The organism is Oceanibacterium hippocampi, assembly GCF_900172325.1.
Lineage (GTDB): Bacteria > Pseudomonadota > Alphaproteobacteria > Sneathiellales > Sneathiellaceae > Oceanibacterium > Oceanibacterium hippocampi.
In genome coordinates this window covers 230121-285790 of sequence record NZ_FWFR01000004.1, presented here as the reverse complement: position 1 = coordinate 285790, position 55670 = coordinate 230121, and the positions used below count along the sequence as shown (strand labels likewise).

55 protein-coding genes (2 of these 55 cut by a window edge) are annotated in these 55670 nt (G+C 67.2%); 22 read left to right on the top strand and 33 right to left on the bottom strand.

Going from position 1 to position 55670, the window contains the following annotated elements; genetic code table 11:
• Positions 1–715 carry the 3' portion of a hypothetical protein gene (locus OCH7691_RS20160; RefSeq protein WP_085885392.1) on the top strand. 188 nt of this gene lie to the left of the window's left edge, so 715 of the gene's 903 nt are visible here — the last part of the coding sequence; its start codon lies beyond the left edge, outside the window; it ends in the stop codon at positions 713–715.
• 20 nt (positions 716–735) lie between these two features.
• On the opposite strand, the gene OCH7691_RS20155 is transcribed toward OCH7691_RS20160, so the two are convergent.
• Together OCH7691_RS20155 and OCH7691_RS20150 are read right to left on the bottom strand one after the other, a co-directional pair.
• The gene (locus tag OCH7691_RS20155; protein WP_085885391.1) at positions 736–1869 is read right to left on the bottom strand and encodes a mitochondrial fission ELM1 family protein; all 1134 of its coding nucleotides are present in this window, start codon (positions 1867–1869) and stop codon (positions 736–738) included.
• Between the two features lie 103 nt (positions 1870–1972).
• Entirely contained in the window at positions 1973–2896 is a 924-nt protein-coding gene (locus tag OCH7691_RS20150; RefSeq protein WP_085885390.1) for a lysophospholipid acyltransferase family protein, read from the bottom strand.
• 147 nt (positions 2897–3043) lie between these two features.
• Between OCH7691_RS20150 and OCH7691_RS20145 the strand changes: the two genes are divergently transcribed.
• The 10 genes from OCH7691_RS20145 to OCH7691_RS20100 all read left to right on the top strand — a co-directional run bounded on the left by OCH7691_RS20145 (position 3044) and on the right by OCH7691_RS20100 (position 13070).
• Positions 3044–3973 (top strand): sulfotransferase domain-containing protein, encoded by a 930-nt coding sequence (locus tag OCH7691_RS20145; protein WP_176245180.1) that lies wholly within the window; start codon positions 3044–3046, stop codon positions 3971–3973.
• 78 nt (positions 3974–4051) lie between these two features.
• On the top strand, positions 4052–4954 hold the full coding sequence (locus tag OCH7691_RS20140; protein WP_085885389.1) for a glycosyltransferase family protein: 903 nt from the start codon (positions 4052–4054) through the stop codon (positions 4952–4954).
• Positions 4955–4975: 21 nt separating this feature from the next.
• Complete coding sequence (locus tag OCH7691_RS20135; RefSeq protein WP_217808169.1) at positions 4976–5737, top strand: sterol desaturase family protein; 762 nt, start codon at positions 4976–4978, stop codon at positions 5735–5737.
• A complete protein-coding gene (locus tag OCH7691_RS20130; RefSeq protein ID WP_217808168.1) occupies positions 5734–6936 on the top strand; it encodes a hypothetical protein in 1203 nt (400 codons plus the stop codon). Before OCH7691_RS20135 ends, OCH7691_RS20130 begins: the two co-directional genes overlap by 4 nt.
• Positions 6933–7772: a nucleotidyltransferase family protein gene (locus tag OCH7691_RS20125; protein ID WP_217808167.1), complete on the top strand. Its 840-nt coding sequence runs from the start codon at positions 6933–6935 to the stop codon at positions 7770–7772. Before OCH7691_RS20130 ends, OCH7691_RS20125 begins: the two co-directional genes overlap by 4 nt.
• 36 nt (positions 7773–7808) lie before the next feature.
• Complete coding sequence (locus OCH7691_RS20120; protein ID WP_085885388.1) at positions 7809–8714, top strand: metallophosphoesterase family protein; 906 nt, start codon at positions 7809–7811, stop codon at positions 8712–8714.
• A gap of 130 nt (positions 8715–8844) precedes the next feature.
• A complete protein-coding gene (locus OCH7691_RS20115) occupies positions 8845–10065 on the top strand; it encodes an LptF/LptG family permease (RefSeq protein WP_085885387.1) in 1221 nt (406 codons plus the stop codon).
• Positions 10062–11174: an LptF/LptG family permease gene (locus OCH7691_RS20110; protein ID WP_085885386.1), complete on the top strand. Its 1113-nt coding sequence runs from the start codon at positions 10062–10064 to the stop codon at positions 11172–11174. Before OCH7691_RS20115 ends, OCH7691_RS20110 begins: the two co-directional genes overlap by 4 nt.
• Before the next feature lie 13 nt (positions 11175–11187).
• The gene (locus tag OCH7691_RS20105; protein WP_176245179.1) at positions 11188–12162 is read left to right on the top strand and encodes a diacylglycerol kinase family protein; all 975 of its coding nucleotides are present in this window, start codon (positions 11188–11190) and stop codon (positions 12160–12162) included.
• A 2-nt stretch (positions 12163–12164) separates the two neighbouring features.
• Entirely contained in the window at positions 12165–13070 is a 906-nt protein-coding gene (locus OCH7691_RS20100) for a hypothetical protein (RefSeq protein WP_085885384.1), read from the top strand.
• 16 nt (positions 13071–13086) lie between these two features.
• On the opposite strand, the gene spt is transcribed toward OCH7691_RS20100, so the two are convergent.
• The 9 genes from spt to OCH7691_RS20055 form a co-directional block, all read right to left on the bottom strand.
• Entirely contained in the window at positions 13087–14289 is a 1203-nt protein-coding gene (gene spt, locus OCH7691_RS20095) for a serine palmitoyltransferase (RefSeq protein ID WP_139839817.1), read from the bottom strand.
• Between the two features lie 7 nt (positions 14290–14296).
• Positions 14297–14557: an acyl carrier protein gene (locus OCH7691_RS20090; RefSeq protein ID WP_139839816.1), complete on the bottom strand. Its 261-nt coding sequence runs from the start codon at positions 14555–14557 to the stop codon at positions 14297–14299.
• Between the two features lie 90 nt (positions 14558–14647).
• Positions 14648–15589 (bottom strand): NAD-dependent epimerase/dehydratase family protein, encoded by a 942-nt coding sequence (locus OCH7691_RS20085; RefSeq protein WP_176245178.1) that lies wholly within the window; start codon positions 15587–15589, stop codon positions 14648–14650.
• Positions 15590–15631: 42 nt separating this feature from the next.
• The gene (locus tag OCH7691_RS20080) at positions 15632–17425 is read right to left on the bottom strand and encodes a fatty acyl-AMP ligase (protein ID WP_085885381.1); all 1794 of its coding nucleotides are present in this window, start codon (positions 17423–17425) and stop codon (positions 15632–15634) included.
• A gap of 586 nt (positions 17426–18011) precedes the next feature.
• Positions 18012–19022, bottom strand: coding sequence for an ABC transporter ATP-binding protein (locus tag OCH7691_RS20075; RefSeq protein ID WP_085885380.1), 1011 nt, complete (start codon positions 19020–19022; stop codon positions 18012–18014).
• A complete protein-coding gene (locus OCH7691_RS20070; protein ID WP_085885379.1) occupies positions 19019–20011 on the bottom strand; it encodes an ABC transporter ATP-binding protein in 993 nt (330 codons plus the stop codon). The genes OCH7691_RS20075 and OCH7691_RS20070 overlap by 4 nt, the downstream gene beginning before the upstream one ends.
• Positions 20012–20013: 2 nt before the next feature.
• A complete protein-coding gene (gene nikC, locus OCH7691_RS20065; protein WP_085885378.1) occupies positions 20014–20928 on the bottom strand; it encodes a nickel transporter permease in 915 nt (304 codons plus the stop codon).
• Positions 20921–21940 (bottom strand): ABC transporter permease, encoded by a 1020-nt coding sequence (locus tag OCH7691_RS20060; RefSeq protein WP_085885377.1) that lies wholly within the window; start codon positions 21938–21940, stop codon positions 20921–20923. Before OCH7691_RS20060 ends, nikC begins: the two co-directional genes overlap by 8 nt.
• A 66-nt stretch (positions 21941–22006) precedes the next feature.
• Positions 22007–23596, bottom strand: coding sequence for an ABC transporter substrate-binding protein (locus tag OCH7691_RS20055; RefSeq protein ID WP_176245177.1), 1590 nt, complete (start codon positions 23594–23596; stop codon positions 22007–22009).
• Positions 23597–23755: 159 nt separating this feature from the next.
• Here OCH7691_RS20055 and OCH7691_RS20050 point away from each other — a divergent pair, with 159 nt between their 5' ends.
• Complete coding sequence (locus OCH7691_RS20050) at positions 23756–24055, top strand: hypothetical protein (RefSeq protein ID WP_085885375.1); 300 nt, start codon at positions 23756–23758, stop codon at positions 24053–24055.
• A gap of 34 nt (positions 24056–24089) precedes the next feature.
• Here OCH7691_RS20050 and OCH7691_RS20045 read toward each other — a convergent pair whose 3' ends face one another.
• Positions 24090–24530, bottom strand: coding sequence for a GNAT family N-acetyltransferase (locus OCH7691_RS20045; protein WP_085885374.1), 441 nt, complete (start codon positions 24528–24530; stop codon positions 24090–24092).
• A gap of 84 nt (positions 24531–24614) precedes the next feature.
• Positions 24615–25022 (bottom strand): VOC family protein, encoded by a 408-nt coding sequence (locus OCH7691_RS20040; RefSeq protein ID WP_085885373.1) that lies wholly within the window; start codon positions 25020–25022, stop codon positions 24615–24617.
• Positions 25023–25153: 131 nt separating this feature from the next.
• On the opposite strand from OCH7691_RS20040, the gene OCH7691_RS20035 reads away from it, so the two are divergent.
• Together OCH7691_RS20035 and OCH7691_RS20030 are read left to right on the top strand one after the other, a co-directional pair.
• Complete coding sequence (locus OCH7691_RS20035; RefSeq protein ID WP_085885372.1) at positions 25154–25837, top strand: helix-turn-helix transcriptional regulator; 684 nt, start codon at positions 25154–25156, stop codon at positions 25835–25837.
• 121 nt (positions 25838–25958) lie between these two features.
• Positions 25959–26810 carry a mechanosensitive ion channel family protein gene (locus OCH7691_RS20030; RefSeq protein WP_085885459.1) on the top strand — a complete coding sequence of 284 codons (852 nt, stop codon included), beginning with the start codon at positions 25959–25961 and terminating at the stop codon, positions 26808–26810.
• On the opposite strand, the gene OCH7691_RS20025 is transcribed toward OCH7691_RS20030, so the two are convergent.
• The 11 genes from OCH7691_RS20025 to phnG form a co-directional block, all read right to left on the bottom strand.
• Positions 26771–27610, bottom strand: a complete 840-nt coding sequence (locus tag OCH7691_RS20025; protein ID WP_085885371.1) for a DUF1194 domain-containing protein — start codon at positions 27608–27610, stop codon at positions 26771–26773. The two genes, OCH7691_RS20030 and OCH7691_RS20025, sit on opposite strands and share 40 nt — an antisense overlap.
• Entirely contained in the window at positions 27561–28889 is a 1329-nt protein-coding gene (locus OCH7691_RS20020; RefSeq protein WP_085885370.1) for an NAD(P)/FAD-dependent oxidoreductase, read from the bottom strand. The genes OCH7691_RS20025 and OCH7691_RS20020 overlap by 50 nt, the downstream gene beginning before the upstream one ends.
• A gap of 165 nt (positions 28890–29054) precedes the next feature.
• Positions 29055–30140: a hypothetical protein gene (locus OCH7691_RS20015; RefSeq protein ID WP_139839814.1), complete on the bottom strand. Its 1086-nt coding sequence runs from the start codon at positions 30138–30140 to the stop codon at positions 29055–29057.
• 78 nt (positions 30141–30218) lie between these two features.
• Positions 30219–30908, bottom strand: coding sequence for a DUF1045 domain-containing protein (locus OCH7691_RS20010; protein WP_085885368.1), 690 nt, complete (start codon positions 30906–30908; stop codon positions 30219–30221).
• 5 nt (positions 30909–30913) lie between these two features.
• Complete coding sequence (locus OCH7691_RS20005; RefSeq protein ID WP_085885367.1) at positions 30914–32053, bottom strand: alpha-D-ribose 1-methylphosphonate 5-triphosphate diphosphatase; 1140 nt, start codon at positions 32051–32053, stop codon at positions 30914–30916.
• 36 nt (positions 32054–32089) lie between these two features.
• On the bottom strand, positions 32090–32818 hold the full coding sequence (gene phnL, locus OCH7691_RS20000; protein WP_085885366.1) for a phosphonate C-P lyase system protein PhnL: 729 nt from the start codon (positions 32816–32818) through the stop codon (positions 32090–32092).
• A complete protein-coding gene (gene phnK, locus OCH7691_RS19995) occupies positions 32815–33588 on the bottom strand; it encodes a phosphonate C-P lyase system protein PhnK (protein WP_085885458.1) in 774 nt (257 codons plus the stop codon). Before phnK ends, phnL begins: the two co-directional genes overlap by 4 nt.
• Before the next feature lie 11 nt (positions 33589–33599).
• Entirely contained in the window at positions 33600–34520 is a 921-nt protein-coding gene (locus tag OCH7691_RS19990) for an alpha-D-ribose 1-methylphosphonate 5-phosphate C-P-lyase PhnJ (protein ID WP_245826611.1), read from the bottom strand.
• Complete coding sequence (locus OCH7691_RS19985) at positions 34517–35623, bottom strand: carbon-phosphorus lyase complex subunit (RefSeq protein ID WP_085885364.1); 1107 nt, start codon at positions 35621–35623, stop codon at positions 34517–34519. The genes OCH7691_RS19990 and OCH7691_RS19985 overlap by 4 nt, the downstream gene beginning before the upstream one ends.
• A gap of 3 nt (positions 35624–35626) precedes the next feature.
• Positions 35627–36232: a phosphonate C-P lyase system protein PhnH gene (phnH, locus tag OCH7691_RS19980; protein ID WP_085885363.1), complete on the bottom strand. Its 606-nt coding sequence runs from the start codon at positions 36230–36232 to the stop codon at positions 35627–35629.
• Positions 36229–36705, bottom strand: a complete 477-nt coding sequence (gene phnG, locus OCH7691_RS19975; RefSeq protein WP_085885362.1) for a phosphonate C-P lyase system protein PhnG — start codon at positions 36703–36705, stop codon at positions 36229–36231. The genes phnH and phnG overlap by 4 nt, the downstream gene beginning before the upstream one ends.
• A gap of 162 nt (positions 36706–36867) precedes the next feature.
• Here phnG and phnF point away from each other — a divergent pair, with 162 nt between their 5' ends.
• The 4 genes from phnF (at position 36868) to OCH7691_RS19955 (ending at position 40458) form a co-directional block, all read left to right on the top strand.
• Entirely contained in the window at positions 36868–37638 is a 771-nt protein-coding gene (gene phnF / locus OCH7691_RS19970; RefSeq protein WP_085885361.1) for a phosphonate metabolism transcriptional regulator PhnF, read from the top strand.
• Complete coding sequence (gene phnN / locus OCH7691_RS19965; RefSeq protein WP_217808166.1) at positions 37635–38234, top strand: phosphonate metabolism protein/1,5-bisphosphokinase (PRPP-forming) PhnN; 600 nt, start codon at positions 37635–37637, stop codon at positions 38232–38234. The genes phnF and phnN overlap by 4 nt, the downstream gene beginning before the upstream one ends.
• 125 nt (positions 38235–38359) lie before the next feature.
• Positions 38360–40036 (top strand): peroxidase family protein, encoded by a 1677-nt coding sequence (locus OCH7691_RS19960; RefSeq protein WP_085885360.1) that lies wholly within the window; start codon positions 38360–38362, stop codon positions 40034–40036.
• A 35-nt stretch (positions 40037–40071) separates the two neighbouring features.
• Positions 40072–40458, top strand: a complete 387-nt coding sequence (locus OCH7691_RS19955) for a hypothetical protein (RefSeq protein WP_085885359.1) — start codon at positions 40072–40074, stop codon at positions 40456–40458.
• 32 nt (positions 40459–40490) lie between these two features.
• Here OCH7691_RS19955 and OCH7691_RS19950 read toward each other — a convergent pair whose 3' ends face one another.
• Both OCH7691_RS19950 and OCH7691_RS19945 read right to left on the bottom strand, forming a co-directional pair.
• Positions 40491–42470 (bottom strand): AfsR/SARP family transcriptional regulator, encoded by a 1980-nt coding sequence (locus tag OCH7691_RS19950; protein WP_245826623.1) that lies wholly within the window; start codon positions 42468–42470, stop codon positions 40491–40493.
• 152 nt (positions 42471–42622) lie between these two features.
• Positions 42623–44050, bottom strand: coding sequence for a YcaO-like family protein (locus OCH7691_RS19945; RefSeq protein ID WP_176245175.1), 1428 nt, complete (start codon positions 44048–44050; stop codon positions 42623–42625).
• Positions 44051–44248: 198 nt separating this feature from the next.
• On the opposite strand from OCH7691_RS19945, the gene OCH7691_RS19940 reads away from it, so the two are divergent.
• The gene (locus OCH7691_RS19940) at positions 44249–45166 is read left to right on the top strand and encodes a Tat pathway signal protein (protein WP_139839813.1); all 918 of its coding nucleotides are present in this window, start codon (positions 44249–44251) and stop codon (positions 45164–45166) included.
• Positions 45167–45185: 19 nt separating this feature from the next.
• Here OCH7691_RS19940 and OCH7691_RS19935 read toward each other — a convergent pair whose 3' ends face one another.
• The 4 genes from OCH7691_RS19935 to puuE are packed head-to-tail and all read right to left on the bottom strand — an operon-like array spanning position 45186 to position 48164.
• Positions 45186–45707 (bottom strand): ureidoglycolate lyase, encoded by a 522-nt coding sequence (locus tag OCH7691_RS19935; RefSeq protein ID WP_085885355.1) that lies wholly within the window; start codon positions 45705–45707, stop codon positions 45186–45188.
• Positions 45704–46672 (bottom strand): allantoicase, encoded by a 969-nt coding sequence (gene alc / locus OCH7691_RS19930; RefSeq protein ID WP_085885456.1) that lies wholly within the window; start codon positions 46670–46672, stop codon positions 45704–45706. The genes OCH7691_RS19935 and alc overlap by 4 nt, the downstream gene beginning before the upstream one ends.
• 47 nt (positions 46673–46719) lie before the next feature.
• Positions 46720–47253: a 2-oxo-4-hydroxy-4-carboxy-5-ureidoimidazoline decarboxylase gene (gene uraD / locus OCH7691_RS19925; protein WP_217808164.1), complete on the bottom strand. Its 534-nt coding sequence runs from the start codon at positions 47251–47253 to the stop codon at positions 46720–46722.
• Complete coding sequence (gene puuE / locus OCH7691_RS19920) at positions 47250–48164, bottom strand: allantoinase PuuE (RefSeq protein WP_085885353.1); 915 nt, start codon at positions 48162–48164, stop codon at positions 47250–47252. Before puuE ends, uraD begins: the two co-directional genes overlap by 4 nt.
• 170 nt (positions 48165–48334) lie before the next feature.
• Between puuE and OCH7691_RS19915 the strand changes: the two genes are divergently transcribed.
• The 3 genes from OCH7691_RS19915 to OCH7691_RS19905 all read left to right on the top strand — a co-directional run bounded on the left by OCH7691_RS19915 (position 48335) and on the right by OCH7691_RS19905 (position 51934).
• On the top strand, positions 48335–49531 hold the full coding sequence (locus tag OCH7691_RS19915) for a urate hydroxylase PuuD (RefSeq protein ID WP_085885455.1): 1197 nt from the start codon (positions 48335–48337) through the stop codon (positions 49529–49531).
• A gap of 17 nt (positions 49532–49548) precedes the next feature.
• Positions 49549–50901 (top strand): 8-oxoguanine deaminase, encoded by a 1353-nt coding sequence (locus OCH7691_RS19910; protein WP_085885352.1) that lies wholly within the window; start codon positions 49549–49551, stop codon positions 50899–50901.
• Between the two features lie 97 nt (positions 50902–50998).
• Entirely contained in the window at positions 50999–51934 is a 936-nt protein-coding gene (locus OCH7691_RS19905) for a LysR family transcriptional regulator (RefSeq protein ID WP_085885351.1), read from the top strand.
• 18 nt (positions 51935–51952) lie between these two features.
• Here OCH7691_RS19905 and OCH7691_RS19900 read toward each other — a convergent pair whose 3' ends face one another.
• From OCH7691_RS19900 to guaD, 3 genes are all read right to left on the bottom strand, one after another.
• Positions 51953–53212 carry an adenylate/guanylate cyclase domain-containing protein gene (locus OCH7691_RS19900; RefSeq protein WP_176245174.1) on the bottom strand — a complete coding sequence of 420 codons (1260 nt, stop codon included), beginning with the start codon at positions 53210–53212 and terminating at the stop codon, positions 51953–51955.
• 198 nt (positions 53213–53410) lie between these two features.
• Positions 53411–54433 (bottom strand): adenosine deaminase, encoded by a 1023-nt coding sequence (locus OCH7691_RS19895; RefSeq protein WP_085885454.1) that lies wholly within the window; start codon positions 54431–54433, stop codon positions 53411–53413.
• A gap of 30 nt (positions 54434–54463) precedes the next feature.
• Positions 54464–55670: the 3' portion of a guanine deaminase gene (gene guaD, locus OCH7691_RS19890; protein WP_085885349.1), read on the bottom strand. It continues 104 nt past the right edge of the window; the window shows 1207 of its 1311 coding nt (coding positions 105–1311); the start codon falls outside the window, past its right edge — the gene reads right to left on this strand; the stop codon is at positions 54464–54466.

Below are 55670 nucleotides of genomic sequence, written 5' to 3'. Positions count from 1 at the left end.
CTGGCGGAACGACGACCTGCAGTCGTTCACCCCGCTCCGCTTCATGCCGCCCGAACTGATGGGCTACGAGGGCCGGGCGCTGGTCATCGACCCGGATATCTTCTCGGTCCGCGATGTCGGCGAACTGCTCGCACGCGACATGCAGGGCAAGGCCCTGATGTGCCGGCCGCGGTCCGGTTCGAAGGAGAAACGCGGACATTTCGCGTCGAGCGTCATGCTCCTCGATTGCGCGAAGCTGACGCACTGGAATTGCCAGCGCGATTTCGAGGCCCTGTTCACCGACGAGCGCGATTACATGACCTGGATCTCGCTGCAGTACGAGGACCGGGAGAGCATCGGTCTGTTCGAGAATCACTGGAACGATTTCGATAGGCTGACGCCGGAAACCCGCCTCCTGCACAATACCAAGCGCAAGACCCAGCCCTGGAAGACCGGCCTGCCGGTCGATTTCATGCCGCCGGAGAAGCCGTCGGGCGTGCTCTCGCTCGGCCTGTTCAACCGGGTCCGCCGGCGGTTGCTCGGCGACTACGCCCTGCTCGGCCATTATAAGGCGCATCCGGACCCCAACCAGGAACGGTTCTTCTTCGGGCTGCTCCGGGAATGCATCGACCAGGGGATCGTCACCGAAGCGATGCTGCGCGAGGAAATGCGCCAGAATCACGTCCGCCACGACGCCTTCGAGGTACTCGACCGGACGCCGCGGCTCGCCGCCTGAATCGAGCGCGGGGCACCAAACTAGCAGCGCGGCGCCGGCTGCTCGAACAGCGCCTTGATGCGCGCGACCGCGAGCGGAACGCTGTCGATAGGCGGCGGCGGCCGGTCGTCGGGGAAAGGGTCGCCGAGCCAGACCGCGTGCCCGTTCTCGACCAGCAGCTTGTGGACCAGGCGGATGTCGCGCGACAGCCTTTGCGGTCCGTGGTTCATCATGAGCCGGTAGAAGAAGGCCTGGATATGGGCCCATTCGGGGCGATCCGGGCCTTCGCTGGCGCGCGCCGCAGCCGCCGTTTCCGGGCGCATCGCCTTCTTGCCGACGCCGATATCGAAGATATGGACCGGTTTGCCGGTGGCGCAGGCTTCGGTCAGCATGGACATGCTGTCACCCGTGACGATGATCTCGTCGGCCAGGCCGAGCATTCCGAAATACGGATTCTCAGGCGCGTCGGCACGCCAGCGAAAGAGATGGTTCGGCACCTCGAGAGCGCGCTGGAAGGTATCGTGCGTCGCCGCCGGGGTCCGGGCACTGGTCGTCGCCAGTACCGAGCCGCCGAGCGCCCGCGCCCTTTCGCCGGCCATCCGGCCGAGCCTGGCGGCCGCTTCCTGGTCGTAACCATAGGGCCCGCTCGAGCCGCCGATCACCACCGCGACATAGGGCCGGGCCAGTTCGGCAAAGCGCGGCGCCCATTCCGCCGCCGCCTCGGCCAGCCGTTCGTCGGTGATCCGGTGCAGCGGCGTCTTGTTGTGCAGCACGTTCGGTTTGTCCGGCAGCCGGTATTGCGGCGTCGTCACGATCAGGTCGAAGCGCTCGATCCTCGCCCAGGGCCGGCCGATATGGACCATCCGGACATGCTTTTCCGGTTTCGCGCGATTCTGGATCCAGCGGCAGATCGGCTCGTTCCGGCGCCCGGCGGAGAGGATCAGGTCCGGCCAGGGCGGCTCGAGCCGGCTCGATTTCTCGGGAACGATGCCCTTCAGGGTCGGGCCGAAGGTGAAATTGGGGATGATCTCGTATTTCTGGTAGACGAAGCGCTTGATCTCGAACGGCCACTCGAGCGCCTCGGCCATCGCCAGCACCTGCGAATTGTCGCCGGCCTTGTGGCCCATCATCAGCCAGACGATCGGGGTCTCGCGGGGGTCGGTCGGCGATGTCATCCTGTCCGGGTCCTGGAACTGCGGAAAACCATGGCCTCGAGGCCATGGGCGGGAGAGAAAGTGGCGAAACCCATTGACAATGGCAAGCCCGGAACCGGAGCGGCTAGCGCCTTCGCGGCCAGCGCCGCTTGGCACAGAGCCAGTGTCCCGGCGCGGCGGCGATCCATTCCTCGAACAGCAGGTTGACCCGGCGCGTCATGTCGAGGGCGATCGCGGCGTCGCTTCCGAGCGAGCGATCGGGTTCGATCGGCGACGACAGCACGACGCGATAGCGCCAGTCCGGCTGACGCTCGATCCGGAGCGGGACCAGGGGCGCGTCGAAGCGGAGCGCGAGGCGGGCCGGCACGGTGGTTGTCATCGCCTCCCGGCCGAAGAACGGCACCGGCTCGCCATCGTCGATGCGGAGATCGGTCAGCATGCCGACGATCTCGCCCTTCGAAAGCGCCCGCGCGATCGCCCGGGCTCCGCCCCGGGTGCCGATCCAGTTGCCGCCCGCCGCGTTGCGCCAGCGTTGCGCGAGCCGGTCGAGATAGGGATTGGCCTGCGGCGTGTAGGCGATATTGACGGGCGCGCCGGTCATGGCCGCGGCCAGCGCCGCCACTTCCCAGTTGCCCAGATGCGGCAGGACAAAGACAGCCGGCTTTCCCGCCTCGGCCAGTGCCTGCGCCAGTTCGCCATTGACGATCTCGATCTGCCCCGGGCCGAGCTCGGTCAGATGCGGCATTTCCGCAAGCACCGCGCCGAGATTGGCCCAGACCGCGCGGGTCGTCGCGGCGATGTCTCGGGGCGAGCGGCCGGGCAGCGCGATCGAAAGATTCCGCCGGACATGCCCGGATTTCCGGGTCAACGGTCCGAACAGACCGAACAGGGCCGCGCCGAAGCGGCAGGCGGCCTTGCGGGGCAGGGCCCGGGCAATCAGCCAGAACAGGGACAGAGCCGCCGAATCCACGCGCCAGAGCAGCGCCTGGAGGCGCGGCCGCGTCGCCGCGAGACGCTGCAACCGCGCGCCGACTAGGTGACGCGCCATCCGTTCCGCCCGTCCCGGTTGAAGATCCGCGCGCCGGACGCGGCGATCGGTCGCATGCCGATCCGCATCCTTCGTTGCGTCACCGGCCGTCCCTTGCTATCTGAGGGCGCTAACAGCGCGCCCGCGCGCGCAACGGGCCCTACGACCATGCATGTACTTCTGAAAAAACTGACCCGGGAGCTCACGCTCCTGCTCCTCTTCTTTTTGCCGAAGGCGCGCAAGATACGCATCGAGCGTTGGCTGCGCGGCCGCGAGGAGGCGCGCAAGCTGAGGCTCGCGGACGGCGTCGTCGTGTCGTTCGGCAAGAGCGGGCGCACCTGGCTGCGGGTCATGATCTCCCGCTTCTATCAGGTCAAGCACGGACTTGCCGAGCGCCATCTGATCGGCTTCGACAATCTGCACCGGAAGAACGCCGCGATCCCGAAGCTGTTCTTCACGCACGACAATTACCTGAAGGATTATACCGGCAACGCCGCCAGCAAGGCCGACTATTACGACAGCAAGGTCGTGCTGCTCGTCCGCAACCCGGCGGATGTCGCGGTTTCCCAGTATTTCCAGTGGAAGTTCCGCATGCGCCCGGCGAAGAAGGCGCTCAACGACTATCCGGCCCACAACGCCGAGATCGAGCCCTTCGACTTCGTCATGGACGAGAATGCCGGCCTGCCGAAGATCATCGACTGGATGAATCTCTGGGCCCGCGAGGCGCCGCGCATCAATGGCCTCTACATCATGCGCTACGAGGACATGCGCACTGACGCCGAGCGCGAGCTGGCCAGGCTCGTCGAATTCCTCGGCACGCCGGGCAGCGCCGAGGAAGTGAAGGAGGCGGTCGCCTTCTCCTCGGTCGACAACATGCGCAAGATGGAAGAGAAGCGGACTTTCTGGCTGAGCGGCAGCCGGATGGTTGCAAAGGACAAAAGCAACCCCAATTCCTACAAGGTGCGTCGCGCCAAGGTCGGCGGCTTCCGCGACTATTTCAGCGACGAACAGATCGCCGCGATCGAGGCGATGGTGCACGACCGGCTGGACCCGGCCTTCGGCTACCAGGATGCGAAGCTGAAACAAGCTGTTACCTGATCTGAACGCGACGATTCCACCAGTTTGTTGTAGGATGACGCCCTGCGAACGGATGTGGAAGAGTGAGGAGTCGGCCGCATGAGGCCATGCGTTTTCATTCATACCAATCATCGGCAGATGCTCGGCGCCCTTGTCGCCCAGTATTCGCTGAAACGGAACTCGGCCAGCGCCGACAGCTTCGACGTGCGCATCATCGACACCGCCGACCATCCCTTCATGGCGGCACGTGAAGGCCAGGAATATCTCCGTGACGGCGTGACCCGGCCCTGGCGGAACGACGACCTGCAGTCCTTCACGCCGCTTCGCTTCATGCCGCCGGAACTGATGGGCTACGAGGGCCGGGCCGTGGTCATGGACCCGGACATCTTCGCCGTCGGCGACATCCGCGAGCTGCTCGACCGCGACATGGAAGGCAAGGCCATCCTGTGCCGGGCACGAAGCGGGCCGAAAGGCTGGCGCGGCTTCTACGCCTCCTCGGTGATGCTGCTCGACTGCGCCAGGCTCACACACTGGAAGACCGAGCAGCAGTTCAACGAGATGTTCACCGGCCAGCGGGACTACATGCCGTGGATCTCGCTCAAGCTCGAGCCGGCCGGATCGATCGGCCTGATCGAACCGGAATGGAACGATTTCGACCGCCTGACGCCGGCGACGAAGCTGTTGCACAATACCCGCCGGCTGACCCAGCCGTGGAAGACAGGCCTGCCCATCGACTGGACCCCGTCCGACACCTATCCGCATTTCCCGCCGCTCGGATGGGTCATGCGCTGGCGCCGCCGGATGTTTGGCGAACACGCCTTCCTCGGCAAATACCGTCGTCATCCGGACGGCAACCAGGAGCGCTTTTTCTTCGGCCTGCTGCGCGAATGCATCGAGCGCGGGATCGTGACCGAGCAGATGATCCGCGACGAGATGGAACGCAACCATGTCCGCCACGACGCCTTCGAGCTGCTCGACAGGGCGCCGAAGCTCGCGGCCTGAGCGAATGACGGGAGCAACGGCGTGAAACCGAGTATCGGACCCTGGTCCGGCAAGAAGTATTTCCTCGACAAGATGTCGTTCCGCGATCTCGTCGGCGCCTATTTCACGCATTACGCGGTGATGACCTATATCGCGCTCGGCGCGGTGCTGACCGTGCTCGCCGTACGCTGGACCGAGAATGTGCCGGCCAGCCTCGTCGCCGCGGCGATCGTGCTGCCGATCTATCCGCTGGTCTGGTACCTCCTGCACCGCTACGTGCTGCACGGGCGCTGGCTCTACCGCTCGCCGCTGACCGCGAGCCTCTGGAAGCGGATCCATTTCGACCATCACCAGGATCCGAACGACCTCAGCGTGCTGTTCGGCGCGCTCTACACGACCCTGCCGACGATCGCGATGGTGACAATCCCGATCGGTTGGCTGATCGGCGGCCCGGGCGCCGCCGCCGCGGCCTTCGCCTCGGGTGTCTTCACGACCTGCTTCTACGAGTTCTGCCATTGCGTGCAGCATCTGCGCTTCGTGCCGAAATGGCAGTGGCTGATGCGCATCAAGAAGCTCCATCTCGCGCACCATTTCCACAGCGAGAAGGGCAATTACGGGATCACCAACTATTTCTGGGACCGTGTTCTCGGCACCCTCTACAACGAGCCGAAGCGCTTCCCGAGAAGCGCGACCGTGTTCAATCTCGGCTATGATGAGGAGGAGGCCCGGCGCTTCCCCTGGGTCGCCGCGCTGACCCCGGCGCGGGCCGAAGGAGCGGAAGAGCGGAGGGCCGGCGCACGATGAACGCGCGGGCGGTCGATCCCGCCGCGGCGGGCGGTCCGGCGCTGTCGGCTGCCCTCGCCACGGGACCGATCACCGTCGAGCGGGTCGAGGGCAAGGCGGCGATGAAGGAATTCCTGACCTTCGTCGGGCGGATCTTCGCGAACGATCCGAACTGGGTCGCCCCGCTGCTGTTCGAGCGTTTCGACCATCTGAACCCGATACGCAATCCGTTCTTCGCCAATGCCGAGGTCGCATACTGGATCGCGCGGCGGGACGGCAGGCCGGTTGGCCGGATCAGCGCCCAGGTCAACCGGGCCCACCTGGAACGCCATCGCGATGCGACCGGCCAGTTCGGCTTCCTTGACGCGATCGACGATGCGGCGGTCTTCGGGGCCCTGATCGAAACCGCCGAGACCTGGCTCCGGGCCCGCGACATCAAGCGCGTCACCGGGCCGTTCACGCTCTCGATCAACGACGAGAGCGGCCTACTGGTCGATGGCTTCGACAGCCCGCCCTACATGATGATGGGCCATGCCTTTCCCTACTACGCGGAACGGCTGGAGGAATGCGGCTATCACAAGGCGGTCGACCTGCTCGCCTATCTGTACGATTTCCAGGCCGAGATTCCGCCCCGGGTCCAGAAGCTTCTCGACAATCCCGCGAAACGCTCGTCGCTGTCCTTCCGGCCGATGAACATGAAGCGCTTCGACGAGGAAATCGCCACGATCGTCGAGATCTTCAACGATGCCTGGCAGGACAACTGGGGCTTCGTGCCGTTCAACGACGCGGAACTCGCCTATCTCGGGAAGTCGCTGAGACCCATCGTGTCGGCCGATTTCGTCGCCATAGGCGAGGTGAACGGCAAGCCGGCCTCGATGGCGGTGACCCTGCCCAATCTCAACGAGGCGATCCGCGATCTCGGCGGCCGCCTGTTGCCGTTCGGCTGGGCCAGGCTGCTCTGGCGCCTCAAGGTCCGGGGGACCGACACCGTCCGGCTGCCGCTGATGGGCGTGAAGCGGGAGTACCACAATACCGCGACCGGCGGCGCCCTCGCCTATGGCGTGATCGAGCGAATTCGCAAGCACCACACGGCGATAGGCACCCGGCACGCGGAGCTGTCCTGGATCCTCGAAAGCAACGGGCCGATGCGGGCCATGATCGAGCTGCTGGGCACCCACGTCCACAAGCGTTACCGGGTCTACGAAAAGGCCCTGGCGTGACCGCACCGGCGGCTGCGGGGGAGACGACCGGGAACAAGATCGACATTCTGGTCCTTGCCGGCAGCCGGGCCGCGAACGATCCGGTCGCGGCGGCGGCGGGCGTCGCCTACAAGTGCCTCGCCCCGGTCGCCGGCCGCACCATGCTGCTCCGCGTCGTCGACGCCCTGCTCGCCTGGCCCGGCACCGGACGCATCGGACTGGTACTCGACGATCCAAGCACCATCGACAGTCTCGACGAACTGGCCCCGCTGATCGCCGCCGGCAGACTGGTAACGATTCCCGCCCGGGCGACGCCCGCGGAAAGCGTCCGCGCCGCCGCGAGCGAATATCTCTCGCCGCCACTCCTGATCACCACCGGAGATCATCCCCTGCTGAAACCGGAATGGCTCACCCGGGTCGTGGCCGAGGCCGAGCAGGGCAATTACGACGTTGCCGCCGCCCTGGCCCGCGAGACGACGATCCGGAGCCGTTTCCCGGAGTCGCGGCGCACCTACCTCAAGTTCTCCGACGGGCCGGCAAGCGGCTGCAACCTGTTCGTGGTCCGCACCGAGCGGGGCCTCGAGGCGATTGCCTTCTGGCGCCGCGTCGAGCAGGAGCGGAAGAAGCCCTGGCGGATGGCGCGCAAGGTCGGCCTAGGCCTGCTGTTCCGCTATCTGCTCGGGCGGCTGTCGAGCGGCGCCGCGATGGCCTATCTTTCGGCGAGGCTCGAACTTCGCGCCGGCCTGGTTTTCCTCGATGACGCGGAGGCCGCGGTCGACGTCGACAAGCCGGACGACCTCGCCCTGGTCGAGCGGATCATCGCGGCGCGGGATCTGGCTCGCGCCGGCGTGGCCTGACCGGTGCCGGATAGCGACGACGGCGGAAGGCAAGACATGTTTGTCCTGGCACATCTCACCGACCCGCATATCGGTCCGTTGCCCCCGGCCGGCCCGGTGGCACTCGCCGGCAAGCGTTTGCTCGGCTTCCTGTCATGGCATCGTCGGCGCAAGCATCTGCATCGCCCCGAAATCCTCGCCCGCCTGCTCGACGACCTCGGGCGACAGCCGCACGATCATGTCGCGCTCACCGGCGATCTTACCAATATCGCGCTGCCGGCGGAGTTCCGGGCTGCCAGCGCATGGCTCGAAACGCTTGGGAGCGCATCCGAAGTCTCCGTCATTCCCGGCAATCACGACGCCTATGTCGCGCTCCCCGAAGCCGTTTCGCTGGCCGGGTGGCGCGCCTACATGCGGGGCGACGACAGCGATCCCGGCGTTGCACCGGAAGGCCCGCGGGACGGCTTCCCCTGGCTGCGCCGGCGCGGTCCGCTCGACTTGATCGGCCTGTCGAGCGCGCTGCCGACAGCGCCGACCCGGGCAACCGGTACGCTCGGCCGGGCCCAGCTCGAACGGCTTGACGGGCTGCTTTCGCGCCTCGCCGATAACGGCCGTTGCCGCTGCATCCTGATCCACCATCCCCCCGCGGAGGGGGTGACATCGTCCCGCAAGCGGCTGACCGACGCGCCGGCCTTTCGTGCCCTGCTTGCCCGCCACGGCGCCGATCTCGTGCTGCACGGCCATGTCCATCACTTCGTGCAGGCGGCGATCGACGGGCCGGCCGGACCAATCCCGGTGATCGGCGCCGCCTCCGCCTCGGGCATCGACCGGGACGGCTATGCCGCGAGTTATCACCTCTACCGGTTCGTCGAGCAGGGCGACCGCTGGCGGATCGAGATGACGGTTCGCCGTCTCGACGGCAGGACAGGCAACTTCACGACTGCGCGCGAGTCTGTGCTATGAGCTTGCAGAGCCTGTTTGCCGCTGGCATATCTTGCCGCTTCCGCGTTCCGGTCCGATCCGACCGGCGCGTGCCTGAAAACGCCGGCGACACGCGGCCGTCGCCTGCCGAAGCCGGAATGCGCCCGACCCGATGACCGTTCTCGATCGCTATTTGCTGCACGTCGTGCTGCGCCCGCTTGCAGCGACGATCGGGATTGCATTGCTGGCGCTGCTCACCGAACGGACCCTGCGCATTCTCGAGACCGTGCTCGGCGCCAACGGTCCGATCAACATCGTCTTCGAGCTGCTCGCCTTCCTGCTGCCCCACTATCTGGGGATCGCGCTTCCGCTCGGCCTCTTCCTCGGCGTCCTGCTCGGCTTCCGGCGCCTGCAGCGCGACAGCGAGCTCGATGTGCTGCATTCCGCCGGGATCAGCCTGCCTCGTCTCGCCCTGCCGATCGCCGGGGTCACGCTTGCGGCCGGCCTGGTCGCTGCGATCATGCTGAGCTACATGCAACCCTACGGCCGCTTCGCCTATCGGGTCATGGTCTTCGACATCACCAACGCGGCGATCCACGCACTGCTGAACGAGGGCGAGTTCCTGACCGTCGACGGCACGACCTTCCTGATCGAGAAGGTTTCCGCCAACAAGCAGAAGTTCGAGCGGATCTTTCTCTATCGGACCGAGGACGACGGGACCAGCACGGTCATCACCGCCGAACAGGCGGAGATCGCGCTCACCGTCGGGACCGGCGCGCCGGTCCTCCGCATGTTCAACGGCGTCAGCGCCAATGGCTATCCGAGTCTCGAGCCGGACACCGCGACGCAGCGGGCAGATCCCGACGGTCTGCCCGAGAGCGCAGTCGCCTTCCGCGAGCTCCGCACACCGATCGCCGGCCGCGACGGCGAGACCCTGACGCCACGCGGCAAGGATGAACGGGAATTCACCCTCCCCGAGCTCTGGGACAAGCATGAATCGCCGCCGAACGGTATCGATGTCGACGACATGACGGCCGAAATGCACAACCGCCTGGTCCGTATCCTGTCGATCCTGCCCCTGCCGTTCCTCGCCATCCCGCTGGCCCGTTCGCCGCGCCGCAGCAAGTACGCCCCGGGTCTGCCGGTCGGCGTCCTCATCCTCGTGCTCTACAACGAGGCCCTCGATTTCGGGAAGAACCTGGTCGAGTCCGGCGATGCCGGCGTGCTGCTCGGCCTCTGGCTGCCCTTCCTGCTCTTCACCGTCGGCAGCCTGCTGCTGTTCCGCTATGCCGCGACGAAGGTAACCCGCGGCAACGGGATCCTCGCCTGGGCATCGATATTCGCGTCCTCCCACAGCAAGCGGACAGCGACCGACGGCCCGGTCAGCCCATGACGACCTTCGCCCGCTATCTCAGCATCGTCATGCTGGTCCGCTTTGCCTTCCTGATGGCGGGCGGGGTCATGCTCGCGCTCAGTTTCGACCTGATGGAGCGCGCCGACAACGTTCTCGCGCGCGAAGGCGGCGGGATCCCGGCGCTTGCCGGCTACGCCCTTCTCCGCCTGCCGGACATCGCCGCCGACCTGATGCCGATCGCGAGCCTGCTGGCCACGGCACTGGCCTTCGGCGAACTGATGCGGCACCGGGAACTGGTCGCGCTCTGGAATACCGGCCTGTCCAATTTCGGCGTCGTCCGGAGCCTCTGGCCCGCGGCCGCGCTGCTCGTCCTGTTCAGCGTGACGCTCGACAATGTCGCGGTGCCCTATGCCGCCGACGGGCTGCGCGACCGTGGTCTCGGACCCTATCGCGACATCTCCAGCAACAACCCCAACGATGTCGTCTGGGTGCATCACGGTGACCTGATCTTCCGCTTCCCGGCGACCGCGAGCGCCGAGGGCATCGCCAATCCCTTCAGCATCTTCCGGCGGGCCGCGGACGGAATCCTGGTCGAGCGGATCGACGTGCAGCGGGCCCATCCGACCCGGACCGGATGGCAGTTCGAGGACGTGACCCGCTACCCCGTCGAATCCTCGCGCGCGATACGACATGACAGGGAGGAATGGAACGCCGAGCTTCCGCTCGAGAATATCGGCCTGCTCGCCCGCGAACCGCGCGAACTGTCGCTGCCGCTGCTCTACAAGCTGAAGAACGACGACACCCAGGGCACCCTGGCCCGACAGCGGCTGGCGTCGTGGTTCCACCATCGCCTCGCCGGGATCGTCAAGCCGATCCTGATCATCCTGCTGGTCGTCGCGCTGGCTCATGACGGCCGTCTCGCCGCGTCGTTCACGCGCCTTCTGATTGCGACGATCGCCTTCGGTTTCGGTTACATGATGCTGGAACGCTGGGCGCTCGCGACCGGCGCCGTCGGCTTCCTGCCGCCATGGCTCAGCGCGTGGGGACCGCCGATCGCGCTGTTCAGTCTCGCCGCGACGCTGCTTTTCCGGCGCGAGCCGGCGGCTACCGGGGTCGGCGCCGAACGCCAGCGCCGCCATCCCCTCTGAGCACGCGATGACCATGACCGACAGAAGCCGGCGCGGCCATTTCGCGCTCATCAGCAACCCGCTCAGCCAGCGCAACCGGCGTGGCATGGAGGCGATCGAGGCGGTGCTCGACGACCTGCCGGGCATCGACCACTACAAGCTCGGCGACGTCGCTGAAATGCCCGATATCCTGCGCCACCTGGCCGCCGACGGGACCCGCGTGGTCGCCCTGAACGGCGGCGACGGGACGGTCCAGGCCGGGCTCACCCACATTCTCGAGGACCGCCCCTTCGAGTCGCCGCCGGCCATCGCCATCCTGCCGCGCGGCATGACGAACATGACGGCCGCCGATGTCGGCCTGACCGGTCGACCCGGATCGGCGCTCCGCAAGCTCCATCGCGGGCTTGCCGGCGACGGGCCGGAACCGGCGATCCGCAACCGTCACGTCCTGCGTCTGGAGAACGCGGCCGGCTTTCCGCCCCAGCGGGGCATGTTCTTCGGCGCCGCGGCAATCGTGCAGGCGATCGAGCTCTGCCGGGACCGGGTCCATTCACTGGGCCTGGAAGCAGCGCTCGCGAACGGCGTCACCCTTCTTGGACTGCTCGCGAACTGGCTATTCCGGGGCGCCGAGGGCTCGGTGCTGCGTGGCGAGAATGTATCGATCCGGATCGACGGGGAGGTCAGGCCCGAAGCCGAGCGCCTGCTCGTGCTGGCGACGACACTCGACCGGCTTGTGCTGGGCTCCCGCCCGTTCTGGAACGATGACCGCGAGCCGCTCCGCTTCACGGCCATCGACTATCCGCCCGACCACCTGTTCCGCCGCGCGGGCAAGCTGCTCTACGGCGGGCCCGAGCGCGCCCTGCCGGCCGGCTACCGGAGCTGTGGCGCAGGCCGCGTCGAACTCGACATGACCTGCCGCTTCACCCTCGACGGACAGCTTTACGATCCCGAGCCCGGCAAGCCGGTCATCCTGTCGGCGGCCGATCGGCTCGACTTCCTGAGGATCTGACCGTGGGCGGCGGCACCCTGCATCAATTGCTGGCCGCCGGGGCCAATGCGCCGCCACTGCCAGGGGTCGACGGTCTCGCCGATGCCGCCGTGGCCCGCCACGGCAGCGCGATCGTCGCCGTGCTGCTCTACGGAAGCTGCCTGCGCGACCGCATCGTCGAAGGCCGGATGCTCGACTTCTACCTGATCTGCGACGGTTACCGGTCCGTGCACCGCAATCCGCTGATGCGCCTGGCCAACTGGCTGGTACCGCCGAACGTCTACTATATCGAAGGCGATTTCGACGGCATCAGGGTGCGCGCGAAATATGCCCTTGTCAGCCTCGACCAGTTCGAGCGGCGCAACGGACCGGGGGCGCTACTGCCCTATTTCTGGGGCCGCTTCGCGCAGCCGACGGCGATCCTCCGGGCGCGCGACGAGGCGACCCGGGAACGCCTGCTGGCCAGCCTGGCGCGAGCCGCCCGCACGCTGCTGGACGAAACCCGCCCGCTGGTCCCTGCCGGCGATCCGGACGCGCTCTGGACCCGGGCGCTGGGCGAGAGCTATGCGACGGAACTGCGCGCGGAAAGCCCGGATCGGGCGCGCGAACTGTTCGAGGCCGACGCCGGGCGCTACCGGGCGGTCGCCGCCGCGCTCGACGCCGAGAACGAGGGGACGGGTGGTGCCTTGCGCTCGCCCCGGGCGGCGGCCCGGCGCTGGCGCCTGCGCCGCCTCCTCGGCAAGCTCATGAGCGTGGTCCGGCTGCTCAAGGCATCGACCACCTTCGAGGGCGGCGCCGATTATCTCGCCTGGAAGATCGAACGCCATTCCGGCGTGCCGATCGAACTGACCCCCTGGCAGCGCCGGCACCCGGTGCTCGCCTCGGTGACGCTGTTCGCGAGGCTCCGGCGACGCCGGGCCTTCCGCTGAGGCCCGACGGCCGGTTTCAGCCGGCGTCCGCGACGGTCAGGATCTCGCTCGCGACCTCGCCGAACCGCCTGAGGATCTCGTCGATCTGGGCATTGCTGTGCGCCGCCGAAACACTGCAGCGCAACAGGCAGACGCCGTTCGGCGTGCCCGGCGGGACCGCCAGGTTGACATAGATTCCGTGATCGAGAAGCCGACGCCAGGCGGTCAGCGCCGCGACCTCGTCGGACATCCTGAGCGCGATGATCGGACTCGCCGGCGAACAGGTCTCGAAGCCGAGCGCCTCGAGGCCCTGATGGATGCGGCGGGCATTCTCCCACAGCCGGGTGCGCAGTTCCGGCCGGTCGCGCATGCATTCCAGCGCCGCGCGGACCGAGGCCGCGGTCGCCGGCGACGGCGAGGCGGTGAACATGTAGGGCCTGCTGACGAAGCGGAGCGTATCGAAATCCGGATGGTCGGACGCCGCATAGCCGCCAATTGCGCCGAGGCTCTTGCTGAATGTCCCGACGACGAAATCGACGTCCGCCTCGACCCCTTCCGCCTCCGCGACGCCTCGGCCATGATCGCCGGAAACGCCGAAGGAATGGGCCTCGTCGACCATCAGAAAGGCGCCGTGGCGCTTCTTCACGTCGACGAACTCGGCGATCGGGGCCATGTCGCCGAACATCGAGTAAATGCCCTCGACGACGACCAGCTTGACCTGTTCCTTGTTCTCGATGCGGGCAAGCCGCTTGTCGAGATCGGCCGGATTGTTGTGGCGGAAGCGGATCACCGTCGCGCCAGTCAGCTTGCAGCCGTCATAGATGCTGGCGTGGGAATCGGCATCGATCAGGATGATGTCGTCCGGCCCGGCGAGCCCGACCAGTGTTCCCAGGTTCGCCTGGTAGCCGGTCGAGAAGACCAGCGCCGTCCGCTTGCCCAGGTAGCCGGCGATCTCGGTCTCGAGATCGCGGTGCGACTTGTAGGTGCCGTTGGCGATCCGCGAGCCGGTGGTGCCGGTCCCCTGCTCCCGCACCGCGGCCGCCGACTGCTCGATGCAATGCGGATCGAAGGTCAGCCCGAGATAGTTGTTGGTGCCGAACAGGATCGTCCGCTTGCCGTCGATGATCGCCTCGGTCGGCGAGATCAGGCGCTCCATGCAGACATTGAACGGGTCGCCGGCGGCTTCGAGCATCCGGTCATGGCGCGCGATCAGGCCGCGATACTTCTCGAAAATGTCCATGTTCGTCCTAACCGCCGAGCTGCTGTTCGACCACCGCCACCAGGTCGCCGACCTTGCGGATGTCGGCGGCCATGTTGACGGGAATATCGATGTCGAAGTGATCCTCGATCTCCATGATCAGATCCATGGCCGAGACCGAGTCGATGTCGAGATCGGCACTGAGGTCGGTGTCGGCGGTCACCGCGATGCCGGTCTTGTTGTAGCGCTCGAGCAATTCGGCGACCTTGCCCGTCAGCGCATCGCGATGGTTTTCCGGGGAGCTTGTCATGGCGTCCTGCACGTCTGAATGTTGCCGGGCCTGAACGGCATGGCCGGCGGTATCGGCCGCGCGCTTCGCGTTCCGTCGACCACGGTCATGTCATACCCATCCCGCTGTTCTATACCAGGCGAGGGTCTGAGCGAAGCCCTCTTCAAACCGCAGGCGCGGCGCCCAGTCGTCGAGGATCGCCGACTGGGGCGGTTCGGAGACCCAGTCGGGAAATCGCATCTCGCGGAGCTTGTCGAGGGAGAGCATCGGCGCCTGCCCGACCAGGCGGGCAATCGTCTGGTTGCCGGCGGCGATCGCCAGAAGCAGGGCATGCGGCAGCCGGACGGGGCGAACCGGGCGACCGAGGCGGGCTGCCGCGATCGCCGCCAGGGCCGGCCAGTCGTAGCCGCCGTCGCGGCCATCGTCCGGCTCGACAGTCACGCCGCCAAGGCGCGGTTGCTCGAGGAGATGGGCGACCGCGCCGGCAAGGTCGTCGACATGCAGCAGCGAGAAGCGCGCCGTCGCCGGCGACGGCATCAGCAGCCAGCCTCGGGCAAGCAACTGGAACAGCGGAAGCGTCGCCCGGTCGCGCGGTCCGTAGATGGCCGGCGGCCTGACGACCGCGGCGTCGATATCGACGGCCGCGGCGCGCACCGCTTCCTCGGCCGCCCGTTTGCTTGCCGCATAGTGGGAAATCTCGGCATGGCGGGCCGCGAGCGATGAGATGTAGAGAAATCGGGCCGGATTGCCCTGCTCACGAACCGCCGAGAGCAGCCGCGCGGTGCCGCCGGCATTCACGGCGGCGAAGTCGTCCGCCCGGCGCGCCCGGACCAGCCCGGCGCAATGCACGACCGCATCCGCATCGGTGACGAACTCCCGGAGTCGCTCGACGCTGCCGAGATCGCCCGCCCAGGTCGCGGCGCCAAGCCCGGCAAGCGCCTCCGACGGACGCCGTGTCATGGCACGAACCCGCCAGCCGTCGCCGATCAGCCGTTGGGCGATCGCATGGCCGACGAAGCCGGTCGCACCGGTCAGTGCCACGGTTCCGCGCACCGGCCCTCCTGCTGGATTTCGTAAGTCGGGAATTCGCCGCGATCAGTCGCTGCCGACGCTGACTTCCGCCCCGGTTTCGACCGGCGTCAGGCGACGCGGCGGCGTGCTCGGGCCGGCATCGAAGGCGCCGGCCAGATAGTCGGCCTTGACCGCCGCGCGGCTGAGCTTGCCGGAAGAGGTAAAGGTCAGCGTCGAGCGCGGCACCAGAATGACCTCGCATTCGATGCCGGCGGCGCTCTGAACCAGGCCCGCGACCTCGCGGCGCAGGCAATCCCGCGCCGCAGTGTCCATCAGGCCGCATTCGACGACGACGATCACCGATTCCTGCTCGCCATCATCGACAGAGAAGGCCGCGACATCGCCGGCCCGCACGACGTCGAGGGATTCGACCGCCCACTCCAGGTCCTGCGGCCAGATATTGCGGCCGTTGTGAACGATCAGGTCCTTGCGGCGGCCGGTCACGACAAGTTCGCCGTCGATCAGGTAGCCGAGATCGCCGGTATCGAGCCAGCCATCAGCCTGCAGCGTCGCGCCGGAGGCCTCGGTATTGCGCAGGTAGCCCGCCATCAGGCTCGGCCCGGCAATGCAGATGCGGCCGATCACCCGGTCGCCGACGCGGCGGTCCTGGTCGTCGCGCACCTCAAGCTGGTGACCCGGCAGCACGCGGCCGCAGATCGCGAAGGACCGGACATCCTCCGGCCGCGAATGGCCGTTCATTTTCGGCGGCAGGGCAACGCCGTGGCGGGCCTGATGCTGGCGGTCGACCCTGTCGACGCGGACGCCTTCGCCGAGCGGCGCGAAACTAACCGCGAGCGTCGATTCCGCAAGCCCGTAGGACGGCAGGAACGCGCGGCCGTCGAAGCCGAACCCGCCGAAATGGGTCGCGAACTGGCGCAACACCTCGGGCCGGATCATTTCCGCGCCGATCCCGGCAACCCGCCAGGATGACAGGTCAAAGCCATTCATGCCCCGGTTGTTCGCGCGGCGCAGGCAAAGCTCGTAGCCGAAGGTCGGGCTGAACGAGATCGTCCCGCGATTGTCCGAAAGGATCTGCAGCCACAGGAAGGGCCGGCGCGCGAACACGGTGGTCGGGATGAAATCGACCGTGGTCTGGCACAGCATCGGCGACAGGCAGCAGCCGACCAGGCCCATGTCGTGATAGAGCGGCAGCCACGAGACGCAGCGGTCGTCGGCCGTCAGTTCGACGCCGTCGCGAACGATGCCGGTGGCATTGGCGATCAGTGCCCGCTGCGTCACGACGACGCCCTTCGGGTCGCGCGTCGAGCCTGAAGAGAACTGGATGTAGCATTCCTCGTCGGCACCGAGGGGCTGCAGTGGTGCGCCCGCCTCCGGCAGCGCCATGATCTCGTCCGGCGTGCCGACGATGCAATGCTCGACACCGAATGCCGCTTCGCGCAACGAGGCGATCAGGTCTTCCGAGCCGATCGCGAGCCGGGCCTCGGAGACCCGGAGCATGCCGCGCAGCCGGCCGACATAGGAGTCACGCCCGCCGAAATTGATGCTGATCGGCATTGGCACCGGCACCAGGCCGGCATACTGGCAGGCGTAGAAGAAGACCAGGAAATAGGGGTCGGTCTCGGCCACGATGGCGATCCGGCTGCCGCGCGGCAACCCGAGGCCGGCAAGGTGCGCGGCGACGGCCAGCGCCCGGCGGCGGATCTCCGCATAGGGCACCACATGGGCAAGCACGCCGCGATTGCCGTAGAAATTGCAGCCGGTCTCGCCTTGCGCAGCATAGTCGAGCCCCTCGGCAACCGAGGCACATCCCACGGTCCGATAGGCAAGGCTGCTGTTCTTCGTCGGCGTCGGCTTCATTTTCACCGCTTCAGGATACGTGTTGTTCACAATCACTACCGGTTGCCCTCGGGCAATACTGCGAAGTCCGTCGGCACGTATGCTTCCGTGCCCGAGCGATCAACCGCGACCACCTGCATGAAGTTCCCCTCGCCCCCGGCCCCGCTGCCAACCGGAACGCCGGACTCCCGTCCGCCGCAAATCGTTCCGCTTCGCCCCGCAACGTAAGAACAAGTATTCCGCAAACCACTCAGCCGTTGCGACAATACGTTCTTTTGCCGACTTCGCCAAGTACATTAACAAACTGATCTAACTAACTGACAATTCGGAATTCAATCGGTACCGATACTGCACCGCGCACCACTCGAACCCGAACTGGTCCCGCACCTCCGACGGAAACACTTTCCGCCGGCAGCAACCCGGCCCATCCGCATCTTCCAGGCCGGTCGCCGACAAGCGCGGCAAAATGACCTTCCGGCGGTTGCGGATGAAATTCACCCGAACTGAGACGGCTGGATAATAGGGAATCGGTTCGTCAATTGACAGGCTTCGGAAATCAATTCGCGTTACGAAAGGTTACGCCTCGTAACCAAGCCGAAACAGGGACTTAGCCCTCGCCCGGGAGGTCCGGGAAATAACAGGCGACACGATGGTCGCGACCGCCCCCGGCCGGATCCCCGACGGCCGGCGCGAGCGCGGGATTCTGCTCGCGGCAGATCGGCTGGGTCTTCGGGCAGCGTCCGGCGAAGGGACAGCCCGGCGGCGGATCGATCGGCGTCGGCGGATCGCCCTGCAAGGCCGCCTTGTGGCGCTGCTTGCGATGCCGGATCGACGGCAGCGAGGCCAGCAACGAGCGCGTGTAGGGATGCTGCGGGCGTTCGAAGATCGTCTCGGTTTCGCCCTCCTCGACGATATGGCCCAGGTACATCACGGCCATGCGCTGGCTCATGTAACGCACCACGCCGAGATCGTGGCTGATGAAGAGATAGGTCAGGCCAAGCTCGCGGCGGAGTTCCTTCAGCAGGTTAAGCGTCTGCGCCTGGACCGAGACGTCGAGCGCCGAGGTCGGCTCGTCGAGCACGATGAGCTGCGGGTGCAGCACGAGCGCCCGGGCAAGGGCGATCCGCTGGCGCTGGCCGCCGGAGAATTCATGCGCGTAGCGATAGAGATGCTCGGCATTGAGGCCGACGCGCTCCAGCATGGCGAGGCTCCGCCCGTCGACCTCGTCGGCGCTGGCGAGGCCGTTGATCAGCAGGCCCTCCCCGACCAGTTCGCGAACCGGCTTGCGTGGATGCAGCGAGGCATAGGGATCCTGGAAGATGAGCTGGATCTTGCGGGCGAAGCGGTCGCGGCGGCCGTCCGCCGGCAATCGCACGCCGTCGAAGGTGATCTCGCCGCCGGCCTGCGGTGCAAGGCCGACCAGCGCCCGGCCGAGCGTCGTCTTGCCGCAACCGGACTCTCCGACCAGGCCGTAGATCTCGCCCCGCCTGAGCGACAGGCTGACGCCGTTCAGCGCCTTGATCGTCCCGCGCCGGCGCTGCAGCAGGCCGCCGCGCAGCGGGTAGTCGACATGCAGGTCCCGCACCTCGAGCAGCAGGTCGTCGGCCGGCCGGGTCATGCGACGCCGCCGTCGGCATGCAGGAAGCAGGCGGCGACGTGGCCGGCGCCGACATCGTAGGCCGCCGGCGTCTCGCGCCGGCAGCGCGGCCCGGCCTCCGGACAGCGGGGCGCGAAGCGGCAGCCGACCGGCGGCGCCAGCAGGCTCGGCACATTGCCGGGGATGGATTGCAATGGTCGATCCGGGTCGACCTGGTCCGGCAGGGTGTTGAGCAGCCCCCGGGTATAGGGATGCGACGGTTCGTCCAGCACCGCGTCCACGGTGCCGCTTTCAACGACCGTGCCGGCGTACATCACGATCACCCGGTCGCAGGTCTCCGCGACGACCGCGAGATCGTGGGAAATCATCAGCACCGACGAACCGATCTCGGCGATCAGGTCGGTCATCAGGTCGAGGATCTGCGCCTGGATGGTCACGTCCAGCGCCGAGGTCGGCTCGTCCGCGATCAGCAGGCGCGGCCGGGTCACCAGCATCATCGCGATCATCACCCGCTGCGCCATGCCGCCGGACAGCTCGTGCGGGTAACGCTGCGCCATGCGCGCCGGGTCCGGAATGCTGACCGAGCCCAGCATGTCGCGCGCCTTGGCCTCGGCCTGGCGATGGCTGAGCGAACGGTCATGGATCAACAGCGTCTCGGCGACCTGGCGACCGATCCGCATGACCGGATTGAGCGAGACCTTGGGCTCCTGCATGATCATCGAGATTTTCTGGCCGCGGATCGTCCGCATCGCGCGGCGGTCGAGCGTCAGCAGTTCGGTGCCCTCGAAGCGTATGCTGCCGGCGGTGATCCGCCCCGGCGGATCGACGAGGCGAAGGATCGCCCGCGCGGTGATCGACTTGCCGCAACCGGTCTCGCCGACCAGGCCGATGGATTCACCCCGGGCGATCTCGAACGACACGCCGTCCAGCGCATGGACCACGCCGCGCAGGGTATGGAATCGGATCTGCAGATCCTCGACGGCGAGCAGCGGCGGGCTGGCGGTGGCCACGATCAGCCCTGCCTCTGCCGCGGATCTAGGATGTCGCGGATCCCATCGCCGAGCAGGTTGAAGCCGAGCACGACGATCAGGATCGCCATGCCGGGCAAGGTCGAGACCCACCACTGGTCGACGAGGTAATTCCGGCCGTCGCTGACCATCAGCCCCCATTCCGGTGCCGGCGGCTGGGCGCCGAGCCCGAGGAAGCCGAGCCCGGCGGCGATCAGGATGATCGCGCCCATGTCGAGGCTGACGCGGACGATCAGGGTCGAGAAGCACATCGGCGTGACGTGGCGGAGCATGATCCGCGCATGGCTGGCGCCGAGCACGCGGATCGCCTGGATATAGTCGCTGTTGCGGATCGCCAGCGTCTCGGCCCGGACGAGACGCGCATAGCCGGGCCAGTTGGCCACCGAGATGGCGATGATCATGTTCTCGAGCCCGGTGCCGAGCGCCGCCGCGAAGGCGATCGCGAGGATCAGCTTCGGAAAGGCCAGGAAGATGTCGGAGAGCCGCATCAGGACCTCGTCCGTTGCGCCCCCGACATAGCCGGCCAGCACCCCGACAAGCAGCCCGATCGGGCCGCTGATCAGCGCGACGAGGACGGCGATCAGGATGGTCAGGCGCGATCCGTAGACGATCCGCGAATAGATGTCGCGGCCGAGATTGTCGGTTCCGAACCAGTATTCCGCCGACGGCGGCAGCAGTCGGTCGGACAGGATCTGGTTGTAGGGATCGTGGGTCGCGAGCAGCGGCGCGGCGGCCGCGACGAGCACCAGGAAGACGATGATCAAGGTGCCCGCGACGGTGATCGGATTGCGCCGCCAGAGCGTGTAGCTGTCACCCCAGGAACGGTATCGCGCGGCGCGCCGGAGCCGGCGGATCTCCGCCCGGTCAAGGACGGCCGGTGTGCCGGGCAGGTCAGTCATTGCCGCTCGCCAGCGTGATCCGGGGGTTGAGGTAGGCATAGAGCAGATCGACCAGCAGGTTGACGATCAGGTAGAGCAGCGCCACCAGCATCGTTCCGCCGACGATCGCATTGAGATCGAGGGTCAGGAACGCGGTCGTCAGGTAGCGGCCGAGCCCGGGCCAGGAGAAGATCGTCTCGGTCAGCACCGCGCCTTCGAGAAGGCTGCCGTAGGTGAGGCCGATCATCGTCACGGTGGGCACCATGGCGTTGCGCAGCCCGTGACGCAGGATCACCAGCCATTCGGCCAGCCCCTTGACCCGCGCGGTCTTGATATATTCCTGCGTCAGCACGTCGAGCATCGAGGAACGCGCGATCCGGGCGATCCCGGCGAGGCCGTAGAGCCCGAGCACCACCGCCGGCAGGAAGGCATGCTTCAGGGCGTCCCAGAAGACTTCCCAGTCGCCGGCGATCACGCTGTCAACCAGCAGCATGCCCGTGACCCGCGGCGGTTCGAACAGCATAATGTCGAGGCGGCCGGGCTCGGGCAGCCAGCCGAGCTTGAAATAGAAGACCAGGAGCAGCAGAAGGCCGAGCCAGAAGACCGGCATCGAGACGCCGACCAGGCTGATGACGCGGGACAGGTGGTCGATCCAGCTGTTCTTGTAGACCGCCGACAGAACCCCGAGAAGCAGGCCGAAGACGACCGAAATGACCATCGCGATGGTCGCCAGTTCCAACGTCGCCGGGAAGAAATTGAGAATGTCTTCGAGGACCGGCCGGTTGGTCTGGAACGACATGCCGAGATCGCCGTGCATCAGGCGTTCGACATAGCGGTAGAACTGGACATGGATCGGCTGGTCAAAGCCGTAGACCACGCGGAGCCGTTCGACCGTTTCTTCCGGCGCCTGGGGCCCGGCGATCGCAGCCAGCGGATCGAGCGGGATCACCATCGACAGGAAGAAAGTCACCACCGCGATACCGGCAATGGTGAAGAACAGACTGCCCAGACGCTTGATCAGATATGCTGCCATATGTCGATCCGGCGGGCGCCGGCCCGGCGCCGGGAGCGGCGTCGGGCCGGATTTCGCCCATGCGGATCAGCCCTTGCTGATCGTGTAGAGTTTCCAGAGATCGAATGACGGCGGCGGCACGAAGCCCTCGATGTTGTCGCGCACGCCATACTGGTAGAGCGGCTGGAACAGGAAGATGTAGGGGCCATCCTCCTGGATGATCTCGTTGGCCTGCTTGTAGAAATCGATCCGTTTGGCCTGGTCCATCTCCGCGCCGGCCATCTTGATCAGCTCGGCAGTCTGGTCGTTCTCGTAGACGTTCCGCCAGGAAAGCTGCTTGGCGGTATAGTCGGCGAAGGGTTGGGCATTGGTATGCGGATCGACGTAATCCGGCCCCCAGCGCGCCATGATCAGTTCATGTTCCTGCGCCCGGTAGCGCGGCCAGAGCTGGGCGGAGACAAGCTGGTTGATCTTCACCGTGATACCGATCTTGGCAAACGACGCCTGCAGGACCTGCGAGAGTTCAGGGTTCGGCGTCTGGTCGCCGGTATCGATCGAAATCTCGAAGCCATCCTTGAAGCCGGCCTCGGCCATCAGCGCCTTGGCCTTCTCGATGTCCTGCCGGTAGACGATCTTGTCGCTGTAGCCGGCGAAGCCTTCGGGAATGAAGGTATTAATCTGCTTAGCCGCGCCGCCCATGATGTTGTTGATGATGCCGTCATAGTCGACCGCATAGCGCAACGCCTGGCGGACCTTGGCATTGGCGAGCGGGCCTTCCCGCGTGTTGATGCCGACATAGTAGATCGTCGTGCTCGGGAACTTGTCGATATGCAGGCCGGCGGCGCCTTCGAGTGCCTTGACCTGATCCGGGAACAGCTCCCAGGCGATGTCGATATCGCCCTTCTCGAGCTGCAGGCGACGGCTGGTCGCCTCGTTGATCTCCTTCAGGATGACCCGCTTGACCTTCGGCACGTTGCCCCAGTGCTTCTCGTTGGCGTCCAGCGCCACCCGCTCGTTCTTCGCCCACTGGCGCAGGATGAACGAGCCGGAGCCGGCGGAATTGGTCGCCAGCCAGGTCAGGCCCATGTCGCCGTCCGGATACTTGTCGGTCTTCTGGGCGTGCTCCATCACGACCTTGGAATCGACGATGCTCGACACCCCGGCCGCGAGACAGGCCAGGAAGATGCCGCCCGCATAGGGCTTGTCGAGGGTGATCTGGACCGTGTGGTCGTCGATCGCCTTCAGCGAATCCGGCGTGATGCCGAACTGGGTCAGGATGAAGGAGGGCTGGTCCTGAAGCACGACGACGCGCTTGAAGGAATAGACGACGTCAGCGGCGGTCACGGGATTGCCGCTGTGGAACACGGCATCGTCGCGCAGCTTGAACGTCCAGGTCCGGCCGTCGTCGGCGACCGACCAGGACGTTGCCAGCGAGGCTTCGGGCGCTTCGTAGCTGCCCGGCGGAAAATCGAGAAGGCGATCGTAGATCTGCGTGACGAGGCCGACGCCGGCGAACTCGAACGCCTTTGCCGGGTCGAGCGAGATCAGGTCGCTGGTCGCCATACCGATGACCAGCACGTCGTTGCGTCCCTGCGCGTTGGCATCGTTCGGCACGGCCTGAAGGAGGCCGAGCGCCATCGCCACCGATAGGGCGAGGACGGTGAATATACGTCTCATCATGAAGCTCCCCAGTTTTTGGTGTCCCATGGACTTGTCGAACTGAAAGCACTCGAACCATCGGAACTGCATTAAGGGGATTCTGGTCACAAATCGGCCCAGCGGGCAAGGAGGCCTCGGCCTTGGCCGGAGCCGGTGCGATCACTAGACTGCGATCTCATGGACAGGAACGACTCCCCGCAGGGACCAGAAGCGAATCCGCCCACCGGGCTGCCGGCGGTCGGCCGGGCCCTCTGGCATCTCCGCGCCGGCAACTGGCGGAAGGCCCACGAGATCGTGCAGGACGACCCCGGCCCGGCAGCGGCGTGGATTCACGCGCATCTGCACCGTCAGGAAGGGGACGAGGCGAACGCCGCCTACTGGTATCGCCGCGCCGGCCAGCCGGTCTGCCGGGAGCCGCTCGAAGCGGAATGGCGGGCCCTCGCGGGAGAACTCGCGCCGAGCCTGCTCAAGCCCTGATTCGCACGCGCCTCGGCGCTTCCCGTTCCCGCGCTCAGTCGGTATAGCGGACGAACGGCGACAGCCGGCCGATCCGGTCATAGAGCCGGCGGGCGGTCACGTTGTCCTCGGCCGTGTGCCAGTAGACCTGGTCGCAGCCGCGCCGGGCGGATGCGGCAAAGACTGCCTCGATCAGGGCCCGGCCGGCGCCGCTGCCGCGGATCCCGGGCGCGACGAAAAGATCCTCAAGATAGCAGCGTTCGGCCGGCGCCCAGGTGCTCAGGTGGAAGACAAAGTGGACGAAGCCGATCATGCGGCCGTCCGTGTCGAGCGCGGCGAGCCCGTCCAGCGGCACCACCGGATCGAGCAGCCGCGCCCAGGTCCGTTCGCTGATCCCGGGCGCGAGCTCGGTCTCGTAGAACGACAGGTAACCGGACCAGAGCGGCAGCCACGCCGCGTGATCTTCCGCCTGCAACGGTCTCGTCGTGATCGCCATCCGCTTCGTTCCTTTTCGCCGTCCGCAGCCGGCCGCCATTTAGCACAGGCGGCCGGAGCACGGAAAGCGCCGGAAGCGGCGTGATCAGCCAGCCTGCGTCTCGTCCCAGAAGACCGCCTCGATCTTGTGGCCGTCGGGGTCGCGGGCGAAACAGCCATAGTAGGGTGCGCCGTAGTGCGGGCGCGGCCCGGGCTTGCCGTCATCCTTCGCGCCGGCCTTCAGTGCCGCGTCGTAAAAGGCGTGTACCAGGTCCCTGCTGCCAACCATGAAGGCGAAATGAGTGCCGTTGCCGATACTTGCCTTCTTGCCGTCGATCGGCGCCTGGACCCAGAATTCCGGAAAGACCTTCCCGTAAGCCACGGCATCCTCGAACTCGAGAACGCGTTTCACGCCGATCGCGGACAGCACCGCGTCATAGAACGCCGCGGCTTTCGTGAAATCATTCGTGCCGACCGAAACGTGGGAGATGATCGAGGGGTTTTCTTCGCTCATGGCGCAATCCTTTCGTTGAAGACAGATTGATGATACCCCACCGCTACTGCCAACATGCTGTCAGCAGTGTTCGGAGATACTGCATCGCTGTGCCCGGTGGCGGGCCACGATAACGGTGGAGGCAAGATCCGATGCGCCGGGCGGAACGGCTTTTTCGTGTGATCCAGTATCTCAAGCGGGCCGGGCAACCGGTCACCGCCGCCGCGATCGGCCGCCATCTGGAAGTCTCCGTGCGGACCGTCTACCGCGATATCGCGCATCTCGTCGGTTCCGGCGTGCCGATCGAGGGCGAAGCCGGAGTGGGCTATGTGCTGCGGGATGCCTATGAACTGGCGCCCGTCACGTTCACCTTCGAACAGCTCGAGGCCCTCGCGTTCGGCGTCCGGGCGACGGCGGCGCTTGCTGATCGTGACCTCGCCGATTCCGCCCGTGCCGCTCTGGCCAAGATCGAGGCGGCCTTGCCCGAGGCCCATGCCTCCCGCCTGCGCGACGCCCCTCTCTACGCCTTCCGGTCCGACGACACGCCCGCCGCGCCGGATCATTTGTCGCGGCTTCGCCTCGCCGTCCGGGAAAAGCGCAAGGCCCGCCTCGATTACGCGAGCATTGCTGGCCAGCAGACCGAGCGGACCGTCTGGCCGCTTGCCCTGATCCGATGGAGCCATGTCTGGATGCTCGCGGGCTGGTGCGAACTGCGCGGCGACTTCCGCAGCTTCCGGGTCGAACGGATCGACCGCCTCGCCCTTCTGAAGGATCGCTATCCCGATCAGCCCGGTCGGACCCTTGCCGACTTCGTCGCCCGCCAGACCGGCCGGTGAGAACCGGCCGCGATGTCACCAGTTCTATACTTTTTCCCTAAACGGCTTTGCAGTCGTCCCTGATCGCCGGTAGATCTGGCCGCGTAGCAACAAGAGCAGAGGCAATTCAGGCATGAACAACATGGACGACTTGAACGACAAGGCCCAGGCGATCTGGGAGATGGTCCTGGCGACCATCACCACCTACGGACTGAGCGTCCTGGGCGCGATCGTGATCCTGATCCTCGGCCTCTGGATCGCCGGGGTTCTGCAACGCACGGTTCTCAGCGCCTGCCGCCGGAGCAAACGGGTCGACGAAACCCTGAGCGTCTTCCTGTCGAGCCTGACGAAATATCTCGTCATCGCCTTTACCGTCATCGCCGTTCTCTCGGAATTCGGCGTGCAGACGGCGAGCCTGATCGCCCTTCTCGGCGCCGCCGGCCTCGCCATCGGCCTCGCCCTCCAGGGAACGCTCAGCCACATCGCCGCCGGTGTCATGCTGCTGCTGTTCCGCCCCTTCAAGGTCGGCGACTATATCGAGGGCGGCGGCCAGGCCGGCACGGTCAAGTCGATCTCGCTGTTCACCACCGAGCTTGCCACTCCGGACAATGTCCAGATCATCGTGCCGAATGGCGAGATGTGGGGCACGGCGGTCAAGAATTACTCGCACCATGCGACCCGCCGCATCGACATCCCTGTCGGGATCGGCTACGGCGACGATATCGACGCCGCGATGAAGACCCTGAAGGAACTCGCCGAGGCCGATTCACGCGTCCTCAAGGACCCGGCGCCGATGCTGGCGGTCAATGCGCTTGGCGCCAGCTCGGTCGATCTGATCGTCCGCGTCTGGTGCAATGCCGGCGACTACTGGCCGCTCCGCTTCGACCTCAACAAGACGGTCAAGCAGCGCCTCGACCGCGAGGGCATCGAGATCCCGTTCCCGCAGCGGACGGTTCACCTGATCTCGGAAAGCGAGAGCGCCAGCGAGTCCTGATCCGATTCCGTCCGGTCGCCATCGCCCGGTCGGGTGGCGACGGCCGGACGGAACTCGATTTCCCTGAGCAGCTTCCGCCGCATCGCGCCGGCAAAGTCCTCGAACCCCTCGACAGTCATCACGAAGGCATTCGGGCCGGTGATCATTTCCCGCTCGTAGTATTTCCCGAGCCCAGGATCGTCGGAAAGGATGGCGAGCCCGTTGATCGTCACGTCATGGGCGTTCGCCATCTCGCGGGCCTGGGAAATCTGCACGACATATTCCCTCGGCGGCGTTTCGCGTCCATCGCCCGAGACATCGACGACCCGGCGCCGTCCCTCGATCCCGTTCTCTTTCATCGAGCGGATCGCCCGGGCAATGCCGGCGCCGATTCCGGTGCCGCCCGAAAGCCGGCGTTGAAAGCCTTCGACGGCATCGGCGAAGCCGCCGGCATCGAAGCGTGAACCGATGACATACCAGCCGGTCATTTCCTTGCGCATTTCCGGCTGTGCCCAGAGCAGGAGCGAAACCGCGATTCGCCCCAACGGCCCATCGGTGATCGCCTTCAGCACCTCCGGATCCCGGAAGCCGGCGGCGATCCCGCCGAGTTGCAGGCGCAACTCGTTCTGATCGACGCTGCCCGAGGCATCGACGGCGAGAACGAGTTCGAGGTCGACCGCTTCCTCGGCCCTGGCATCCGGCATGAAGCTCGTCGCCAGCAGGACGAGCGACAGCAGGCAGGCAACCAGCCGGCCCTGCCGGACAGCGACGCTAGAGTTCCACGCCCGGCCGGAGCGAACTGCCGTCGGCCAGGCGGGCAAAACGGAACGGCGTCGGATCGACCGACGGCCTGTCTCCGCTGACGAGCTCGGCCGCGAGCCGCCCGGCCCCGGGGCCGATCCCGAAACCGTGGCCGCTGAAACCAGTCGCGAGGAACAGTCCCGGCAATGCATCGACCGACGATATCACGGGTACCGCGTCCGGCGTTACATCGATCATTCCGGCCCATTGCTCGGCAACCCGCAGGTCCGCGAGGATCGGCCAGGCATCGGCAAGCTTCTGACGGGCGCGCTCCAGGACTGCGGGATCGGGCGCCGGATCCCAGACGCGGCATTGCTCGAACGGGGAGACCTCGTCGAGCGACCAGTCGGTCGACCGGAACAGCTCGTGGAAAAAGCGTGCGCCGAAGCGGATCTTCATGTTCTCCGACTCGGCGCGATAGGAATGCCAGAACCGGAACAGCCAGCGGAAGGCGTCCGGTGTGATGTCGAAGCGGCCGGAACCGCCGTGGGCGATCGTGTAGCCGCCGTCCTGGCGCCGCCGGATCGAGAAGTCCGGCGTCGAGACACCGCCCTCGGTGATCGCCGGTCCCGGCCCGGTGCGCATGACCGAGGCGCGGATCATCAACTGCGGCAGGCTGATCCCGTGCCGCCGGCAGAACAGGCTCGACCAGGCCCCGCCGGCGCAGAGCACGGCATCGGTCGCGATGCGGCCGCGTTCGGTGACAACCCCCGAGACCCGCCCGGCGGAGGTTTCGATTCCGCGCACCGCGCATTCGACATGCAGGCTGGCGCCCGCGCGCATCGCCGCCCGGGCGATCGCCGGCGCCGCCATGGCGGGTTCGGCGCGGCCGTCGCTCGGCGTCCAGAGCCCGCCCGGCCAGGACCGGCTGCCGCCCGGCACCAGTCCGTCGACGTCCCTGGAAGACAGCAACCGCGTGTCGAGCTGATGCGTCCGTGCATGTTCAAGCCAGTCTTCCCAGCGGGCGACCTCCGTCTCGTCCCGGGCCAGGTAGAGCACGCCGCCCTGGTGGAAGCCGACACTGTCGCCGATCTCCGCCTCGAGACTTCGCCAGATCCGCAGGCTCTCGACGATCAGCGGCAATTCCGCCGGATCGCGACCCTGCTGGCGGCAATAGCCCCAGTTGCGGCTCGACTGCTCGGCGCCGATCCGGCCCTTCTCGCAGAGCGCGACCTGCAATCCGCGTTTCGCGAGTTCATAGGCGGCACTGGCGCCAATGATACCGCCGCCGACAACGACGACATCGGCCTTCTCGGGAAAGCCCTTGCTCGGAACGACGGGATCGACGGGCGGAGACATGATCGGACCACGGACTCGACGGACGGCAGCGGCTACACGCTCCACGCGAACAGGGGAACGCGCGGTAGCGTCGTGCTGGTACGCGCGATCATAATACCTCCATCCGCTGCCCTTCCAGCGGGATCGTGACGGAGCATCCGGTCGGCAGTGGCCGCGGGGGCGGTGTCAGGGCCGCGGCCGGATCCGCCATTCGAAGACCGGGTCGCCACGATCGGCACGCGACCGCACGTCCAGCAGCAGGAAGCGGTCGTGACTGGCGAGCGCGCCCTGCCAGAGCCCGTTCCAGGCCTCGAACAGCGCCGGATTGGGATGCGCGACACCGCCAGCAAGACGCCAGCCCGACTGGCGGACAACCGCCGCCTCGTCGTCGCGCGACCATTCCGCCCGATCGCCCGAGGCGCTTGCAATCGCTACCATGAAGGCGGCGAAACCCTCTGCACCCGGCCGGTCGAGCCCGAGCAGGCGGGCGACACGTCCGTGAAACTGGGCGCCGATCAGATAGGCGGCATGGCGGCCGAGCGCGGCCGCGTCGCCCGGCCCGAAGGCGGCGACCAGTTCCGGCAGACCGTTCCGAAGATAGTCCATCGCGTAGTTGCGGTTCGCCTTGTGCAATCGCGCCGCCGGCCAGTCGCCGGAGTCGAGCACGGGCGTCGCCGACGGATCGAACGGTGGCGGCACTTCGTCAGGGGCGAAGGAATACCGCTCCTCCGGCGCGAGGTCGCGGTCGTATTCCCGAAAATATCCGGCGAAGCCGTATTGCAGCGTCGTGTCCTGGCTGGTGCAGACGAAGCCGAGACGCGGATTGCCGAGCGAGACACCGTTCTCCGCGTACCAGCCCCTGATATAGCCCTGTCCGGCCTCGACCGGGACCGCGCAGATCGCCGCCCTGTCGTAGATCCAGCGCGGATGGCAGAAACGCAGCCAAGCCTTGTCGTCGGCCTCGTACATATACTCGACCTCGACCCCGCCGATCATGTTCGAGAGGTAGTGATATTGCGCCGACGCAACTGCGTCGGGGAGCCCGCCAAGTCCAAGCTTCCCGAAACTCGACAGGAATTTCTCGCGGTGCTGGCGGCGAAAGACCCGGAACATCCAGTCGCCCACATCCCTTGCGCCGCGTCGGCTCGCCACTGTCAGGATCAGGCCGGTGAAGAAGTTGTGGTAGAGCGTCGCGACCGCCTGCCAGCCGGCAATCTCGCTGCCCGGCTCGCACGGCTGACCCAGCACCTGACGAAACGGATTCCCCGCCATCTTCGCACTCTCCTGCCCGGTCGGCGGACAGCCTAACCGGCCAGCCGTCGGCTGCAAACCGGGAAGCCCCGGCGGGCCTCAGCCAGTGAACGGAAAACGTTCGATCTGCCGGAACGGCGCGCCTGGCGCCGGCTGCTCGAACAGCGCGATCCCGTCGACCCCGAGGGGCTCGGCGGTCACGTCGGCGAAACGCGCTTCCAGATGCGCCAGAAGCCGCGCCCGCAGGTCCGCATCGAGACGCGACGTCAACGTCATGTGGAAACGGAATTCCTCGAAGACATAGGGATAGCCCCAGCGGCCGAGCAGTGCCTCCTGGCGGGCGCTGAGCCCGGCCGCCCGACGCTTCGCCAGTTCCCGGTCCGACGGCGGTGCCCGGAAATCGTCGAAGTGGGCGACACAATCGCCGGCCAGACGCCCGAGCGGTCGCGACAGCACGGTGGGCACCAGCGCCAGGAACGCCGCGAGATCGGCAACCACGAGCGGCGGCGCCTCGAAGGCCGGCCGGGGCGATGCAAAGACACGCATCCGGTCCACGAGATCCGGCAGCGTCCGGCCACCAGCAAGGTGAAAGGGGGGTTTCAGCGTCGCGTGGAAGCCGTAGCCTGCTGCCGCAGCCGTCACCCGCCGCCAGCAATCGGGATCGATGCCCGACGGGGCCTCGAACAGCGCACCGCTAACCGGGTCGCGGCCGAGCCAGCGGCACCCTGTCAGCCAGAGCGGGGAGGCGGGATCGGGCGTGAAATAGATCGCGTAGCGGGGCACGGTCATGCCGCTCAGACGACCTGGCGCCCTTCCCGCCAGGTCGTGCGCACGACCGGCAGATCGTCGATCACGCCGACCCGGACGAGGTCCGCGCGCTTGCCGACGGCGATCTCGCCCCGGTCGTCGAGCCGGGCCATGCGTGCCGGATTGCGGGTCACCGTCGCCACCGCGTCCGGCATGGAAAAGCCGAGCCGGTCGACCAGGACGAAGGCGGCATGGATCAGGCTCGCCGGGACATAGTCGGAGGACAGCCCGTCCAGGAGGCCCAGTCCGCCCAGTTCCAGCGCCGAGACATTGCCCGAGTGCGAGCCGCCGCGAACCACGTTCGGCGCGCCCATGATGATCCCCATGTCGCGGGCACGCGCCTTGTGGGCGGCGACGGTCGAGCAGGGAAACTCCGAGATCGTCATGCCGGCGGCATGGGCCTCCTCGACATGTTCTTCCGTCGTGTCGTCATGGCTGGCGAGCGGGATGTCGCGGTCGCGGACCAGCGCGATGATCTGCTGCCGGTGGCGGTCGGCATAGCGTGCCTGGCTGATCCGCCGGGTCTCGATCTCGGCCCGGAATTCCGCGTCGGTCAGACCGCGTTCCTGGTGAAACCGCTTGAAACTCGCCATGTCGCGCCATTGCCGCTGGCCAGGGGTGTGATCCATCAGCGAAACGAGCTGCACCAGCGGATCGTCGGCGAACGGTTCGAACATCGCGACCACCTGGCTGTCGCCGACCTCGCAGCGGAGATGCAGGAGATGCTCCGCGCGCAGCAGGCCCTCGTCCCGGGCCCGCTTGATCGCTGCGACTGCCTTGGGCAGCAGTTCCTTGCGGCCGCTGTCCTCGCGATACTCGCCGACCGAGATCGCGTCGTAGACGGTGGTGATGCCGGCGCCTGCGACCTGCAAGTCATGGGCGCAGATCGACGCAACGGCGTTCGGCCAGAAGACGCCCGGACGCGGCTGAAGGTGCTTCTCCAGGTTGTCGGTATGCAGTTCGACAAGGCCCGGCAGCAGGTAGTCGCCGCCGAAATCGATGGCGTCGGCCGGCGCCGCCGGGCCGCTGTCGACCGCCGCGATGATCCCGTCCCGGAGCTTGACCGTGCCGTCCACGACGGCGTCGGCGGTCACGATCCGGGCATTCCGGATACTCAGTTCCTGCATCGTCTTCCGTTCCGTCCACTTCGCATCAGGTGATCGTCAGGCCGCGAGACGCCCGCCCGGCATCTCGAACAGCCGGTCGGCGATTGCGTTCCGAACTTCGTGATCATGGCAGATCGCGACGATTGCCGCGCCATCCCGTTTCGCTTCTTCTATCAGCTCGATCACGACGTTCCTGTTACCCTCGTCGAGCGATGCCGTCGGCTCGTCGAGCAGTAGCACCGGCCGCGCCAGCGCGAAACCGTGCGCGATGTTGACCCGTTGCTGCTCGCCGCCGGAAAAGGTCGCCGGCGCCAGTTTCCACAGCCGCGAGGGCAGGTTGAGCCGGGCCAGCAGCTCGGCTGCCCGGCGCTCGGCCGCCGCCGCGTCGATACCCGCCGCGCGGAGCGGCTGGGCAACGATGTCGATGGTCGCAACGCGGGGAATGACCCGGAGAAACTGGCTAACGTGACCCAGGGTACGGCGTCGGACCGCCAGGATCTCGTGTGCCGGCGCGGTCGCCAGATCCACGATGCGATCCTCATGGCGGATCTCGATGCGACCCGCGTCAACCCGGTAGTTGGCATAGAGCGATCGCATGAGCGTCGACTTTCCGCAGCCGGAACGGCCGGAAAGCACCACGCATTCGCCGGCCCGGACGGAAAAGTCGAGGCCGGCGAAGACCGGGATCTCGACGCCGCCCTGGGTATGCAGCACGAAAGTCTTGGCGAGCCCGCTGGCGCGGAGCACGGTGCCGTCGTCGATACCACTCGCGTCCTTCATGGTCATGCCTGCAGCACCGAACTTACCAGCAACTGGCTATAGGGGTGGGTCGGGTCGTCGAGGACCTGGTCGGTCAGTCCCTCCTCGACCACGCGGCCGTCCTTCATCACGATCAGCCTGTCGGCGAGCAACCGGGCAACGGCGAGGTCGTGGGTGACGAGGATCGCCGAAACGCCGAGTTCCCGGGTCAACCCGCGGATCAGGTCGAGAAGCCGGGCCTGCACCGACACGTCGAGGCCGCCGGTCGGCTCGTCCATGAAGACGAGGCGCGGCTGGATCACCAGGTTGCGGGCGAACTGGAGACGCTGCTGCATGCCGCCGGAAAATTCCGCTGGGGAATCGTCGATCCGCCCGAGATCGAGCTCGACCTTCGCCATCCAGTCGCCGGCCGCGCCCCGGACCTCGCCGTAATGGCGGGCGCCGACCGCCATCAGCCGCTCCCCGATATTGCCGCCGGCGCTGATCCCCATGCGCAGGCCATCGCGCGGATTCTGGTGCACCACGCCCCATTCGGTGCGCTGCAGCCAGCGCCGCTCCGGCTCGCTGAGGCCGCGATAGAGATCGAACGGACCGCGATCGCGCAAGGCGTAACGGACCTCACCGGCCTGCGGTGCCAGCGTCCCCGACAGAACCCGGAGCAGCGTCGTCTTGCCGGAACCGGATTCGCCGACGATGCCGAGCACCTCGCCGGCCTGCAGGCTGAAGCTCACATCGCGGCAGGCAACCAGGTCACCGAACCGCCGGGTAACGCGATCGACCGAAAGGATCGGTGTCATGTCGTCCTTCGTCATGGCTTTTTCCCGGCCGGCGCGTCCGCCTCGTCGGCGCCCTCGGGACCGACATGCCCGGCGGCTCGACGATCCTCGCAATAATCGGTATCGGAACAGACGAACATCCGCTTCCCCGCATCGTCCAGCACGACCTCGTCGAGGAAGCTGTCGGCGGCGCCGCAAAGTGCGCAAACCTCGTCCCAGCTCTGTACGTCGAAGGGATGATCGTCGAAATCGAGGCTGGTCACCGTCGTATAGGGCGGGACGGCATAGATCCGCTTTTCGCGCCCGGCCCCGAAAAGCTGCAGGAAGGGCGCCGCCGTCATCTTCGGATTGTCGAATTTCGGCGTCGGCGACGGCGCCATCAGGTAGCGCTCGTTGACCATCACCGGGTAGTCGTAGGACGTCGCGATGCGGCCGAAACGGGCGATGTCCTCGTAGAGCCGGACATGCATCAGGCCGTATTCCCGATAGGCATGGAGTTTCCGGGTCTCCGCCTCGCGCGGCTCGATCCGGCGGAGCGGCTCGGGGATCGGCACCTGGTAGACCAGGATCTGCCCCTCCCGGAGCGCGCTTTCCGGGATCCGGTGGCGGGTCTGCACGATCGTCGCCTCGACGGTCCTGCCGGTCGTCGCAACCCCGGTCACCCGCCGGAAGAAGCGCCGGATCGAAACCGCGTTGGTGGTATCGTCCGCGCCCTGGTCGATCACCTTCAGGACGTCGTCCGGGCCGATCACCGCCGCTGTCACCTGGATTCCGCCCGTGCCCCAGCCATAGGGCAGCGGCATCTCGCGACCGCCGAAAGGCACCTGGTAGCCCGGCACCGCCATCGCCTTGAGGATCGCGCGCCGGATCATGCGCTTCGTCTCCTCGTCCAGGTAGGCGAAATTGTAGGTCTCGTCCGGCGCCGTCCGTTCCGTCTCCATCACGAGGGTCATTCCGCGGCCTCCCGGTCGGTGCCGGTCCGCCGGGCATCGAAATCGGCCCGCAGGCGGCGCACCAGGTGCAGCTCCGACTGGAAATCGATGTAATGCGGGAGCTTCAGATGCTGGACGAAGCCCGAGGCCTCGACATTGTCGGAGTGGGAGAGCACGAATTCCTCGTCCTGCGCCGGATGGCCGGTCTCCTCGCCCAACTCGGCAGCCCTGAGCGAACGATCGACGAGCGCCATCGCCATCGCCTTCCGCTCGGCCCTGCCGAACGCCAGGCCGTAGCCGCGGGTGAATTGCGGCGGCTGCTCGGTCGAGCCCTTGAACTGGTTGACGAGTTCGCACTCGGTGACCTCGATATCGCCGATATCGATGGCGAAGCCCAGTTCCGGCGCCTCGATCTCGACCGCCACCGTGCCCTGCCGGATCTCCCCGGCGAAGGGGTGGGTCCGACCGTAGCCGCGCTGGGTCGAGTAGCCGAGCGCCAGCAGGAAACCTTCGTCCGCCCGGGCGAGATTCTGCAGGCGCTGATCGCGCCTGCCCGGCAGCCTCAGGGGATCGCGGGTCAGGTCGGCGACCGGATCGGACTCGTCATCCGGCATCTCCGCTTCCAGAAGTCCCTGGGCGTCCAGGATGTCGGAAACACGCGGCATCTCGGGGTCGAGCGGCGCCGCTGCTTCCGCCGCAACCGCCTCACCGGCGCCGTCCCCCGCGAGCTCGTGGTCGAGCAGCCGGTGGGTGTAATCGTAGGTTCCGCCCAGCACCTGCCCGCCCGGCAGGTCCTTGAAGGTCGCCGAGATCCGCCGCCCGATCGCCATGCGCGCGCTGTCGATCGGCCGCGAGACGGCGAACCGGCGGAGCGTCGTCCGGTAGGCGCGGACAAGGAAGATCGCCTCGACCAGGTCGCCCTGCGCCTGCTTGATCGCGAGCGCCGCAAGGTCGGGATCGTAGAGCGAGCCTTCAGCCATCACCCGGGCGACCGCATGGCGCATCTGCTCGCGGATCTGCCGGACGTCAAGTTCCGGAACGGCGGGATCGCCGCGCCGTTCGGCGGCAATCAGCCGGTGGGAATTCTCGATGGCCTGTTCGCCACCCTTGACCGCGACATACATGGTTCAGCCCTCCGGCCCGACGCTGCGGGGCAGCGCCACGACCTCGTCATCGGTAAACAGCAGGGCGTCGACGCCGAGCGGGAAACGCCCCCGATTGGCCCGCCACGCCGCCCAGAATTCTGCCCCGAGCCCGTCGGCGGCGAAGCCCTGCCGGCGCTCGATACCGGGTCCGGCAAGCGACACCTGCTGCCCCTGGCCGAAGCCGGCGACGGCGATCAGCACGGTCGCCGCAACCTCCGGATAGTCCGCGTCGCCCGCCCGGAAGGAATCGAGCGGCGGCATCGTGGACGCCTCGGTGACAATGGCGAACGCGGCCGCCGCAGGGTCGGCAGCAACCGGCGCGCCCGTATGGAAGCGGAGATAGGCAAGCGCCGCCTCCTCGCCCCGTTGCAGCCACAGCGGCGTGTCGAGATCGGCGAGCGCCAGCAGCACCCCCGCCATCGCCCGGCCGAGCGGCGCCGGCGCCGCCGGACCGGAAGGCACGCGGACCCGGCGGCCGGGATGGGACTGCGCCTGCAGTACGGCGCGAAAAACCTCCTGCGCGTCGCGTACCGGGTCGGTAAAGCCGGCTGCGGGCGCCCGTGGGGCCGTGGCAAGGTGACTGGTCATTCCGGATTGTCCCCACGAACCAGGGTGAAGAAATCGACCCGCGTCGCGGCAGCACGGCGGCCGGCCACGGCCCGCCGCTCGACCTGCGTTGCCCGCAACGGCTCGACGAGTTCCGCCATCAGTGTCGCCTGCATGTCGCCTTCGGCAAGCAGGCCGTCGAACAGCGCCACCAGTTCCGCCTTCCGGTGATCCCGCCCCGGCACGTAGCCGACACCCATCGTGCCATCCGCCAGCCCGACGACGCAGCGGGTGACGCTCATCTCGCCAAGATTGAAACGGCGGCCGTTGCCGCCGGCCCGGCCGCGGACCATGACGAGGCCGGACTCCGGCTTCCGCAGCATCTCGTAGTCCGGCTTCCGGGAGAGTGCCTCCCAGGCATTCTCGAGATCTTCGCGGTCGGCGCGGGCGAGAACGGCGAGCCAGTCCTTCCGCGCCCTGGTCGCCGCGTCGCCGATAGTCGTTTTATCGCTCATAAGCGCATCGTCTCATCAGTCCCGTTCCACGCCCGCGCGTTTCGGCCGCACGAAGTGGATGGATTAATTTGTCTAGACATCTGGATCGGCAAGCTACTAGAAGCGGGTGGGGCGTTCAACGCGGCAAGCGCGGTTTCGGGGCGACAAATCGGTGAACTTGTCATGACAGCGGAAAACGGCAGCCACGCCGCGCTGACGATTCCGGAGCGGGGCCGGGGTGTCGCGGTCTGGCGCCAGATCGCCGACCAGCTCGAGCGCGCGATCGGTCAACGGCAGTACGAGCCGGGCGAGCAATTGCCGACCGAGATGGCGCTGGCCGCCGAGTTCGGCGTCAACCGCCATACCGTCCGCCGGGCTCTCGCGGTCCTTGACGAGGCCGGCCTGATCCACGTCGAGCAGGGCCGGGGCAGCTTCGTCCGCGAGCTCATGGTCGATTACCGGCTCGGCGTCCGCACACGGTTCAGTCGGAACCTCTTCGACCAGCAACTCGCGCCATCGAGCGAGTTGCTGCGGGCAGCGCACGGTGTCGCCGACCGGACGATCGCGACCCGGCTCGGGATCCCGGTCGGGGCGGCGGTGGAGGTCGTGGAAATGCTCGGCTACGCGGACGGGCAACGCATCACACTCGGCACGCATTTCCTGTCATCAAAGCGATTTCCCGGCTTCGCCGGACGCTACCGGGAACTGAACTCGATCACCCTGGCGTTCCGGAGTTTCGGCCTCACCGACTATCGCCGCGCGGTCAGCCATGTCGTCGCCCGCCTGCCCGAACCGGAGGAGGCCCGCCTGCTCCGGATCCGGGCGACAAGACCGCTCCTCGTCACCGAGGCGGTCAATGTCGACCTCGAGGGCCGGCCAGTCGAATTCTGCATCGCCCGGTTCGTCTCGGACCGGGTCCGGCTGGTCGTCGAAAGCGGGACAACCGACGAATGACCGATCTTCCAGGCGTGGCTCTGGGCACGATGATCCTCGTGGTCGGGCCGAGCGGCGCCGGCAAGGACACGATCATCGACGGCGCCCGCGCCCGGCTGGGAGAGAACGGTGCCTTTCACTTCGTCCGCCGCGACATAACCCGACCGGCGGAAGCCGGCGGCGAACGCCACAGGCCGATCGGCGACGCCGAGTTCAAGGCACGCGTGGCGGCCGGCGATTATTGTCTGTGGTGGCAGGCGCACGGGCTCGGCTACGGCATCCCGGCAACTGTCGAGACGCTGCTCGCCCAGGGCCGAACGACCATCGTGAACGGCTCCCGCCAGGCCATCGAGGTCGCGCGACAGCGCTTTCCCCGGCGGCGCATCATCCTGGTCACGGCGGCGACGGAGACCCTCCGCCGGCGGCTCGCCGCCCGCGGGCGCGAGAACGGCCGGAACGTCGAAGAGCGCCTTGCCCGCGCCGCCGCGTTCAACGTTGCCGGACCGGATGTCTTCCGTCTCGCCAACGACGGCACCGTCGACGAGGCGACGACCGGATTTCTCGCCCTCGTCGGCGCGGCCCCGGGCGACCGGGAAGCCGATTCCACCGGACGTTGAATCTCCACCTTTTCCGTCGCGTGTCGCTCCGATAGAGTGAAGCCTTCCGTCGATCACGGAAGATTCACAGTGGTTGGGCGTTGATCAGGGAGCGAACGAACAGAACAAGCGGTCAGGGGGACGACATGCGACACGGTGGGGGGGCTCCGCTCGACGTCGGATCGACCGGCGAAGGGACATCCGAGACTGCAGCGCAGGCGGCCGGGCTGGCGACGGCCGAGGTCGCTTCGGCCCGGGTCGGGCCGGGACTGCCCTATATCAATTTCTTCGGCGAACCTTCGGGCAAGGACCGTTTCGGCGCGCTCGCAGACGGCGCGACCTTGGCGGGGATGCTGGAACGCCTGACGCTCCGCATGTACAGCGACACCGTCCTGCTCAAAGGCGGCGGGACGAACCGGATCCCGGCCGGCAAGCGCGCCGACAATCCGAAGATCCCGTCCGGCTTCACCTATCTCGGCCAGATGATCGCGCACGACATCGCCTTCACCCGCGGTGTCCTGCCCCGCACCCTGCCGGAGCATCATGAGGTCACAAACATCCGGACCCGTCCGCTGCTGCTGCAGTGCATTTACGGAGAGGGGCCGGAGCTCAACCCCTGGCTTTACGAGATTCCCCGGGATTCGATCCGCCCGCGCAAGAAGCTGCGGATCGGCCGCGCGCAGCTTGCCGGACATTGCCCGGCGCTGACCGACGATTTTCGCGACCTGCCGCGCGCGACGACCGAACGCCTGGCCGAATCCGACCAGATGCAGTGCCGCTACGATCCGGTCATCGCGGATGGACGGAACGAGGACAACCTGGTCGTCGGCCAGCTCGTGGTGCTGTTTCACCGCCTGCACAATCGCATCATAGACCGGCTGGACGACCTTTACGCTGCCCCGGCCAGTGCACCGCGACTGGTCCACTGGCAGGCCGATGCCGAACAGTTCGAGATCGCCCGGGCGCTCACGCTTGCCTGTTACCGCGCCGCGATCCGGCACGACTATCTGCCGAGGCTGCTCGACAAGACCATTCGCAAGGCCTACGCGCACAGGCCGATCGACGAGTTCCGACCGGAGCTGTTTGGAAAGGAAGGCTTCCTGATCCCCTTCGAGTTCACCCTCGGCGCGCTCCGCGCCGGCCATGCGATGGTCCGCGCCGGTTACGACTTCAACAGCTTTCACGGCACGGAGAACCTGATCGAGCCGGTCGGCCGGCTGAGCGACATCCTCGCCGCCTCGGGCGCGGAGGGCGAGAACCAGGCGCCGCTCCGCCGGGACTGGATCATCGACTGGGACCGTTTCTTCGGCAGCGGCCGGCATGTGAATGCGAGCCGCCGGCTCTCGCCGACCATGGCCGGCCCGCTGCGCCACCAGGTCGACACCGCCTTCACCGGCGGTCTGTTCGAGATGGATTTCCGGCGCAGCCTGATCCATCCGGTGCGCACCGTCGCCTCGCTGATCGACCGCTTCAAGCTCGATAAGGTCTGCGCCGGTTACCCGCTGGCCGACAGCAAGGTCCGGCGCCAGGCGATCCGGGCGCGGCTGACCGTGGGCGAGGCGCCGACCCTGCCGGCAAGGGACGTCGAGACTCTTTCGAAGGATCCGCCGCTGCTTTTCTACGTGCTGTTCGAGGCAGAGCATCTGCACAACGGCGAATGTCTCGGCCCGCTCGGCTCGATACTGCTGGCCGAGGTCCTCTACGGCGCCCTGCTTGCGACCGAGAAACAAGCTGGTCAGGTGTCCGGGACCATCGCGCGCGCGGTCTTCGACGGCGACATTCCCGACACGATGACCGCCATCAAGAAATTCGTCGGCGCCTGAACGGCACCACGTCACGTCAAACGGGGGAGTTGGACATGAAGAACGGCAAGATCGTTGCACGGGACTTGGTGAAGGTCGGCGAATATTTCGTCAAGATGGCCATCGATCCGAAGAACGTCAGCCCGCCGCCGCCGAAGCGGCCAGAGGACTGGCCGGACTTCCTGCGCGAGCATCTCGATTGCATCGTCCCGGAAAACTTCAAGAAGATCCATTTCCGGCGGAGCACGCTGGAGGAAGTCCATTTCATGATTCCGCCTAAGGAACTGGTCCAGGCCTCGCTCGACGCGGTCCGGGAGGACCCGCAGCGCAGCTATCCGCTGCCGGGCGAGTATGAGCGGATTGCCAACGGCTCGACCAAGCTGACGCCGGAACAGGTCTTCTATTTCCGGGTCGGGGAATACACGCTCAATCTCTGCCGCTGAGGAATCCCGCCTGGACCGGCCGGCCGTCGCGCTCAGTCGCGCCGGACCGGCAGGCCGGCAATCTCGAGCCCGCCTTGCAATCTTTCCCGGTCGCGGCCGCTGCGGAACGGGAAGATATGGACGAACCAGGCGATCATCGAGGCATCGTCCCGTTCGTCTTGCGCGAGCCAGTTCGCGCCGATCCGCTTCAGCAAGTGTCGTCCGGCGGCCCGCGCCTCGTCGAAGCGGCCGAGATGGGCGAGCGCCGCCGTCATCCATCCGTTGGAGATGATAGAAAGGGCGTCGCCGGATTCCTCCGCCGCCGCGACCGCGCCCTCGAAATCGCCGCACAGGAAGTGGATGCCGGCGAGATAGCCCCAGAAAACCGGCGGCACTGCCGGGGTCAGCCGCATGGCCAGGTCGGCGCCTTCCTTCGCCGTATCCCAGCGATGGCAATAGGCGAGCCCGTGCGCGGACGAGATCAGCGTCGCCGGATCGGCCGGCTTCAACTGGTTGGCGAGGTCGAAATGGAACTCGCCCCGGTCGAACTGGCCGGCGAGGATCGATGACCAGCCGAGCGTCAGCTGGCCGCGGGCGTCGAGCGGGTCGAGCTGAACGGCCTTGCGGCCGAGGCTGAGCGCATCCTGTTCGAGCGCCTTCTGACGCCGGTAGCCTGGCAGCGCGATATGGCGGCTGTTGTAGATGTTCGCGAGGCTGCTGTAGGCCGGTGCGAAGCCGGGCATGCGCTCGATCGTGCGGCGGAACAGTTCCTCCGCCTGCTTCTCGGTTTCCGGGCGCCAGTCGTTCAGCAGGCTCTGGCCGCGCAGCCAGAGGTCGAAGGCGTCGAGCTTGTCGTCCGGCGTCTCGCAGGCGCCGCCGATGCGATCGGCAGACAGATAGACGTCGAGCGCCGCGGCGATCTTCTGGACGATTTCCTGCTGCGTCGCCAGCCAGTTGCCAAGATCGAGCGTGTAGCGATCGCTCCAGATGAATTCCTGGTTCCGCAGGTTCTTGAGCGTGACAACGAGACGGAAGGCAGCATCGGCATCGGCGTAATTGACATCTAGGACGTAATCCGGGGCGCCGGCCCGGCCGGCCGCCTGGTTGTCGCCCGCATATTCGCCGTCGACGATCACCCATTCGCGGAAACGGACCAGCGACGAGATGATGTCGCGACGGAACCCCTCGATGCGGTAGTCACCGTCAATGCCCGGGCCGCCGCGGCGGAACCGGTCGACCTCGATACGCGGCAGATGCGCCGGCTTGCCGGATACCGGGCGGAGGCCGCCATCGGGAACCGTCGAGAGGGCGACTTCCGGTTCGGGCCGGAAGCTGCCCGACTTGATCTCGGCGATCAGCGCCTGCGTCTCGTCCGCCGGCTCCATGTCGTAGTCGCGATCGAGCAGATCGTAGAGCTCGTTGTACTGCCTGAGCGCCGCCGAGACATTGCCCTCTTCCGCCAGTGTCCGGATCAGGAAGCGCTGCGCCTCCTCGTGCGAGGGGTCGATCCGTGTCAGGACCTGCGCGGCGCGGACGCGCAACTCCGGCTCACGACCCCTCGCCCGCAACAGCACCTGCAACTGCTCGACGAACTGATCCTGCCATTGCCGGCGGTTGACCTGCAGCCAGGTGGCGAATGCCTGGTCCAGACCCTCGTAGCCGTAGAGGATGCGATCCGGCGAGACCGTGCCCGTCAGCAAACCGGGATCGATGATCCCGTCGCGCAACTGCGTCGAGATCCGCACCAGATCGGTCTCGAGGCCGTCGGCGACCAGCGCGACGCGCTGCCGGGCCGGATCGAACCCGTCGAAACCGAGTTCCGTGAAAGTTCGTCGAAGCTGCCGGAGGCATTGCCGGAGCGAGCCCCGCGCCTGGTCCTCGCTGCTGTCGCTCCAGAACAGGCCGGCCAGCCGCTCGCGCGTTTCGGCGCGTTCGGGATGCAATGCCAGGTAGGCAAGCAGCGCGGCCGCCTTCCGGTTCTTGATTTCGGCACGGCCGCTGATCGTGGATTCGAGGGCAAAGCCGTCGAACACACGCAACAGAATGCCGTTCCGTGCCCCCCGTACACGTGTTACTGCGGCCAAACCGCGACCTCCCCTTCAGGCGCGACCGACTGACAACGTCGAATTGTAATACTTGGTAACTCTATCGCGATCCGCCGCGCATTTCACCGATTGTCTGCATATCAGTAGAAAAGGGCCGGCATATTGCCCGTCGACGGGCCCGTTTCCCTCCGAACCCGGGCAAGGCGACGGGATCGCCAGGCGACCCTGGCCGACTGCAGCCCCGGAACGATGGCACGGAACACCGGGACCGCGATGTCGGGTCGAGTGAGATCGACGAAGAATGCCGCGTATCCGGCGGCGGCAAGCGCATCGCGCACCATGGCGAAGCGTCCCGCCCCGTCGTCGTCGCTGTCGCCGTCGAAATCCGGACGCGCCGCGACCGGCTTTGCAGGGGCGCTCGGGGCGAACCTCGGAAACGCCTCGAGGCTGAGCCGCTCGCCGCCCTCGATATGGGCCCGGTCGGTCGCGCCGAGTGCCGCGTCACCCGATTGCGCGCGCTTCATGATGGCCAGCGTCCGGGCGATTTCGAACTGTCCCATTTCGATGAATGCCCGCCGCGCGGCGATCGCCGGATCCGGATCGGCGGCGAACCCATAGGCAACCGCCCCGCCGTCCGCGCCCGCGGAGAGCGCCGCGACCACCGGCACGGCGATATCGCTCGTGAGATCGAGGAACCAGTGCCGCCGGGCCGGGATCGCGGTGCCGCGCGCCTCGGTCGCGAAGGTGTCGAGGGCGGCCGCGTTGTCGCGGTCGAGGACAAGCGCCGGCGCCGGTCGTCCGCCATGCCACCAGAGCATGACCGCATCCCGTTCCACCGCCTCAAGCAGCGCCTGCAACCGCGCCGAGGCGACATCGGGACCGGCGGCGAGGCCGCTGCTGTCGGCTTCCTGACAATCCCCGGCCGATTGCCGGAGAATGAGTGGTGCCGGGATCGGAAGGGCGCGCCCGTCGTCGCCTTCGGCGGCGAGCCAGGGCATCGCCTCGATTCGCGTGGGGTCGGCCCCCAGTCCGTCCCGCATCCAGCGATACGCCGCCCGCCAGTTGGCCGCCGTCCAGCCGTCCGGCGGTACCGATTCCGGCTGCGGCCGGGTCGAGGCTGCCGCCGGCGCAGGACTGTGAAGGGCGACATGTTCGGCCGCTTCCCCGAGACAGCTCTCGAAGGCGGCGAGCAGACTATCGCCCTTTCCGCCAACCCCGGCGGCAGCGTCCCCGGCCGCACCGATCCTGAAGGCGGCCGGATCGAGTTCGGCGCCGAAGAAGAAGCCGCCAGGCATATCGCCGGACGGCAGGCGGAACAGCCGCGTCATTCGCGCCGCCAGCGCGAGCAGCGTTTCCGGCGAACCGGGACGCGCCAGGGCCGATGACCGGCGATAGCGACCTGCCCCGTCACCCTCGGCGTAACCGAACAGTGCCAGCAGTTCGCAGGCCGGAGCGATGAGGTCGGGGCCTATCCCGATCGCCCGGGCGAGTGTCCCGACGGTCCCGTCACGCCCCTGAAGCAAGGCCAGCACGCGCCTGGCAATGTGGAAGATATTCAAGACCGGCACGGCGTCACGTTCCATGCCCCGACGATAGCGGCGGCGCCGGCAACCCGCCAAGCGCGATTCACGCTCGGCTCACGTTGCGGTTGCAACACTCCCGGAAGCCTCAGCCGGCAATGCCCGGCAGGCGACGCGCGGGCGGTCGTTGCCGCCTCGCGCGGGGTCCATCAACCAGTATCGGCCCGCCCGAGCCGGAGAATGTACATGACGGATTCACTGCCCCACGCGATTACCGTGCGTCTCGCCGAACGCCGCCGCCGCCTCCGCCACTATCTGTGGCACCAGATCCGCAACAACTGGAACCGCTACCCGGCGACCACCCGACAGCGGCTTGCCGAGCTGGGCTGGCAGCCGCCGCGGCCGGCCAAGGGCCCGAACGGAGAACTCCTGCTCGACAACAACGCGGGCGAGGATTTCCTGTTCATGCACCGGCTGATGCTCGAGGAAGTCGGCGGCTGGATGCGGGGCCTGAACACGCCACACCCGGCCGCGCTGCCCTGCTGGCGCTCGCTGCCCTGGCCGGACGATCCCGAGTTCCCGGTGCCGGCCGCCTGGGAGACCGGATCCTTCGACTTCAATCTCTACCTGATCACCATCAAGAGCGCGTCCTTCTATCGCGGCACGCTGATGAGCTGGGAGGGCTTCTATCGCGAGCCCGAGACCCTTCGCCGGCTGACCCTCGGCCAGTATGGCGCGCTGATCGAGGCGACCGTCCACAACGTCCTTCACCTGCGCTGGGCGGACGAGCCGGAGGGGATCCGCCCCCATCCGTCCGCCAGCGATCCGCAATCGATCGATCCCTACTGGGACGACCCAGAATACGACTATCTCGGCGATCCCTATTCCAGTCACGTCAACCCGACCTTCTGGTGCATCCATGGCTGGGTCGCGGAACGGGTCGAGGAATGGCGGCGGGTGAACCGCATCGCCGAGATCCAGTGGCAGGGCAACTGGACCGGGGAGAGCGATTCCGGGGCCCGCTACCGTTCGGAAACGGTCATCCCCTTCTCCCAGCGCGGGCGCGGCGAACTGGAACGCATGGAGGAGGCGGTCCGGGTCATCGGCCAGAGTCGCATCTTCTATGAATTCCACAATGGGGGCGTGCCGAAATACGCCGCCTGAACGGCGCGGGACGCGGCTCTCACGTGCCGGTCAGCCGCGCGATGTCGAGCACCGCATGCGCCCCATCGGCGAACCAGACTTCCTCCAGGTTCTCGCCGGGACCGGCCCGGTCGGCGATCAGGAAATCCTGTTCGGGCACCAGCACCAGCAACGGGTGATGCCAGACATTGCGGGCATATTGCACGCCCTGGTCGCCGCGCGCATGGAAGGCAACGAGATCCGCCGGGCCGGGCCGTTCGGCGGGCGAGACCACGACCAGCCAGTCATGGGGCACGAGCGGCACGAAGGCCTGGGATCCAAGCGGATGGCGCTCCATCAGGCGCAGCGCAATCGGCGCTGGCCGTGACGTCGCACGGAATACCGAGAGGATCGCCCGTCCGCCGTCCTCCGCCGTGTCCAGTTCGGCAAGTGCGTGGAAGCGCGTCGTCGTGCCCTGGTTGATCGGGATTGCCTCCGCGCCCGCGGTCTCGATTACCGTTCCGTAGGGGGCAAAGGCCGCATCGGTCAGGGGCTGCGGGCGAATGGTGACCGGGGCGCTCATCCGGCCGGCCGGCCGAAGATCCGGAGCCGGCTCACCCCGCCGTCCGGATGGATGTTGAGCTTCACATGGCTGACCGGCCCGAGGGCGGCAATGTCCGCCCCATCGAAACCGTGAATGCTGTCCGCCCGGAGTTTCCGTTCGTCGACAAGTCCCGGCCAGAACATCGCCTGGGTGACTACCGCGCTGTCGGGCAGCCCGTCCTTGACCAGCGCCGCCTGCAGCGAACAGCGATCGGGGAAATTGCCCTTGAAATGTGCCGTGTCGACTTCGATCCGAGTGATCACGCCCGGCGTGCCGAGGGCGACGATCAGCCAGTCATTGCCGGGCTCGCGCCGGCGCCGGGTTTCCCATCCGTCCCCCATGTCGCGGCCGCGGCCTTCGGTCAGCAGCGCCCAGACATTGCCGTAGTGGGCATTGTTGTAGGCGACCACCCGGCCACCGTTACGCAACGCGGACAATTCGACCTCCTCGTCCGGCTTCGCCGTCGACCAGTCGCGCACGGGCTGGCCATAGAGACGGAGCCGCGCGATCCCGCCGTCCGGGTGCATGGTGACGCGCACCCAGTTCCACGGGCCCTGCTCGGCGACGGCGACGAAATGCCGGGCGCCCGGCCCGAGCGCGGTCGGCGCGACGATCCGCGTCCAGACCGCGTCGGGCCCCGGCTCCGCCTCGCCGGCGCAGGCCTCGATCGAGGCGGCCGGCGGATAGTTGCCGGTGAAGTGACGGGTATCGATATCGACGCCATGGATCATCCCGGCGACGCCGAGCCGGATCAGGCACCAGTCCTCGCCACCGTCGCGCCGCCGGCGGCTCTCCCAGCCGTCCATCCACTTGCCGTGGTCGTCATACTTGTCGGCGATGAAGACCGGCTCGCTGTCGGCCAGCATCCGTTCCTTCGCGGCAAAGAATTCATCGGAGGCGCGGACGGCCACGGTGCCGAGGCGCGGCGAGGCGAGGTTGACCATCCGGGTCGCGAAATCCGGCAGGTTGGTATCGGTCGTTGTCACGGGTCTCAGGCCTCCTCGGCGATGGCGATCAGGCGTAGCAGCGCGATCCGGTGAACCTGGTCGAGCGCTGTCCGGAACTCGGTCTCCGGATCGTTTCCGACCCGCGTCTCGAACTGCCCGAGGATCGCACGCCGGTCGTATCCCTTCACCGCCATGATGAAGGGAAAACCGAACGTCCCTGTATAGCGGTCGTTAAGCGACTGGAAACGGGCGAATTCCTCGGCCGTGCAGCGGTCGAGCCCGGCCCCGGCCTGCTCGGACGTGCTCTCGGCGGTCAGCGCGCCGGCAACCGCGAGCCGGCCGGCAAGATCCGGATGGGCGCGGAGAAGGGCGAGCTGACGCTCGCGCCCGGCCGCCTCGACAACCGCGCGAAGCGCCGCCGACAGTCCCTCGGCATGGTCGGCCTCGGCGCCGAGCCCGCCGTCATGGGCGCGTTCGGCGATCCACGGCGAATGCTCGTAGACGCCGCCATAGCGGGCAACGAACCCGGCGCGGTCGAGCGCGCTCGGCGGCGCCACGCGAAAGGGATGCATGCTCATCGCGCCTCTCCCCGCCAGGGGTGATGTTCCCGCCAGTGGCGGGCGATGTCGACGCGCCGGCAGATCCAGACACGGTCATGGCGCGCGACATGATCGAGAAAGCGCCGGAGCGCGACGATCCGGGCAGGACGGCCGATCAACCGGCAGTGAAGGCCGACCGAGAGCATTTTCGGATGTTCCGCCCCCTCCTCGTAGAGCGCGTCGAAAGCGTCGCGAAGATAGGCGAAGAACTGCTCCCCCGAATTGAACCCCTGCGGCGTGGCGAAACGCATGTCATTCGTATCGAGCGTGTATGGCACCACCAGGTGCGGCGTCTCGACCATCCGGCTCCAGAACGGCAGATCGTCGGAATAATCGTCGGCGTCGTAGAGAAAGCCGCCATGTTCGGCGACCAGCCGACGGGTATTCTCGCTCGTCCTGCCGGTATACCAGCCCTCGGGCGGGGTCCCGGTGATCCGCGTCAGGATCTCCATCGCGCGTTCCATATGCTCGCGCTCGAGCGCCTCCGGCATGCCGTGGTAATTGATCCAGCGATAGCCGTGACTGGCGATCTCGTGGCCGTCCTTCAGCGCCCGCTCGATCACCGCCGGGTTGCGCTCGGCTGCCATGGCGACGGCAAAGACCGTGAGCGGCAGGCCGCGCGAACGGAACAGGTCGAGGATCCGCCAGGCGCCGGCCCGCGAACCGTATTCGTACAGCGATTCCATCGACATATGGCGGGCGCCTTCGAACGGCTGGGCGCCGACGATCTCCGACAGGAAGATTTCCGAGGCCGGATCGCCGTGCAGGACGGCATTCTCGCCGCCCTCCTCGTAGTTGAGGACGAACTGCAGCGCGATCCGGGCCTTTCCCGGCCAGCGCGGATCGGGCGGATGCCCGCCATAGCCGATCATGTCGCGCGGGTATGTCATTCCTTCCCCCAGCCTGTCCCGATCGTTCACTCGCAGCATAATTCAGGACAATCGGCGGCATTATCAAAAAATCGGCGATGCAACATTCGCCAAATCGCAATTTCGCCCAGGCACCCGGTCACGCTACGCTGTCGGCGCTGTCACTGATCAACCGGCGGAAGAAGAAGCCCATGGACGCGTTGCTCCACGACTGGCTGAGCCTGCTCGTACGCTGGCTGCATATCATCACCGGCATCGCCTGGATCGGCTCCTCCTTCTACTTCGTGTGGCTCGACCTGTCGCTCCGCAAGCGCGAGGGAATGGCGAAAGGGGTCAACGGCGAAAGCTGGGCGGTCCACGGCGGCGGTTTCTACCATGTGCAGAAATACATGGTCGCGCCCGAGCGGATGCCCGACGAGCTGCACTGGTTCAAGTGGGAATCCTACATGACGTGGATTTCCGGCTTTGCCCTGCTCGCGATCGTCTATTACTGGGGCGCCGAGAGCTACATGATCGACCGATCGGTGCTCGACATCGGACCGGCGACGGCGATCGCGATCTCGGTCGCATCGCTTGCCGTCGGCTGGGTCGTCTACGACCTGCTCTGCCATTCGCCGCTGAAATCGAACCAGACGGCGATGTTCGCGGTCCTGTTCGTGTTCATCGTCGCTTCCGCCTACGGCTACGGGCTGGTCTTCTCCGGCCGCGCCGCATTCCTGCATGTCGGCGCGATGATCGCGACCATGATGACCGCCAACGTCTTCATGATCATCATCCCGAAACAGAAGATCGTCGTCGCCGACCTGGTCGCGGGGCGGACGCCGGACCCGGCGCTCGGCGCCGCCGCGAAGCTCCGTTCGACGCACAACAACTACCTGACCCTCCCGGTCCTGTTCATGATGATCTCGAACCACTACCCGATGACCTTCGGGCATGAGTGGAACTGGGCCATCGTCGCGCTGGTGCTGGCCGCCGGCGCCATCATCCGCAACTATTTCAATGTCAGGAATGCGGGCGGCCGCGGCTCCGCGCTCGCCTGGCAATGGCCGGCGGCGACGATCCTGACGATCGCCCTGATCGCCTTCACCGCCTGGAAGCCCGGCGGCGAGATCGTCGTCGAGGACGAGGTCCTGACGCCGGAGGCGGTGGCGATCGTGCAGACCCGCTGCCTCTCCTGTCACGCGACCAATCCGAGCGACGAGGATTTCGACGAGGCGCCGGGTGGCGCGATCTTCGAGACGGCCGACCAGGTCAAGGCGCGGGCCCAGAAGATCCTCGCCCAGGCCGTGCTCTCCAAGGCCATGCCGCTCGGCAACAAGACCGCCATGACGGACGAGGAGCGGGCCCGGCTCGGCGCCTGGATCCGCGCCGGCATGCCGGACGAATAGCGCTGGCGGCCAGGCCGATGGCAACCTTGCTGGCGCGCAATGCCGAACGCCTCGTCACCATGGACGGCACGCGCCGGGAAATCGCCGGCGGCGGACTGTTCGCCCGCGACGGGATGATCGAGCAGGTCGGCCCGAGCGACTCGCTGCCCCGCGACGCGGACGAGGTCATCGACCTCTCCGGCCATGTGGTCGTGCCCGGCCTCGTCAACACGCACCACCATCTCTACCAGAACCTGACCCGCGCCGTACCGGCAGCGCAGGATGCCCTGCTGTTCGGCTGGCTGCGCGCGCTCTACCCGGTCTGGGCGCGGATGGTGCCTGACGATATCCGCGTTTCGGCGACCGTCGGGCTTGCCGAACTGGCGCTGTCCGGCTGCACGACCAGCGCCGATCACCTGTACCTGTTCCCGAACGGCAGCCGCCTGGACGACGAGATCGAGGCGGCGCTCGAGATCGGCCTCCGCCTGCATGCGACGCGGGGCGCGATGAGCATCGGCGAAAGCGCCGGCGGCCTGCCGCCCGACAGCCTCGTCGAGCCCGAAGCCAGGATCCTGAAGGATTGCGAACGCGTCGTCGGCGCCTTCCACGACAGCCGGCCCGGGGCGATGGTCCGGATTGCGCTCGCTCCCTGCTCGCCTTTCTCGGTCAGCCGCGAACTGATGCGCGACACCGCCCTGCTTGCCCGCAAACTCGGTGTCATGCTGCATACCCACCTGGCCGAGAACGAGGAGGATGTCGCCTATTCGCGGGCCCAGTTCGGCTGCCGTCCGGGCCTCTATGCCGAGCAGCTTGGCTGGACGGGCGACGATGTCTGGCACGCCCACGCGGTCCGGCTGGACGCAGGCGAGATCGACCTGTTCGCCCGCAGCGGCACCGGCGTCGCCCATTGCCCCTGCTCGAACATGCGCCTCGGCAGCGGCATCGCGCCTGTTCGCCGGATGCGCGACGCCGGCGTCAAGGTCGGCCTCGGCGTCGACGGCTCGGCGTCCAACGATGCAGCCGATCTCCTGAACGAGGCCCGCCAGGCGATGCTGCTGCAAAGGGTCGCGCTGGGCGCCGACGCGATGAGTGCCCGCGAGGCGCTGGAAATCGCCACCCTGGGCGGGGCACGGACCCTCGGACGCGACGACCTGGGCAGCCTGGAGCGGGGCAAGCGGGCCGACTTCGCCGCCTTCGCTATCGCCGGACCCGGCATGGCCGGTGCCTGGGACCCGGTTGCCGCCCTCGTCCTCTGCGCGCCCGGCAAGGCGAATTACACCGTCGTCGAGGGCCGCGTCGTGGTCCGTGAGGGCCGGCTCGAGACGATCGATCTCGAGGCGGCGCTGCGCCAGCACCGGGCGCGTACGCGGCGCCTGGTCGACGGCGCCTGAGCGGCCCGACTGGCCGCTGGCGCGGACAGGTCTTTTGCGCGACAATCGCCGCGTTTGTCGTCAAGTTCCGAACAATCGCGAGCCTCGCCCGAGTCCCATGCATCCCGTCGACGACATGACGATCTTTGTCCGCGTCGTTGACCGGCAGGGGTTCTCCACCGCCGGGCGCGAGCTCCGCATGACCACGGCGGTCGTTTCCAGCCGCATCGCCAAGCTCGAACAGCGGCTCGGCCATCGCCTGCTCAACCGCACCACCCGGCGCGTCGGCCTGACCCAGGAAGGGCAGATCTATTACGAGCATTGCCAGCGCGTGCTCGCCGACATCCAGGAGGTCGACCAGCGCCTCGCGGAAATCAAGCGACGCCCCGCCGGGGCGCTCTGCATCTCGGCGCCGGTCGCGCTCGGCCGCCTGCATATCGCGCCGATGATCCCCGATTTCGTCGACCGAAATCCGGACGTGCAGGCCCGCTTGCAGATCACCGACCGGGTCGTCAACCTGGTGGAAGAGAATGTCGACGTGGCGATCCGGAAGGGCGTCCTCCCCTCGTCCGCCGACATCGTCCGCCGCATCGCGCCGGACCTGCGCGTCGTTTGCGGCGCGCCCGGCTATTTCGAGCGCCACGGCATCCCGCGCCAGCCGGAAGACCTGAAGAGCCACAACTGCCTGCTGCTCCGCTTCCCTGGCTCGCGCCGCTATTCCTGGCAGTTCCTCAAGGACGGCAGCGTCGGCAACCTCCCGGTCTCCGGCGCCCTTGACAGCGATTCCTCGGACGTGCTGATCGACTGGGCCCTGCAGGGCGCCGGGCTGATCATGAAATCCGTGTGGGACGTCAGTCCGCACCTTCAATCGGGGGCGCTGGTGACGGTCCTCGAACCCTACTGGCCACGTGGTCTGTCGCTGCAGGCGCTGATGCCGCCGCGGCCGCAGCCGCCGGCCAAGACCCGCGCCTTCATCGACTATCTGGTCCGCGCCTTCCGCGATCATCCGGTGGCACGCCTGACGGAGCCGGGCCAGCTGCCGAGGGCCTCCTGAGACGGGGCCGGCACGGACCTAAGCGGCCGCGTCGAGCGACGTCCGGCCTTCCAGGAAATAGGTCTTTCTCGGTCCGTGACCGCGGATCTCGATCTCGCCGCGCGGCGCCGTGCGATAACGCCCCGACAGCATCTTCTTGGTCTCCGCAGAGATCTGGATCCGGTCGGGAACGCCCTCGGATTCCATCCGGCTCGCCACGTTGACCGTGTAGCCCCACAGATCGTAGGCGAACTTCTTCCGGCCGATCACGCCAGCGATGACCGCGCCGGAATGCACGCCGATCCGGAGCTTGAGATCGACGCGGTTCTGCTCGCGAAACTCGGCGAAGGCCTGCCGCATCGCCAGCGCCAGGTCGGCGATCTCGGCGGCATGATCGGCGACCCCGCCGGAGAGCCCGGTCGCCACCATGTAGGCGTCACCGATCGTCTTGATCTTCTCGGCCCCGTGCTGTTCCACCAGCCGGTCGAAACGGGAGAACAGGTCGTTCAGCAGGGCCAGCAGATCGGCCGCCGGAATGTCCCGCGACAACCGGGTGAAACCGGCGATATCGGCGAAGAGCACCGAGACATTCTCGTGATTATCGACGAGCGGTTCCTCGCTATCCGTCAGCCGCGACGCGATCTGTGCCGGCAGGATGTTCAGCAACAGCGCGTCGGAGCGCTGCTTTTCCGTCTCGAGCTGCCGCTCGAGGTCGAAACGGCGCCGGTTGATGATGTCGAGCAGATAGGTGAAACCGAGCGAAAAGACGATACCGCCGCCCGACCACGCGAATGCGTTGATCATCTCGAAGCGGGTTCCGCCGGAGAACCAGATCACCAGCAACGAGACACCGAGATAGGGCAGGAGTACGATGCTGGCCTGCACGGCGCCGCTGACCAGAGCCGGCACGAAGATCATGCCGAGGACGAGACTGCCGCTGCCGGCGAGAAAGCCGCCGGGCAATTCCGCCAGCGCCAGCGTCGAGCCGGCGGCGACACCGATATAGGTACAAAGCACGATGTACGGCCACATGGCCGGGACCCTGCGGACAGTCGGCAGGAAGGTCATCCCGAAGATCGCTGCCATGTAGAGCACGGTGCCGAGCCGGATGGGTGCGGTTCTCGCCAGCGCCGACGGGTCGAGCAGGACGTCCCAGGCCAGGAACCCGACAAAGGCAGCCATTCCCGTGACAAGCGCCAACCGGCCCAGCGGAATGAACCGCCCGTGCATCCGCTTCTGATAGGCCCGTTCGACGGCGGCCTCGAAGGTCATCGGATACCAGTTCCGCAACCCAGTCATCGCTATATGTCCGGTTGATGATGTCGCCATTCGCGACCAAGCGCCGGGGAAATACGATGCGTCACCGGTTCATGGCAATACTCCGCAGCCGCTCTTGTAGCGGCCGACACAACCGGAGGCCAACCGACCGGAACCCGCCGATCGGACGCAGTTTGTGCCGGAAACGAGCGTCACGCAAGGCCCGCCCGCTTGGCCGGATCAGAGCCTGTGGCGGCCGGTGAAATCGGCGAGCGCGCGGTCGACCGCGGCGATATGCCGGGCCTTCTCGTCGTCCGGCAGGAACGAGCCGGCGAAGCTGTTCCGGGCGAGATCGCCGAGTTCCGTGGCGCCGAGCGACTGGGCCCCGGCCAGGGCCTCGAAGTTGTCGTTCACATAGCCGCCGAAATAGGCCGGGTCGTCGGAATTGACGGTGACCCGGATGCCGCGCTCGAGCATCGCCTGGACAGGACTTTCGGCGAGGCTGGCGATGCCGCCGAGCCGAAGGTTGGAGAGCGGGCAATTGGTGAGCGTGATCCCGCGCGCCGCCAGCTCGCCCAGCAACCGCTCGTCCCCGATCGCCGAATTGCCGTGATCGATCCGGTCGACCTTGAGTATGTCCAGCGCTTCCCGGATATAGGCGGGCGGCCCCTCCTCCCCGGCATGGGCGCAGAGTTTGAAGCCCATCTCACGGGCGCGCGCGAAGGCACGCGCGAACTTGGACGGCGGATGGCCGCGCTCGGAGGAATCGAGACCGACGCCGACGAAATGCCCGGCCATCGGGTCCAGCGCATCGAGGGTCTCCAGCGCCTCCGCCTCACTCAGATGGCGCAGGAAGCAGGGGATCAGATAGACGCTCGGGCCGCCTGACGCGGCCGCCTCCGCGGCCGCCGCGCGCAACCCGTCGACGACCACGGCAAGCGGGACGCCGCGTCCGGTATGGGCCTGCGGATCGAAGAACATCTCCACATGGCGTAGGTTGTCAGCCCTTGCCCGGGCGAGATAGGCGCCGGCCAGCTCGCGGTAATCCTCCGGCTCGCGAAGCACGTTCATGCCCTGGTAGTAGATATCCAGGAAATCCTGCAGGTTGCCGAAGCGATAGGCGGCGCGAACCTCCTCAACGCTGGCGAACGGGATCGCGACACGGTTGCGGCGGGCGATCTCGAACATCAGCTCGGGCTCGAAGCTGCCCTCGATATGCAGGTGCAGTTCCGCCTTCGGAAGGGCATCGATCAGGTCTCGCATCGCGTTCTCCCACTCCGCCGCCGGCGGCATTCAGACGGCCCGTTCATGCACCTTGCGACCGCCCGAGTAGGTCGCGGCAATCGCCCGGTCGTCGGCCAGTATAAGCTGCACGAACAGCGCCTCGCCGATATCCTCGACCGTGCGCATGCGTTGCTCGATGACCGGCCGCGATGTCAGGTCGATGACGACGAGGTCGGCCTCGTAGCCGGGCGCGAGGTTGCCGATCCGGTCGTCGAGCCGCATCGTTCGGGCGCTGCCGACGGTGGCGAGCCAGTAGGCGGCGATCGGGTGCAGGCTGTAGCCGCCGAGCTGCGCGATCTCGTAAGCCGCCTTCATGGTCGCGAACATCGAGAAAGAGGAACCGCCGCCCACGTCGGTGCCGAGACCGACGCAGACCGGCGCCGCCCCGGCGCGCAAGCCGGCCATGTCGAACAGGCCCGAACCGATGAAGAGATTGGAGGTCGGGCAGTGCGCCAGCGCCGCGCCGCGCTCCCGCAGCAGCGCGCGCTCGCGTTCCTCGAGCCAGATGCCGTGCCCGAAGATCGCCCCCGGGCCGATCAGGCCGAACGCCTCGTAGACACCGAGATAGTCGCGCGCCTGGGGAAACAGGCGCTTCACCCAGGCGATCTCGTCGCGATTCTCCGACAGATGCGTCTGCATCAGCACATCGGGGAATTCACGCCATAGCGCGCCGAGCGCCGCGAGCTGGTCGGCGGTCGAGGTCGGCGCGAAGCGCGGCGTGAGGATGTAGCCGGATCGGTCGCGGCCGTGCCAGCGTTCGATCAGCGCCTTCGATTCGTCGTACGCACGGGTTGCGTCGTCGGTCAGTTCATCGGGCGCGTGCCGGTCCATGCAGACCTTACCCGCCGCCATCCGCAGACCGCGCGCGGCCGCCGCCTCGAAAAAGCCGTCGACCGATTGCGGATGGACCGTGCCGTATACGGCGGCGCTGGTGATGCCGTTCCTGAGTATCTCGTCGAGGAAGGTCTCCGCGACCGCCCTGCAGACCGCCGGGTCGGCGAAACGGGCTTCCGCCGGAAAGGTATAGGTGTTCAGCCAGTCGAGGAGCTGGGCACCATAGGACGCGATGATCGGCGTCTGCGGATAATGGACGTGGCAGTCGACGAAGCCGGCCATAATCAGCGACCGGCCGTGATCCTCGACCGCGATGTCGCCGGCTTCGGCAAGGATCCGGTCGGCTGGTCCGACCGCGGCGATGCGGCCGTCCTCGATCCGC

Bases quoted from the DNA above. Each gene is read 5' to 3' on its own strand.
- OCH7691_RS20140 (WP_085885389.1), top strand. From the start codon at position 4,052: ATGAGGCCATGCGTTTTCATTCATACCAATCATCGGCAGATGCTCGGC.
- OCH7691_RS20075 (WP_085885380.1), bottom strand. From the start codon at position 19,022: ATGACCCGGCCGGCCGACGACCTGCTGCTCGAGGTGCGGGACCTGCAT.
- OCH7691_RS20005 (WP_085885367.1), bottom strand. From the start codon at position 32,053: ATGCAGGAACTGAGTATCCGGAATGCCCGGATCGTGACCGCCGACGCC.
- OCH7691_RS20060 (WP_085885377.1), bottom strand. From the start codon at position 21,940: ATGGCAGCATATCTGATCAAGCGTCTGGGCAGTCTGTTCTTCACCATT.
- phnN (WP_217808166.1), top strand. From the start codon at position 37,635: ATGACCGATCTTCCAGGCGTGGCTCTGGGCACGATGATCCTCGTGGTC.
- OCH7691_RS20010 (WP_085885368.1), bottom strand. From the start codon at position 30,908: ATGACCGTGCCCCGCTACGCGATCTATTTCACGCCCGATCCCGCCTCC.
- OCH7691_RS20020 (WP_085885370.1), bottom strand. From the start codon at position 28,889: ATGTCTCCGCCCGTCGATCCCGTCGTTCCGAGCAAGGGCTTTCCCGAG.
- OCH7691_RS20040 (WP_085885373.1), bottom strand. From the start codon at position 25,022: ATGAGCGAAGAAAACCCCTCGATCATCTCCCACGTTTCGGTCGGCACG.
- OCH7691_RS19900 (WP_176245174.1), bottom strand. From the start codon at position 53,212: ATGACTGGGTTGCGGAACTGGTATCCGATGACCTTCGAGGCCGCCGTC.
- OCH7691_RS20145 (WP_176245180.1), top strand. From the start codon at position 3,044: ATGCATGTACTTCTGAAAAAACTGACCCGGGAGCTCACGCTCCTGCTC.
- OCH7691_RS20120 (WP_085885388.1), top strand. From the start codon at position 7,809: ATGTTTGTCCTGGCACATCTCACCGACCCGCATATCGGTCCGTTGCCC.
- OCH7691_RS19960 (WP_085885360.1), top strand. From the start codon at position 38,360: ATGCGACACGGTGGGGGGGCTCCGCTCGACGTCGGATCGACCGGCGAA.
- OCH7691_RS20050 (WP_085885375.1), top strand. From the start codon at position 23,756: ATGGACAGGAACGACTCCCCGCAGGGACCAGAAGCGAATCCGCCCACC.
- OCH7691_RS20090 (WP_139839816.1), bottom strand. From the start codon at position 14,557: ATGACAAGCTCCCCGGAAAACCATCGCGATGCGCTGACGGGCAAGGTC.
- OCH7691_RS19935 (WP_085885355.1), bottom strand. From the start codon at position 45,707: ATGAGCGCCCCGGTCACCATTCGCCCGCAGCCCCTGACCGATGCGGCC.
- OCH7691_RS20105 (WP_176245179.1), top strand. From the start codon at position 11,188: ATGACCGACAGAAGCCGGCGCGGCCATTTCGCGCTCATCAGCAACCCG.
- OCH7691_RS20155 (WP_085885391.1), bottom strand. From the start codon at position 1,869: ATGACATCGCCGACCGACCCCCGCGAGACCCCGATCGTCTGGCTGATG.
- OCH7691_RS20030 (WP_085885459.1), top strand. From the start codon at position 25,959: ATGGACGACTTGAACGACAAGGCCCAGGCGATCTGGGAGATGGTCCTG.
- OCH7691_RS19895 (WP_085885454.1), bottom strand. From the start codon at position 54,433: ATGCGAGACCTGATCGATGCCCTTCCGAAGGCGGAACTGCACCTGCAT.
- OCH7691_RS20015 (WP_139839814.1), bottom strand. From the start codon at position 30,140: ATGGCGGGGAATCCGTTTCGTCAGGTGCTGGGTCAGCCGTGCGAGCCG.
- OCH7691_RS20110 (WP_085885386.1), top strand. From the start codon at position 10,062: ATGACGACCTTCGCCCGCTATCTCAGCATCGTCATGCTGGTCCGCTTT.
- phnL (WP_085885366.1), bottom strand. From the start codon at position 32,818: ATGACCATGAAGGACGCGAGTGGTATCGACGACGGCACCGTGCTCCGC.
- phnK (WP_085885458.1), bottom strand. From the start codon at position 33,588: ATGACACCGATCCTTTCGGTCGATCGCGTTACCCGGCGGTTCGGTGAC.
- OCH7691_RS20045 (WP_085885374.1), bottom strand. From the start codon at position 24,530: ATGGCGATCACGACGAGACCGTTGCAGGCGGAAGATCACGCGGCGTGG.
- OCH7691_RS20150 (WP_085885390.1), bottom strand. From the start codon at position 2,896: ATGGCGCGTCACCTAGTCGGCGCGCGGTTGCAGCGTCTCGCGGCGACG.
- OCH7691_RS19955 (WP_085885359.1), top strand. From the start codon at position 40,072: ATGAAGAACGGCAAGATCGTTGCACGGGACTTGGTGAAGGTCGGCGAA.
- OCH7691_RS19940 (WP_139839813.1), top strand. From the start codon at position 44,249: ATGACGGATTCACTGCCCCACGCGATTACCGTGCGTCTCGCCGAACGC.
- nikC (WP_085885378.1), bottom strand. From the start codon at position 20,928: ATGACTGACCTGCCCGGCACACCGGCCGTCCTTGACCGGGCGGAGATC.
- alc (WP_085885456.1), bottom strand. From the start codon at position 46,672: ATGGTCAACCTCGCCTCGCCGCGCCTCGGCACCGTGGCCGTCCGCGCC.
- OCH7691_RS19985 (WP_085885364.1), bottom strand. From the start codon at position 35,623: ATGTATGTCGCGGTCAAGGGTGGCGAACAGGCCATCGAGAATTCCCAC.
- OCH7691_RS20055 (WP_176245177.1), bottom strand. From the start codon at position 23,596: ATGAGACGTATATTCACCGTCCTCGCCCTATCGGTGGCGATGGCGCTC.
- OCH7691_RS19910 (WP_085885352.1), top strand. From the start codon at position 49,549: ATGGCAACCTTGCTGGCGCGCAATGCCGAACGCCTCGTCACCATGGAC.
- uraD (WP_217808164.1), bottom strand. From the start codon at position 47,253: ATGAGCATGCATCCCTTTCGCGTGGCGCCGCCGAGCGCGCTCGACCGC.
- phnH (WP_085885363.1), bottom strand. From the start codon at position 36,232: ATGACCAGTCACCTTGCCACGGCCCCACGGGCGCCCGCAGCCGGCTTT.
- OCH7691_RS19990 (WP_245826611.1), bottom strand. From the start codon at position 34,520: ATGACCCTCGTGATGGAGACGGAACGGACGGCGCCGGACGAGACCTAC.
- spt (WP_139839817.1), bottom strand. From the start codon at position 14,289: ATGGACATTTTCGAGAAGTATCGCGGCCTGATCGCGCGCCATGACCGG.
- phnF (WP_085885361.1), top strand. From the start codon at position 36,868: ATGACAGCGGAAAACGGCAGCCACGCCGCGCTGACGATTCCGGAGCGG.
- phnG (WP_085885362.1), bottom strand. From the start codon at position 36,705: ATGAGCGATAAAACGACTATCGGCGACGCGGCGACCAGGGCGCGGAAG.
- OCH7691_RS19905 (WP_085885351.1), top strand. From the start codon at position 50,999: ATGCATCCCGTCGACGACATGACGATCTTTGTCCGCGTCGTTGACCGG.
- OCH7691_RS19915 (WP_085885455.1), top strand. From the start codon at position 48,335: ATGGACGCGTTGCTCCACGACTGGCTGAGCCTGCTCGTACGCTGGCTG.
- OCH7691_RS20035 (WP_085885372.1), top strand. From the start codon at position 25,154: ATGCGCCGGGCGGAACGGCTTTTTCGTGTGATCCAGTATCTCAAGCGG.
- OCH7691_RS20115 (WP_085885387.1), top strand. From the start codon at position 8,845: ATGACCGTTCTCGATCGCTATTTGCTGCACGTCGTGCTGCGCCCGCTT.
- puuE (WP_085885353.1), bottom strand. From the start codon at position 48,164: ATGACATACCCGCGCGACATGATCGGCTATGGCGGGCATCCGCCCGAT.
- OCH7691_RS20080 (WP_085885381.1), bottom strand. From the start codon at position 17,425: ATGAAGCCGACGCCGACGAAGAACAGCAGCCTTGCCTATCGGACCGTG.
- OCH7691_RS20130 (WP_217808168.1), top strand. From the start codon at position 5,734: ATGAACGCGCGGGCGGTCGATCCCGCCGCGGCGGGCGGTCCGGCGCTG.